Origin of the sequence: Levilactobacillus wangkuiensis (assembly GCF_016861605.1) — a bacterium.
GTDB lineage: Bacteria > Bacillota > Bacilli > Lactobacillales > Lactobacillaceae > Levilactobacillus > Levilactobacillus wangkuiensis.
On the sequence record NZ_BOLM01000002.1, the window covers coordinates 230687 to 271547 of the forward strand.

Consider the following 40861-nt stretch of genomic DNA (forward strand, 5'->3'; position numbering starts at 1 on the left):
TTTTGCCCATAAATAATTTGTGACCGGTACAGCATTTCTGGCAAGAGAATGATGGTTGCCAGTGACGTATCCTTGACCAGTGAGATGAATTGACTCACGATGGCCGGAATCATTTTGACCATGGCTTGGGGCAAGACAATGTGCCACAGCCCTTGCCAGTAGGTTAACCCGTTGGCGCGGGCCCCTTCCATCTGGCCGGGGTCGACCGCTTGAATCCCGGAGCGGACAATTTCTGCCAGCATGGTGGATTCAAAGATGGTCATGGCGAGAATGGCCGCTGGAATAATTTCTGGTTTGACCCCCAGGTTCGGTAACCCGAAGTAGGTAAAGAACAGAATTAAAATCAACGGTAAATTCCGAATGATATCGATGATAAACCCAACGATAGCTGAAAAATACTTAATTTTTACGTAGCGGATGATCCCAAGAATCGAGCCAATAATGAAACTCCCAATGATGGACACCACGGAAACCAGAATTGTGATTCCCAGTCCACCAAACAGGTAGCGTAAGTTATCTGGGGAGTAGGCGTCAATAAAGTTTTGTAACATAATTTATTCTCCTCCCCTAAGCTAACCGTTTTTCTAAGTAACGCATGTAGTAACTGATTGGCATCGTGATGACCAGGTAGAGGACCCCGACCGCGGAGTATGCCGCAATGGTTTCCAGTGAGCTGGACGCGATAACGTTCCCTTGGTACATCAGGTCAAAGCCACCCACGAAGGCTAACGTTGAGGAGTTCTTGACCAGGTTCACGAATTGGTTACCCAGTGGCGGAATGACATAGCGAAAGGCTTGGGGCAAGATGATGAACCGCATGGCCTGCCAGAAGGATAACCCGTTGGCGCGGGCCCCTTCCATTTGGCCAGGATCAACGGACTGAATCCCAGCCCGCACCGTTTCGGCAATGAAGGCGGACGTGTAGAGCGTCAACCCAATCGTCCCGGCGGTAAACCCGTTCATCTTGACAACGTACAGCGGAAAGACCACGTAGAAGAACATGGTGATAACCAGCAACGGGATGTTCCGGAAAATTTCGATGTAGACCCGGGCCACGCCGCGGGCAAACTTACTTGGTGATTCTTCTAGTAAGGCGAAGAGCGTTCCCAGAATCAAACTGAAGATCAAGGCGAGCACACTGCATAGCAACGTCTGCCCTAACCCATACAGGAGGGTGCCTCCGTAATTTGCAAAGATATGAATCATTCTTTAGCCGCCTCCTTGTAGTCAAAGCCCTTCACGTTGTGGAACCACTTGTGCAGGAGTTTGTTATAAGTGCCATTGGCCCGTAACTCGGTCAAAGCCTGGTTCGTGGCGTTTCTAAACGGCGTCTGGCCCTTGTCCATGGCGATCCCGTAAGGTTCGGACACGAACGTTCCCCCGGTAACTTCATAACCCGGGTTTTGAACCGACATCCCGTATAAAATACCGTTATCGGTGGTCAGCGCTTGGCCTTGCCCGGACTTCAATGCCGTCATGGCTTGCGCGTAGTCGGTCAGTTGTAAGACCTTCGCGTCAGGCGCAACCTTGGCCACGTTTTCCACGGAGTCAGAACCAACGACCCCGAGGACCGTGCCCTTTTGCTTGTTTAAATCTTTGACGTTTTTAATGGAACTGCCCTTCTTGACCAGCAAGGATTGCCCGGCAAAGAAGTACGTGTTAGAAAAGGTGACTTGCTTGCGCCGCTCTGGCGTGTTGGTCATGGTGGCGATAATGGCGTCGATGTTCCCGTTCTTTAGCATGGGCATCCGCGTTGAACTCGTCACTTGAATGAACTTGGCCTTGGCATCCTTACCCAGCATTTGCTTAGTCAGTGCCGTCGCCAAATCCACTTCGAACCCTTTGATCTTCCCGTCTTTGGTATCCAGCAACCCGAACAGCCGGGTATCTGCCTTAACTCCCCAAGTAATCGTCTTGGTTTGTTGGTCGGTCTTGTACACGTTCCGCGCGGATAATGGCTTACTGCCACACGCACTAACCACGACCGTCAAGGCAACCAGGGAGAACAGCAGGCCCAAACTGCGAATTAATTTTTTCATAGTGAGCGTTCCTCCCCGTTTTAGTGTGTCAAAATCTTGCTTAAGAATTGACGAGCCCGTTCGTTGGTTGGCTGGCCGTCGAAGAAGGTTTCTTTAGAGTCGTCTTCCAAAATGCGGCCGTCAGCCATGAAGATCACCCGGTTGGCCACTTCACGCGCGAAGCCCATTTCGTGAGTCACGACTAAGGATGTCATACTGGAGTCACGGGCGATGGTCTTCATAACGTTCAGCACGTCGTCGATCATTTCAGGGTCCAAGGCACTGGTTGGTTCGTCAAACAAGAGGCACTTGGGCTTCATGGCTAACGAGCGTGCAATGGCGATTCGTTGTTGTTGCCCCCCAGAAAGTTGGGATGGCATCTTAGGTGCTTGGTCGGCTAACCCAACCCGGTCGAGCATTTCCATGGCGACCTTCTTGTTTTCCTCTTCGCCCCGGTGTAACACGATTCGGGGTGACAACATGATGTTTTCCAGAATCGTCTTGTTGGCGTAGAGATTAAAGTGTTGGAACACCATCCCCACGTTCTTGCGAATCCGGTTCATATCCGTCTTCGGATTGGCCAAGTCTTGGCCGTTAACGATCAATTGGCCATCGCGAATCTGTTCCAGCCCATTGACGGTCCGAATCAAAGTTGATTTCCCGGAACCAGAAGGCCCGATTAAAACAACCGTTTCCCCGGCTTCAATCGTTAAATTAATGTTATGCAGCGCGTGAAAATCGCCGTAGTACTTTTCCACGTTGTGAAATTCGATCATTGACATAAGTATTCCCTCCACTAGTGATTTGGTTGCCGTGCTTGCGGCGGACTAGCGCCTCATCCAATCCCTTGAGACCAGATTTTTACAGTGTCTAACGTAAAGTTTAAACCAAAAAATTTACCCGGTCAAAGTAAACCACTCCAGGTTACCCAACCCTACTGACCGTTTTGGGGTTCAAAGATTAGATGTACCACGGGTCCGGTCTGCTTTCAAAAATATTTCACGCTTGTGATTCCCATGAGGAAGCGGTGAGACCGTTTTCGGGTGCGGTTCATAACATCCCCTGTCACCTTCCCAGATTGGTGGAAATGAGGGGTGTGCCTTGGTTTTCGTTCCCGACGGTGGGCTCAAGCGGGCCGGCTATGGGGTCGGTTCCAGCCTGAGGACCGGGCTTCCACCTCGACTTTGTGCCTGAAATACGGTCACAAAGGTCGTCCCGTGGGCTAAGCTGAGAAAGGACCTCAGCTAAGACCACCGACACAGCTGGCCCGCTTGGCCCACCTCTGGTCACTGACATGGCTTGATCATTTTCACCAATTGCTCACCAATCCGGTTACCTTTATCCTGGTTATCCCCTTTTCGTTACTGCCACGTCTATGTCACTTTGCTCGCAGCACAAAAAAATCAACCTGCCCAGTCCGGGTCGGTTGATTTTTGCTGAGTCATTTTCAGTTTTGCCGGTCGCCTAACTTAGTGATGGTACCGTGACGTTCTGGTCATCGGTTCATCATCGTTGTTGGTCGACGTGGGTTGGTCATTATCATAACGGGCGCGGCGACTGGTGGTCGTTTGCGTTGGCGTCGTGGTAGCTTGACCATAGCCCCGGTCGTAGGTGTTCGTCGTGGATTGGTCGCTGTGCTTGTAGGCCAGTTGGACCGCTACTTGGAAGTCACCCGGTTGCTCGATCAGAGACGTGCGGCCTAAGACCTTGAAGGGACCACCGACCAGTGTAGCGTTGGCTAAATACAGTTCGAATTGGTCACGCACATCGGCCACATTTTGTAGGCCAACCGTGCTGACCACGCCAACCCGTTGCTTCTCTGCTTGGTTGATGCCGGCGTAGACGACCAGTTGGTTGCCTTCCGTTTGCATGTCGAAGTAGGGAATCAGGGTGCCGGGGCCAGACGCGTAAACGGGCTTGCCGTTCTGGCGTGTCTGTTCCATGATTTCACGGTCGCCCAACCCGGAATAATCCAGCTGTAAGAGCTGATTTTGTTGGAGTTGCGTGGCGAGGTTCTGCACGTTGCGCGCGTCCATCCCACTCATGGTCAGCTTCCCGGGGAGAATCTTCTTTTCATCAAAGTAGCCGTTGGCCGGAATATTGCGCCCGCCACGGACCGCCGTCTTAGCAGCGTCCTCTTCGGCTTCCTTGGGCTTCATGTGCAGCATCTTTTCAATCTTAGGCGAGATGTCGAACGGGGCCGTCTTCTCGGTAAAATAATAGATGGTGTTCAGGTAGACAAAGTACAAGAGAATGATGGCTACCAGTAAGATCAGTAAGCCCCAGAACGGATGGCCGTTTTGCAGGTAACGAACCGCGATGTAGAACAGGTAGAGGTCACCCAACGCACCAATGATCACGTAGATGCGATTTTTAATTTTAGCGTTGACGTTGATGTAGCCTAAATAATGGTTAACCATATCAAGGAAACTAAGCATTATCGGTCCCCCTTCCTTCGTTATTGATTTGTGCCGTCATTGGTCGTGCCATTAGTCGTTTGGCCAGCCGTGTCGGTATTGTCAGTCGTGTCGTTTGCCGTATCGGCGTCGTTCGTGGAACTTTCTTCAGTAGTCGCTGAAGAGCTAACGGCGCTCGATGAGGTCTTCTTCTTTTTAGACGTGGTCGTGCCGGTGGTCCCGGTCTTGTTGCCAGTGGTATTCTCCGCGGTGCTGGACTCGGTCGAAGAGGTCTTCTTGGCCGAGGAACTTTCCGTGTCCGTGGATGACTCGTCCTTGGATGAAGAATCACTGCTATCGGAACTGCTCTTAGAAGAGTCAGAATCCTTCTTCTTACTGTCGTCACTAGCCTTTTTCTTCGAATCGCTCGACGACAGATTGTTGACCAGTGATGAGCTGGTGTTCGACACCCGCGTGGCGCCTTCATTGGTCTTCGTCACCGTGTTTGTCACCACGTTAGTTGCCCCCAAGGCCAGCGCCATTGAGACAATTGCGAACGGCGTAATCAAGGGTGGTGTGCGATACCCCATGCGTCATTCCTCCTTCGTTTTGCCTAATTACGACCATTGTCGCATAGGAAACTCAAAAATCTTTCAAATTTATCTTAATTTTTCACTAAGTCTGCTTCCTGAACGCCGGCCGCCTTGCAGTCAGCGCAGAGGCCGTACAGTTCAAAGCTGTGCCCCGCAATTTCACAACCCGGTAATTGATCTGTGAAAAAGTCCATCGGACACATCTGTAATTCAATCACCTTACCACAATTTTGACACACAAAATGATGATGGTGTTGGTGATGCAGGTCACACTGATACTTGACCCGTGCCCGTTCCTGCTCCGTGTTTTGCTCAACGATACCAACCTCTTCGAATTCCTTGAGGTTGCGGTAAACCGTGTTGTGGCTCATCCCCGGAAACTCCGTCCGCATGTAAGCATCCACGGTCACCACGTCGGTGTAATGGGCTTGGTTCGTCAGCAGAAACTCCAAGAGAGCGTGCCGTTGCTTGGTCATCTTCAGTTTGTTCTTCTTTAAAATGGCGACGGCGGTGGTTAACGATTCTGCCATAGTGCCCAACCTCCTTCTTTCTCTGTTCATGGGTTTTGATGGAAATAAACGTTTTGGTGTGCGTGTGCTGGTCGTTCCCGACGGCGGGCGCAACCTGCCCTGCTGTGGGGTCGCTTTCAGCCTGAGGGCGGGCTTTCAGCTCGACTTGAAACCTCGCTGAGGTACGCGAGTTTCCAAGGTCGTCCCGTGGACTAGGCTGAGAAAGGACCTCAGCCAAGACCGCCGACACAGCTGGTCAAGTTGGCCCGCCTCTGGTCACTGAAAAGGTGTGGTGATTTCCACTAACCGCTTAGCCCTAACCAGTGGTAACCAATCAACTGTCTTTATATTCTAATTTAATTCATCTGAAATTGATTCACGAACTAAACACTTTCAGTTTAAACTCACTGACTAACCAACCCAGCCACTAGGCCTAACAGCCAATTCGGTTTAAACCAGTGTTAGCCGTGAGGACGAGAAAAACTGACTCAGCCGTGGGATTTCTAACGCGGTTCGCGTTAGAAATGGCGACTTTGAAACTCGCCCTTTGAGGTTCAAAGCGAGCTTCGAGACCGCTCTTCGGCTCGGAGCGTCCTGCCCACCGCGTTCCGGTTCTATTAAGCCTGAAAATCTAAGAAACAGACCGACCACTCGATAAGTCTAACAGCCAATTCGGTTCAAACCAATGTTAGCCGTGAGGACGAGAAAAAATGACTCAGCCGTGGGATTTCTAACGCGGTTCGCGTTAGAAATGGCGACTTTGAAACTCGCCCTTTGAGGTTCAAAGCGAGCTTCGAGACCGCTCCTTGGCTCGGAGCGTCCTGCCCACCGCGTTCCGGTCAGTTTTTCTCGTCCGGTAAGGCGACTTCGACCTGTGTAAACCCGAATTCCCTGTTAGTTTATCATATTTACTGGGAAACTCAACTATCAGCCGTCTCTCCCTGTCGCAACTGCGTCATCAATGCATCCAGCTTGACCTGGGTCTGTTGCCAGTCGTCGTTGTTTAACTGAATGGCTTTACCCCGCAGTGCCAGCGGCATGGTCAGGTCGCGACGATACTCCGGACTGGCCAAGCGCTGGGCCATCATTTCCTCATCATCGCCCCGTTTGCTCAAGCGATGGGCCAACTTGGTAGACTCGCTAACCGTGAGGAAAATGATCACGGCCTGGTCGCCCAGCTCTTCGGCGTAGGTGATGGCCCCCTTGCTATCTAACACGATGGCGTCAAAGGGTGCCCGTTCAAAACCGCGGGCCAGCCCTTCGCGTGAGGAGCCGTAGTGGTAGCCGGCGTACGTTACGGATTCCAGGTAATGGTTCTTGGGGAAGCTGGCTTCCGTTTCAAAATAGTAGTCGACGCCATCGACTTCACCCTGACGCGGCGGCCGTGTCGTGTGGGTGATGACCTTGGTCACGGGATAGTGGGCCACCAGATAATCTTGCACCGTGGTCTTGCCGGTCCCCGTCGCCCCGGTGATCACCAAAACTTTATTCGGCATGCTGCTCCTCCAAGTACGTGTTGGCTTGGTCTAATAAGCCCTTTAAGTTGTCATAACTCAGGCGTTCGCGGGCAATCTTGTAGTCGAACCAGCCAAATTCACTGATTTCTTCAACCTGCCGCTTAATTTTACTGTCGGCTGGCACCAATGACGTGTAGAGCACCACGTGTTTGTGATGGCCGTTCTTCATGTCGTAGTCCAAGTCGGCGTGAAACTCGGGATTGATGGCGACGACTAAACTGGTCTCTTCTTTAATTTCGCGCACAGCCGTCTGGAGATCCGTTTCATCCCCCTCGACGTGGCCCTTGGGAAAGCCCCAGAAGTTACTGGTGGCACTCTTTAACAGTAAATATTGGATTTGATTGTCGACGAGCCGGTAAACGACCGCGCCGCTAGCATTTTCGGTAATCATGTTGCATTGCCCCCTCGGAATTAAATAAACTCCTTCTATTTTAAATCGAAACCACTCAAAATGGGTAAAATAAACCCGACTTTCTCAAAAACAACCGCTTACTCTCATTGACTTTTAATTTAATTCCACGGTACACTATCCCAGACATCATCGCGAATGGTAGGCGAATGGTAGCCGCAGCCTACCAAATTAATCACAAAAAAGGCTGAAACTGCGCGCGACAATGTGTATCATCATTATATAAGGAAAGTTTTGGTTTAGGTGATTTTCGCTGGTTGGGCTAAATGACATGCGCTTTTGATGAATAATCCTAAGAACAACTATTTTAATTTAGCAGCCTCACAAACACATGGTAAGTTCACTCGTTCAAGTCGGCGAGTCAACCGCAGGACGGGAACCACTGACCGGTTTAGCTTTACCGCCAACGTCAGCCGTGAGGTCAGAGAAAATGGGCTCAGCCGTGGGAGTTACCTTTGAGACGTGAACTTCGGCTCAAAGTAAGGCCGAAGACCGCCCCTCAGGCTTCGGCCGTGCACCCACAGCGCCCCGGCCCATTTTCTCTGACCGGTAAGGCGCTGCCAACCACCGTTTAACCACCTAAACCAAACAGTTTCAACGACATAAGGAGGCTTTTTATGGGACTTGCGCGAATATTTCGTCGCGAACGCTTAGATAATTACTTAAAGAGTGACCAGCACTTTGCCAAAACAATGACGGCAAAGGATCTGATGTCACTCGGCATTGGGGCCGTGATTGGGACCGGGATCTTCATTCTCCCCGGCACCATCGCCGCTCAGTACAGTGGGCCCGGCATCGTTTTATCCTTTCTGATAGCCGCCATCGTCTGTTCCACGGCCGCCATGTGCTACGCCGAATTTGCTTCCGTTCTACCGGTGGCTGGGTCCGCCTATTCTTACGGTAACCTGGTCTTCGGCGAAATCATCGGCTGGATTCTGGGCTGGGCGTTGATTCTGGAATACGTGCTGGCCGTGGCCGCCGTGGCTAACGCCTTTGGAGCCTATTTCAAATCCTTCTTGGCCGGCTTCGGGCTCAACTTGCCCAACGCCATCAGTGGCCCCTACAATCCGGCCGGGGGCACGTACGGCAACCTGATTGCCATCCTGGTGGTCTTCTTCATCAGCTGGCTGTTAAACCGGGGGATGCGCGAGTCCATGCGGATCAATAACACGATTGTCATCATCAAGATTGCCATTATCATTTTATTTGTGGTCGTCGGTGTTTTCTACGTGAAGCCTAGCAACTGGCAACCGTTCGCCCCATTTGGCTCCAAAGGGATCCTGCGGGGGGCCTCGACCGTGTTCTTCGCCTACCTGGGCTTTGACGTGGTTTCCGCCTCGGCTGCGGAAGTGAAGAACCCTAAGAAGAACATGCCCATTGGGATTATCGGCACGCTCATCGTGGCCACCGTGCTCTACATGCTGGTCGCCATCGTGCTGACCGGGATGGTCCACTACACCAAGCTCAACGTCGCGGACCCCGTGGCCTTTGCGCTCACGTTGGTCCACCAAAACTGGACGTCCGGTATCATTTCACTGGGCGCACTGGCGGGGATGTTTACCATGATGGTCACCATGATCTATAGTTCCTCGCGGCTGATCTACTCGGTCGGACGTGACGGTCTGTTGCCAAAATTCTTAGGCAAAATCGACGACAAGACGGGCACGCCTAAACACAGTCTGGCCGTGATTACCATCGTGATTGCTCTGCTAGGTGGCTTCGTGCCTCTGGCTCAGCTGACCAACCTGGTTAACATCGGGACGTTGGTTGCCTTCCTGTTCGTCTCGTTTGGAATTCTCCGGCTGCGCCATTTACCGGAAATGCCCCACAACACGGGCTTCAAGGTACCGTTCTACCCGGTACTACCCATCATCTCGGGCCTGCTGTGCTTCTACATGATGCTCCAACTCCCCGCAGAAACCTGGATTGCCTCATCGATCTGGTTTGCGCTGGGCCTGGTCATCTACTTCAGCTATGGTATCCGTCACAGCCGGTTGAACGAAGAGGAGTAACTCGCCTCCAGGATGCTGAAAACTGGCCGGATTGGCGGTGGACGGACGCCCCGAGCCAAAGGACGGTCTCAGGACTTAGGGTTGAGCCGAAGTTCACGTCTCAACCCGACCAATCCCCTAAGTGGCAAATACCGCCACAAAGGGGATTCCCACGGCCAGGCCAGTTTTCAGCATCCTTGCGGCTTACATCTGTTCACCCCGCTGATTGGTTTCTTCAATTATTTATTGTTCCAACAATTAATCTTTGCGTTACACTTACTGCAAGACAATTGTTTCACCCCGACTTCTAGTTTAAAAATCATGTACCACCCGGAAGCCAGGACAGTCAATCCAATGCAACCTTGAGCACCAACATTAACCATTTTATTCACCACTCGTTGGCACTTAAAATCAGTGTCAGCCGCAGGGCTGGTGAAAATGGGCTAAGCCGTGGGAGTTCCCTTAGCGGGGGAACCCGCTTAGGGAACTGCTATCTTTGAGACGTGAACTTCGGCTCAAAGTAAGTCCGAAGACCGCTCCTCAGGCTTCGGACGTGCGCCCACAGCGTCACGGCCCATTTTCACCAGCCCGGAGGCGCTGACAACACACTGTTTCGAGTTCCAACCACAGTTACGTTGATTTTTAAAATTGATAAGGTAGGCGATATTTATGCGTAACCAACAATTTGCCATTCGGCCCACAGCACCCGCTCAGGCCCTAGACGAACTTCAACGAATCCATTTCTTAAACGAACAAACGGAAAAACTCACCACCCCGAGCCAACTGCTCTGCAACTTCTACGACCGGAGCTGGCCCGAATTTACCACGCCCGACGCCGTTTCCCAACAGCTCAGTAACCTGATGGCGACGCCCGACACCGATGGCCTGGACTTTCTCAGCAACCACGACAACGTTCCCGTCACGGTCTTCTACAACCTGGCCCTACAGCGGCTGGAATTTTCCGTCGACCTCGACTTTAAGCTGAGCGACCCCTTAGCCGCCATGGCCAAGATGCAACTGCCCGTGGCCGACCACGCCGGTGCGAACTTCACCTTGGACGAGCTCAAGCAGGCCTGGTACTTGCTCCTGACGACGCACACCAAGAATGGCCAGAGCTTCCTGGATCACCTGACCACGAAGGGCTACTTTGACCCCTTCGTTCACGACGCCCACGTCGACAAGCCCCTGATTTTTAACGGGAAGTCGCAGGCCGTCTTCGATACGACCAAACTGATTCGTGAAGTCGTTTACGTGGAAAGTCCCCAAGACACCGATCACGATGGCAAGCGCGACCTGTTAAAGGCCGAGGTCATTCGCCCGGCCGAAACGGAAGCCGGTTTAAAGGTCCCCGTGCTCTACACCGCCAGTCCTTACAACCAGGGCACCAACGATGAAGCCGGTGACCAAATGATGCACAACGTGAACGTCCCGCTGCAACCGAAGCAGCCCAACGACCTCACGCTGGCTGACGTGACCGCCCAACCGGACGACACGCCATTGCCCGCCCCTCGCACCGTGACCGCTACGACCAAGGAAGCCGCGCAGACCTTTGCCCGGGAACAATCCTACACGTTGAACGACTACTTCTTGGCCCGCGGGTTCGCCGTGGTCTACGCTGCTGGTATCGGGACCCTAGATTCCGACGGCGTCCGCACGACCGGTGACCCCCAGGAAACGACCTCGACCATTGCCATCATTGAATGGTTAGCCGGCAACCGGACGGCCTTTACCAGCCGCGCCGCTACTCAGGCCATTCCCGCTTGGTGGAGCAATCACGCCGTTGCCATGACCGGCCGTTCCTACTTGGGAACCCTGGCCACAGCCGCCGCGACCACCGGTGTCGAAGGCCTCAAGACGGTCATTTCCGAAGCCGCCATTTCCAACTGGTACGACTACTACCGTGACGGCGGACTGGTCATCGCGCCCGGTGGCTTCCCTGGCGAAGACGCCGACGTGCTGGCCGAGGAAACGTTTAGCCGTCAGCTCCAGGCTGGGGACTATCATCGGATTCAGGCCAAATGGCAAGCCGACCTGGCCGCCATTACCCACGGCCAAGACCGCTCGACCGGGAACTACAATTCCTTCTGGGACGCGCGCAACTACCTAAAGAACGCCAAGAACATCAAGGCGGACCTCCTGTTAGTCCACGGCCTGAATGATTGGAACGTCAAGCCACGCAACGTCAACAATCTCTGGAACGCCGTGCGCGACCTGCCCGTCACCAAGAAGCTGATCCTGCACCAAGGCCAACACATTTACATCAATGCCTTTCGCTCCATTGACTACACGGACATCGTCAATCTCTGGTTGACCCACGAACTCCTGGGCGTCGACAACCAAGCGGAAACGCTGCTGCCAAACGTCATCATTCAGGACAACGTCCAGCCGGAAACGTGGCACGCCTACGAAGACTGGGATGCGCCAACCAACCCGACTCGTAACTTTAACCTGCAGGCCGATGAGCTGGTCGATCAAAGCACCCATGAGCCCCTGGCCTACGCCACGAGTTTCAACGACCAGTTACCCGTTGAGCAATTTAACAAGTACACCCACCATATCGATCAGTGGCAAACTGATTTGCTGGGTGACAAGCACAACGACATGTTCAATCACCGGTTAATCTTTAAGTCAGCCGTCTTGACGGACGACCTCCTGTTAGATGGGAAGCCGACTGTTGACCTGCGCGTGGCCGTGAACCAACCGGTCGGGATGTTGAGCTTCCAGCTGGTGGACTACGGGGATGCCAAACGCCTCGGCGTCTCACCAACCATCCTGGCGCGCAAGGCTCTGGACGAGGGTTACCGTTGGCGTGAGGACGACCTGCGTGAATTCAAGCCGGCCGCAACCACGCCATTTAAGATGATCACCAAGGGCCACCGTAACCTGCAAAACCGGACCAACGCCTACCACGTCGATGAACTCAAGGCCAACGAATTCTACGACCTCAGCGTGACGCTACAACCAACCCACTACCGGCTGCTAGCGGGCCACCAACTGGGCTTGGTCATCTACGCAACCGACTTCGGCATGACCGTGCGCGGGAACCAGGACCTGCAGTACTCCATCCAGCTCGGCAATTCCGCCCTGCACCTGCCATTCTTACCAGAAAACTAGGTTAGTGTGTGGGATTGGCTTTGCGTTCCCGGCGGTGGGCTCAACCTGCCCTGCTGTGAGGTCGCTTCCAGCCGTAGTGCGGGCTTCCAGCTCGACTTTGAGCCTGAAAGGCGGTCTCAAAGCTCGCCCCGTGGACTAGGCTGAATGAGAAACTTCAGCCAAGACCACCGACACAGCTGGGCAAGTTGCCCCACCTCTGGTCACTCAGACTGGCCGTTGTTGCTGGTATGCTGGCTGGTTGGACGTGATTGCTCACGTTCACATTAGCTTATCCATCAAATTATCTATAACGCTAAAGAGCTAACGCCAATGACGTTAGCTCTTTTTAGGTCACTTGGAGACACATGGAATCCATCATCAAGGTACATCCCCCACCATCACCACCAACAGAATGCTGGTTAAACAGGTATCAGCCGTGAGATCAGAGGAAACGGGTTCAGCCGTGGGAGTTACCTACAGACTACTCGCGAGGAACCCACCGAATGCTGACCAAACTAGTGTGAGCCGCAGGGCTGAGAAAATTGGGCCGGTCGTGGGAGTGACCAGAGGCGAGCCAAGGTACCCGGCTGTGTCGATGGTCTTAGCTGAGCGATTTTCCTCAGCTTAGAGCATGGGACAACCTTTGAGACCGTTCTTTGGCTCAAAGTTGAGGTGGAAGCCCGCCTTTTGGCTGGAACCGGCCCCACAGCAGGGTTCCTTGAGCGCGCCGTCGGGAACAGACGCAGCCAAACCCAGTTGTCACCAAATTAGTAAGACTCCACCCACGAGGAACACACCGAATGCTGGCTAAACTAGTGTCAGCCGCAGGGCTGGTGAAAATGGGCTCAGCCGTGGGAGTTGCCTTAGCGGGTTTCCCGCTTAGGCAACTGCTATCTTTGAGACTCGTTTCTCAGAGGCTCAAAGTAAGTCTGGAGACCGCCCTTCGGCTCCAGACGTGCGCCCACAGCGTCACGGCCCATTTTCACCAGCCCGGAGGCGGCCCAACAACACAAGTTTAACCAGCAAAGAAGGTTGGGTGTTTAGAAATGACGCCGTTAGTGATAAACTATTAATAACTCATTAGAAACGGGGGAATCTCTCATGAAACAAGGCACCACGATTATCACCTTAGACAACGGTTACCACCTTTGGACCAACACCCAAGGCACTGGTGACATCCACCTGCTCGCCTTACACGGTGGCCCTGGTGGCAACCATGAATACTGGGAAGACACTGCCAAGCAATTAGCCGCCCAAGGCCTGAACGTTCAGGTCCACATGTACGACCAATTGGGTTCTTGGTACTCCGATCAACCCGACTATAGCGACCCCGAAACGGCTAAGAAGTATCTGACTTACGATTACTTCTTGGATGAAGTTGAAGAAGTTCGGCAAAAGCTGGGCATCGACAAGTTCTACCTGATTGGCCAATCATGGGGTGGCGCCTTGGTTCAAATGTACGCTGCTAAGTATGGCCAACATTTAAAGGGTGCCATCATTTCCTCCATGGTTGACAACATCGACGAATACGTTGAAAGCATCAACCATATCCGGGAAACGGTTTTGACGGCTGACCAAGTGGCCTACATGAAGCAAGTTGAAAAAGATGGGAACTACGACGACGCCAAGTACCAAAGCTACGTCGACATCTTAAACGACGGCTACGTGGACCGCAAGAAGCCCGCTGCCATTTCTCACCTGATCAGCACCATGGCCACCGACGTTTACGGTGCCTTCCAGGGTGACAACGAATTTGTCATCAAGGGTAAGCTGAAGGAATGGAACTTCCGTGAACATTTGAAGGAAATCAAGGTCCCAACCCTGTTGACCTTTGGGGAACACGAAACCATGCCAATCGCCACGGGTAAGAAGATGGCGGAACTCATCCCCCACTCTCGCTTCGTGACAACGCCTGAAGGTGGCCACCACCACATGATCGACAACGCACCCGTTTACTACGATCACTTGGCAACGTTCATCCGCGACGTGGAATCCGATAACTTTAACGCCTAAGTTTGATGAAAAAATCCCGCTCTAATCACTGATTAGGCGGGATTTTTGTCTGCAATCAAAAACAGCGACCGGCCATCTCTGGCTAATCACTGCTCTGAAATTACCTATTTGTGCTTAATGGATAACAACTTTCATCCCGTAAGGCACGTGATTGTAGACCCATTTGGCATCGGCCACGGACAGGCGGACACACCCGTGTGAAGCGGCGGTCTTGCCTAGCTCCTCGGCTTCACTCTTGATGTAGTTCCCGTTCTGGTCGGTTGGCACACTGTGGAACAAGTAGATGCCGTGGTCCTTCCAGGAGACCCAGTACTTGGCTCCCTCACCAGAATTCTGGTTGAAGAAGAACTTCCCGCGTTCCTCCTGAATGGCGTACGTGCCGTGTGGCGTCTTGTTTTCCTTGCCCGTCCCGGTTGAGCAATACATGGTGTAAAGCACCCGGTGATTGCCGTCGCGAATGTACACCCGTTGCCGACTGGTATTCACGTCCAGCCACGCGTTGGGATGTTTATCTAAATTGGGATAAGGCTTGCTTTCCGACGGCTTGCGCCAATTAATGGTATCGGCCTTGGCCGTCTTCTTTGTCGTCGTCTGGGTCGTCTGCTGACTCGGGTGCGAAGTCGCGGTCATCTTCTGAAAGACCCGGTTGACCCCAAGTGCCGCAACGATGATCAGCGCGACAACCACGAGTAACTGTCTAAAACGTCTCATACTCTGCCGTCCTTTTCGAATTTTTCCTAACTACGACTACTGTAACGGATTTTTCAGAAAAAAGGAACGCCTTTTACCAAAACGTAATCTACATGCAACTTAGTTTGCAGAATTCTTTAAACTCAGCTTCTCCACGTTCAAAATCTTGTCGACGAGTCCGGTGTAGAAACTGGCCTCATGGCTGACGATGATTGCATTGCCTTGAAAGTTCAAGATGGCTTGCTTCAAGGCTTGCTTGGTCTCGTCATCCAAATGGTTCGTGGGTTCGTCCATGATCAGGAAGTTCGCGGGTTCAAATTCCATCAAGGCCAGCTTGACCTTGGTTTGTTCCCCACCAGATAGCTCGCCAATGGGCTTCATCGCGTTGGCGGAATCCAACCCACACTTGGACAGCTTGGTCCGAATGGCCTTTTGTGGCAATTTTTCGTACTTCTCTTGAATGATCTGTAGTGGCGTCTGTTGGTTGTTATCCCAGACCAGGTCCTGGCTGAAGTAACTGATACGCGCGGATGGCGAGAAGTGGGCTTCCCCACCCTTAGCCTTGATCAGTCCCAGAATGGATTTGATCAGCGTCGACTTTCCGACCCCGTTAAACCCGGTCAACCCAACCTTTTGGTCAGTCGTCACGGAGAAGGTCACGGGCTTCAACAGTGGCCGGTCGTAACCAACGGACAGTTGGTCCACCACCAGCGCGTTTTGCGACCCGGTTTCCTGGTAAGGAAAATCAAAGTGAGCTTGCACGTTGGTCGAAGGTGGATCGACCCGGTCCAACCGGTTGAGCATCTTTTCCCGTGACTTGGCCATGGTCGACTTGGACCCGGCCTTGTTCTTGCGGATAAAGCGTTCGGCCTTTTCGATAACGACCTGTTGCTTGTCAAATTCCCGTTGTTGGGCCTTTTCGCGTTCGTCCCGCTGACGCATGGCTTGCTTGAAATTGCCCCGGTACTTGGTGATCTGCCCAAACGCCACGTTAATGATACAGTTCGTCACGTTTTGCAGGAAGTCGTAATCATGGGACACAATCAAGGCGGCCCCATCAAAGTTGTTCAGGTAGTCTTCCAACCACGCAATGTGGGCAACGTCCAGGTAGTTAGTCGGTTCGTCCAACAGAATCACGTCGGGATTTTCCAGCAATAATTTTGCCAGGATAATCTTCGACCGTTGGCCCCCAGACATCTTCGCCACTTCATGGTCCCGGCCAATGTCGTCCAGGCCTAACCCGGAGATGACCCGTTCGATTTCAGTTTCGATGTCGTAGAAGTTCCGGGCATCCAATTCTTCTTGGAGCCGGCCGGCCCGTTCGAGCAGCTTGTCTTCCATGGTTTCGGCGTATTCCGTGTACAACGCCGTCATCCTGTCGTTCTTTTCGTACAGGTCAGCGTAGGCCGTATGGAGGAAATCAATCAGCTGCATGCCTTCAGGAATGTCTGCGTATTGGTCCAAATAACCGATGTGGGTCTTCTTTTGCCATTTCACAGAGCCCGTCAATGGCAGCTCTTGTTCCGTAATAATTTTAATCAGTGTGGACTTCCCCACACCATTTTGCCCGACAACCCCCATGTGTTCACCCTTGTTTAAGGTGAAGCTGGCGTTCTCGTAAAGTTTCTTGTCGGCGAAGCTCATGCTCAGGTCGTCGACTTCTAATAATGGCACTTGTAGTCCCTTCCCTTCTTCTCTCACGCAGAAAAGGCCCCGACAACGTCAAGGCCGTATCGTAAACATATATTAGGTAGTAATTTACCACGAAACGCCCGGGTTCGTCAACTTCCCCACCTGGGATTGCCCCCACATTCTATGCTATAATAGGTGAAATTCACCCGAATTGGCGTGGGTCTAAATAGTAAATTGTCTGAGTCGGACCGTTCCCGACGGCGGGTTCAAACTGCCCTGCTGTGGGGCCGGTTCCAGCCTGAGGGGCGGGCTTCCACCTCAACTTTGAGCCAAAGTGCGGTCTCAAAGGTTGTCCCATGCTCTAAATAGAGAAAATCACTCTATTAAGACCATCGACACAGCTGGTCAGTTTGACCCGCCTCTGGTCACTGACTGTGGTTGAATTCACGTTACGTTTTCTCTGCCAATTCTGGTGACTGCTGTGTGGTTAACGCCAACACGCAATTGCCGGCTGACATTCCGGTTGACCAAACCGATGGATGAGCGGACGATTGCTTTTATGGTGACACGCGTCGTTGCCAGTCACATCTACGTAAGCCGCAGGGCGGGTGAAAATAAGCTCAGCCGTGGGAGTGGCCTTGGCGGTTTACCGCTTAGACCACTGCTATCTTTGAGACGTGACTTTCGGCTCAAAGTAAGTCCGGAGACCGCCTTTCGGCTCCGGACGGCGCCCACAGCGTCACGGCTTATTTTCACCCGCCCGGAGGCGACGGCAAACACGTATCTCCGCACCAAACTAAAACCAATCATAAAAACCAAAAAAGGACTGACTCTGAATGAATATCCGTAACATTGATCACATCACCTTAACCGTTAGCGACGAGGAACGTTCCGTTCGCTGGTACCACGAAGTCTTTGACCTCCCCATCATTGAATTTGACAATGGTCGGCGCGGCGTCAAGCTTGGCAAGCAAAAAATCAACTTCCAGCAGAGCGATGCCCCTCATTTGCCAGTCGCTAAGCATCCCCTGGCCGGGAGCGCCGACTTCGCCATCATCGCGACCGACCCGCTGGCCAACATTCTCTCGCACCTAACCAACTATGCCGTGGAAATCGTCGACGGTCCGCTCCCCAAGGAAGGCGCCCTGGGCCCCATGACCTCGGTCTACGTCCGCGATCCTGACGAAAACTTGATTGAAATCGGCAAGTACGACAAGTAGGAGGTCCCCGCAGTTCATGAACAAATTAAATCAACTCCTGACGGCCGCTGGCAGTTGGCTGATTCGCAGTCTGAAATGGGTTGGCTTTCTTGTGATTTATCTGGCCGACTCGCTCATCCTGCAAGCAGCCACCAGCAAGGCCAGTCATCCCCAGGTGGCGACGCGCTTGATTGGCATCATGCTGATCTACTCGGCGTTTCTCCTGGCCTTTCTGACCTGGCGCTACTGGCAACAGTTAAAGAAAAACAACCCGCGCCACATTGGCAAGACGCCGTTCACGGCCAAACGCTCGTGGCAATTGGCTGGTCTTTTTATCCTAATGCTGGTCATTCAATTCGGCTGGACCATCCTGATCAACACCCACGTTCTGAGCAGTCCCGCCAATCAAACGGCGCTCAACACGCAGATCCTGCAACTGCCCTTCTGGAACTTGGCCTACGCGATTCTGTTAGCCCCATTCGTTGAAGAAATGATTTTCCGCGGTATCTTTTTAAACTATTTCTTCCGCGAAAACTCCCGGATGATGAACTTCCTTGGCGTCTTCATGTCTGGCTTGATTTTTGGCATGATGCACGTCATGAGTTTCTCGTTCACGCTCCTAATGTACTCGGCCTTGGGCTGGGTGCTGGGCTACACGTACCTAAAGTTCCGCGACTTGCGCTACAACGTGACGTTGCACTTCTTGAATAATGCGTTGTCATTGTTGTCCTTTATTTAAATTGATTCTATGCGAAAAAGCTCCGACTGCACACCAATTCTAGGTGTGCGGTCGGAGCCTTTTTAGAAATGTTTCTTAATTCATAGAGACATCGATTTTGTCAAATTGCACATTCAACGTCCGATGCGTTTTGATGGCAATATCAATTAACGTCTGCGAGCTAGCCTTATCAAAGCCCGTTTCAATTCGAGCAATCGTCGAAGTAGACTTACCAACTAGCTCAGCAAACTGCTTTTGAGTCAACCCAAGTTCAGCTCGCAGATTCTTAACCCCCATCGCGATTTTTAAATTCATTTCTGCGTCAGCCAGCTTGGCATCAAAGTTCGGATCTTCCTGCCGTAAGTCATCAGCATAGTCATCGATTGATTTCAACTTCATTTCCGATCATCTCCATGTTCTAAGTAGAATTTTCTTAACTGCCGTCCTCGACGCTTTTCCCATTCTGGCGTTCTATCGGTTTTCTTAGTAAATCCATGCGTGATAATAAACCCATCTTCATAAGCCTTAAAATAGATAACTCGTTGAATATTACTGCCAAACTTTGAACGAATTTCATAAAGATTACGCTCCAGTTTTTTTACCCACTGCATACGTTTAGCCGTTTCTAACCCATATTTTTCGATTAGCAAAATGGTTTGTACTAGCTTTTGAGCATCCCCCTTAGGTAAAGCTGCTAAATATTCTGCAAACTCCGACTGATCATAGTACTTAAACTTTACACTCCCCATAACTGTATAATAGCATTGATGCTATTATTTTACACCCCATTTTCCCTACTCTAGACAAAAATGTCTGAATCATCAGCATACCATCTCCCTATATTTGTAAAAGCGAACGTCCGTTTTAACAAAAAAGCCGCTGTCAATAACTCTCCCACACCGGGAAAAGTTATCAACAGCGGCCTTACTTACACACCGAGTTATGCACCCCTTGGGGGATAACTCATTATTTTCGAGAATCATTCACGTAGAAAATCGTTTGGAACGGTGGATAACTCCTAAAATCTGCCCAAGTTATCCACTATCAAAATCCGTTAAGCACAGTTACCTTGTTACGTGAACATCGTCCCAGCCAATTGAAGCCCACCTAGCAATTGACTAGCGTCATACACGCAGCGGTCGTTGTCAGCGACCAGAGACAACTTTGCGGACGCAGCTGTGTCGATGGCGTTGGCTGGGGTTCTTTCCCAGCCTACACCATGGGGCAACCTTGGAAACTCGTGCTCCTCAGCGAGGTTTCAAGACGAGACGGCGGACCGCTCCTCAGGCCGCAGGCGTTCCCCACAGCAGCGGTAGCGAAGATTGTCGCCAGGAGCGCTGGTCTCCGCCAATCGAAGCCCACTAAACAGTAACGTGAGGGTGGCGAAAATAAGCTCAGCCGTGGGAATTCTCTTAGCAGCTTGGCTGCTTAGAGAATTGGCGTCTTTGAGACGTGGTCCGCCGGCTCAAAGCGAGCCTGAAGACCGCCCTTCGGCTTCAGGTGTCCGCCCAAGCGTTCCGGCTTATTTTCACCACCCGGTAAGGCGTTGCTAAGGACCGCCAGCTAGTCGGCGAAGAGGGACATGAGCTCCTCCTGCCGTAACCCATCCTTAGCCGCCCCGCGCACGTCCAGCTTAATCTGCCCATCCTGGACCATGACCAGCCGGTTGCCATAGGTCAAGGCGTCGCTCATTTTATGGGTGATCATCATCGTGGTCAAGTGGTTGGTCTCAACAATCGTTTGGGTCAGGTCCATCACCTTTTTACTGGTCTGGGGATCCAAGGCCGCCGTGTGTTCGTCCAGCAACAACAAGTCCGGGTGACTCAGCGTGGCCATCAACAGGGATAACGCTTGCCGCTGCCCACCCGATAAGTATTTGACCTGCGTCGTCAAGCGGTCCTCGAGTCCCATATTCAGGGACTGTAACAACTCGCGATACGTCGCTTCCTGACTGGCCTTGCGGTACCGACTGAGACTCATACTGCCGTTGTGTTGTTGCGCCAGCGTCAGGTTCTGGGCCACGCTCAGTTCCCCCGCCGTGCCCAACTTGGGGTCCTGGAAGACCCGTGACAGCCATTTCGCCCGGTACGCCACGGATTTTTTGGTCACGTTATGACCGGCCAGGGTCAACTCCCCGTCATCGGCGGGTAACGTTCCGGCAATCGTATTGAGCAGCGTCGACTTCCCTGCCCCATTGTTCCCGATGACGGCCACGAAATCACCTGGTGCAATCGTCAGGCTGACATTTTTCAGGACGTGACGCTCATTTGCTGTCCCGGGAAAGAAGACCTTCTGGAGATGCTTGACGGTTAAGACTGCTGGTTGATTCTGCTTCATGTTCATCGGCTCCAATCTGTTTGAGGTAACGTTTCAACTGTTGACGCGTGCGGGTCTTGGTCCGCAGGATTGGCAGGCAAATGACCACGACCAAGATGCCTGCGGAGAGAATTTTCAAATCGTCGACCGGGAAGCCCAGGCCCATCGCGACCGTTAAGAGGAACCGGTAGATGATGGCGCCGAGGACCATGCCCGTCAAACGAACCCACATCTGCCGCCCGTGAAGGAAGATTTCCCCAACTAGGACGGAGGCCAAGCCAATCACGATGGTGCCGATGCCCATGCCAATGTCGGCATAGCCGTTGCTCTGGGCGATCAGGGCCCCGGATAACGCGATGCACCCGTTGGAGACCATGTAACCCAAAATCACCATCCGGTCGGTGTAAATGCCGTTGGCCGCGCTCATGGCGGGGTTATCCCCGGTCGCCATCAGAGACAGACCCAGCCGCGTCTTGAACAGCCAAATGAGCACGGCAATGACGACACCGGTCACGACCGCCCCAACGATAATCGTTTGCAGGTCGACCGACCACGTGGCTGGCAGGTAGTTGGTCAACACTTTTTGCGTTAACAACGGCACGTTCGACTTGCCCATCACGTGCATGTTCACGGAGTACAGGCCGGTCATGGTTAAAATCCCAGCGAGCAGGGATGGCATGTGAAGCTTGGTGTCGAGCACCCCGGTGACCCAGCCGGCCACACAGCCGGCGAGGAAGCCCAGCGAGCTAGCGACCACCGCGGATTGCCCGCTGATCATGGCACTAACGGTCACGGCAGCCCCCAGTGGGAAGCTGCCTTCCGTGGTTAAATCGGGGATATCGAGAATCCGGAACGTTAAGAACACCCCAATAACGAGTGGTGCCCACAATAGTCCCTGTCCAATACTGGTGATTAACATAACTGGTTGCCCCTTTCTTAAGGTTCTTTGATTTGACTAGTTTGTAGACCAATGGCTTTCGTGTTGGCCTTGTTGACGTACAGGTGCAGCTTCTTCGCGGTTTGAACGGCCATGTTCTGTGGCTTTTGGTTCTTTTCCAAAACGTTGTAGGCCATCTTCCCGGTCTGCTTCCCTAAGTCGTAGTAGTTCAGACCGTAAGTCGCGGTCCCGCCATCTTCGGCCATTTCAATCGAGCCGGTGACAACGGGTAGCTTGGCCGCCTTGGCCTTGGCCCCGATGGTCTTCATGGCGCTGGCCATCAGGTTGTCGGTTGGTAAGTACAGACCGGAAATCTTGCCGGTCAGCCCTGCCAGGACGCTGGAAACGTCGTTGGTGCTGGTGGCACTGACGATCTTTAATTTTAAATTGTGCTTTTTGGCGTAGGCCTTAGCCAGTTTGACCTGGAGCACGGAGTTTTCTTCGGATGAGTTGTACATGATGCCGAGCGGTTGATTGCCCTTGGTCATGCTAGCCAACAATTTCAGCTGGAGGCCAACCGGCGTCAAATCGCTGGTCCCACTAACGTTGGTCTGGGGCTTGCTGTCGGATTTGACCAACCCAGCGGCTTTCAAATCGGTCACGGCGGTCACCAACGTTGGCATGGTCGTGGTCTTCTTGGCCAATGCCTGAGCGGCTGGTGTTGCGATACCCAGCAACAAATCATTCTTTTGTTGAACCAATTGTTGGCTCATGGTGTTCAGGTTAGATTGATCACCCTGCGCGTTTAAGTAGTGGTAGGTCACCTTGGTTGATTTGCCGTGGGCTTTGAGTTCTGCCTTCAGACCGGCCTTGAAGCCTTGCCGCGCCTCATCCAGCGAACCATGTTGCACGACCTGTAAAATTCCGACGTTCAAGCTGCTCTTGTCGGCGCTGGACTTGCTGGTGCACCCGGCTAAGACGAGACCCAATCCCATTAAGGCTAAACCGCTAACTAATAATTTCTTCATAATCAATTCCTCCAAGGTATGATGGTGCTTTTATTTTCGGGCCGGTAGAACTGTCACCGGTCAACGATTGACTGGTCCTTTAATTGGTAAATTTAACCAATCTTCCAGCGAGATGACACGTCCTGCGTCCAAGGTTGTCACCGTTTCTCGGAAAAAGGCCTCCGGGAAAACAAAAAACACCAGATAGATTCTGAGTAGAATCTACCTGGTGATATCGGGCCCGATATATTTTCTCCAGATAGATTATACCCGTATCTATCTGGCGCTAAGTTCATGCTGAAAAACTTTAGCTATTCGATAGATACAAACGCAATTGAGCGGCGCGTTCGTATCCAACGAGGTGAATACAAACGCTATCTAAAGAAAAAGCTAAAGGCAAATTGGTTATTTAAATGAGTTAGGCTATTGAGTTTCATAATGGCAAAATCCCTTTCATTTATCAATTTACTCTCTCAGTAAACCATGAAAAAATAAGACTGTCAACCCTAAATTTTAATTTGATTCTCATTTTCGGATTATGTAGTTGTTGCCACCGCCTCCGGGAGACTGCCAATGGACCGGAACGCTGTGGGCGGACACCCAGAGCCAAAAGGCGGTCTCTGGGATGCTTTGAACCGCTAGGGAACGCGTTTCAAAGACACCAATTCCCTAAGCGGCCCAACCCGCCACTAAGGGAATTCCCACGGCTGAGTCCATTGGCAGTCCCCCTGCGGCTAAACAACGTTCAACCCGAAAATGAGATTTCTGACAATTACTAAGTTGGTGAGCTGATCATTCTGTGAGTGTGTGGAACAGGTCTTACTGGTCAAACTTGTCCAATCTGTAATTGAAATAGGACGACTCTCTCTATAACATTGACGGCCAGAATGAAACTGACCATCAATCACGACACAACGGCAACCACCACAAACGTCACCCGCAACTGCGGGCTAAACCAGTGTTAGCCGCAGGGCTGGGAAAACTGGGCCAGTCGTGGGAGCGACCAGAGGCGAGCCAAGGTGCCCGGCTGTGTCGATGGTCTTAATAGAGTGATTTTCTCTATTTAGAGCATGGGACAACCTTTGAGACCGCACTTTGGCTCAAAGTTGAGGTGGAAGCCCGCCCCTCAGGCTGGAACCGGCCCCACAGCAGGGCGCCTTGAGCTCGTCGCCGGGAACGGACGCGACACGGCCCAGTTTTCACCAGCCCGGAGGCGACTGGTTTCCGCCCTAAAGTTCGCTGACGTTTGGGTCGGGGGTGAGGAGGCTGCGGTAGTCCTGGCACCAAGCCAGTCCCATCGCCCCATCCCCAACATGCACCCCAAAGCTAGGCCCAATCAAGGCCACATCAAATTTAACCGTCGGGAACCGCTTCTGCGCACCGGCGAGCCAGCGTTGCGTGGCTTCCGGTTGGTCGGCGTTTAAGACCGTCGCCTTAACCGGGTCGGCCCCTGCCAAGTCAGCGGCCAGGTCGTCCAGGAAATCCGCCATGGCGCCCTTCAACCGCAAGGCACTCCCTGCCACCCGCATTTTACCGGATGGATCAAAGATCAAGATGGGTTTGCCCGCCAACAAGGGCGTACTGCCGGGGCTGTGGCTGGGATTGACTTCCCCCGTGCGCAACAACGGCTTGATGGAGTCCACCACAAACACGCTGTGCGCGGTTGCCCGCAACTTGGTGAGCTGGGCGAAGACTTCCTTAACCGAATACCCCTTCGCGACCAATTCAGCGGCCAGGCGCACCTGGTCCCCCATCGTCGTGAGGATGCCGCGGGAGTCCCACGGCCAAACGTGGACGCTGGTAATATTTTCAACGTAAGCGGCTAACGTGTTCACCAACCCGGAAATCCCGAGTGAAGGTCCAATCACGATGACGTCGGTCACACCCGTTTTCGCCAAGGCATCACAGGTTGCCTTCACGGTCTTCATGGAAACCTGCGGCGCGGTCGGCACCATTTTTTTCGATTTGGCCAGCCGCATCAAGCGGTAGTAATCGGCCGTGCTCAGGTCTTGATACTCATGGTACTGCCGGTTGCCAAACATAATTGGCGCGGCCAAGAGCGTCACCTGGCGCTCCGCCGCCTCGTCAAAGTCCATGCCGGCAGACGTATCCGTTAGAACTGCAATTTTCATTGATGCAGCCTCCTTGTGTCGTTTCATTCGGGGGTATGCATCCCCCGCAACTGTTATCGTCCAGTATACCAAAAATCAGCGTCACCCAACGCCAAAGTTTGTGATTTCCTGGCGACGATTCTTCTCTTTGTCTCTTACACACCCTTCCATACGCTGAACAACTAATGACCGTATCTAACTCCCACAGTTTCTCACCAGAAAAAGGTGCGACAACTCACACAACCCACACGGACAACCTCAGTGACCAGAGGCGAATCAAGTTTCCCGGCTGTGTCGATGTTCTAAGCTGAGCGGGCTGTTCTCAGCTTAGAACATGGGGCGCGAGGTGGCAGCTCCCCCCACAGCAGGGATACTTGAATTTGCCACCGGAAATGTAGACAACACACTTAATCGTCTTACACCCCCACCAACGACCACACGATGACTAAAATTAAATTGCTGCTCCGTGTCAGTGACCAGAGGTGGAGCAAGATGCCCAGCTGTGTCGGTGTTCTTAACTGAGTGATTTTCTCAGTTTAGAACACGGGTCGACCTTGGAAACTCGCGAAATGCAGCGAGGTTTCAAGGCGAGGTGGCAGACCGCCCCTCAGGCTGGCACCGGACCCCATAGCAGGGCATCTTGCAGCCACCGCCGGGAACGGCCACCACGGCAAATTTGATTTTTGGCCTGTTGGTCCAAACCAATTTGCTAAAAAATGAAAATTAAGGTTGACGCCTTTTAAGCGTTGCCGTAAACTAAAATTATTCAAACAACGGAAAGAAGGAAAAGTTAATGCAAATGTCTAACACAAAACTTAATGGACGTTGGCAAAGCCGGTAATCAAGTCGTCATCAGTGTTGATGCGACTTGAGCTCCCAGAGCGATTCTCGCATCTGCGCCGGCTAACTTTTCTATGCAAAAGCCCGCACGGATGTATCATTCCGGTTTTGCGGGCCTTTTTATTTGGGCACCCAGCCGGTCTGGGTGCTCTTTTTGTATAATCGACCGTTGCCAACCACCACTAAAGTGAGGTTAATCAAATGAAACGTCTATATGGACTCATTGCCATTTTACTTATTTTTCTCGGCTTTGCCTTCGTTCAGGAGAGCAAGCCCGAATCAGCTGCTAAAAAGGAAGTCCCCACGGTTGGGATTCTCCAATTACTGTCTCACCCGGCGCTCGATGCCATTCACAAAGGGATCATCCACGGGCTCGCCGAGGAAGGCTACACCGTGGGCAAGAACGTCAAGATTGATTTTCAAAATGCCCAAAATGATCAGAGTAATCTGAAGACCATGAGTGCCCGCTTCGTCAACGAAAAGGCGGCCGCCATGATTGGGATTGCCACACCATCCGCGCAGGCCTTGGCCAACGCCAGCTCGAACATTCCCGTTGTGCTGGGGGCCATCACCGATCCGATGGGCGCCGACCTGGTCAAGAGCAACACGCATCCCGGAAACAACGTGACTGGGGTGTCCGACCAAGCGCCGCTGAAGGCCCAGCTCAAATTGATTCAACGCATCATGCCTAAGATGAAGACACTGGGGATCATCTACACGTCTTCTGATGACTCCGCGACCGCCCAGTATCACCAATTCAAGGCCCTTTGCAAAAAGGAGCACGTCCAACTCAAGGCCTACTCCATCGCCAGCACCAACGATTTGAACCAGGTCGCCGAACAGATGGTCAGCCAGGTCGACGCCATTTACGTGCCGACCGACAACACGGTGGCCAGTGCCATGCAGACGCTGGTTTCCACGGCCAACGCCAAGAAGGTCCCCGTTTTCCCAGCCGTCGACACCATGGTCAAGGCTGGCGGGCTCGCCACGTTGAGCATCAACCAGTACAAGCTCGGGGTTGAGACCGGGAAGATGACCGCCGCCATTTTAAACGGTAAGAACCCGGCCGACACGCCCATTCATTTCGAGAAAAAGGGTGAAATGACCGTCAACCTGAAACAAGCCAAGAAGCTGGGCATCACGTTGCCCGCCGACGTCGTTAAAGAAGCCAAAGCACACGGGGAGGTTTTTAAATGAGTTTAGCAGTTTCCGCAATTGGACAAGGCCTCCTCTGGGCCGTCCTCGGGGTCGGATTGTTCCTGACCTTTAGAATCTTAGATTTCGCCGATATGACGGTTGAAGGCACGTTCCCACTGGGTGCCGCCACCGCCGTCGCTGCCATTGCCAACGGGATGAACCCGCTGCTCGCCACGTTACTGGCCTTCGTCATCGGGGCCCTCGCCGGCCTGATCACCGGGCTGCTCTACACCAAGGGGCACATCCCCATCCTGTTAGCCGGGATTCTGGTCATGACGGCCTGCTACTCCGTTAACCTGCGGATCATGGGCCGGGCCAATGTTTCCCTTCTGGGTAAATCCACCTTATTTAAGAACCATTTCTTAGCCTCCCTGCCTCAATACTTTGACAGCGTGGTGCTGGGCACCCTGATCATGGTGATCATCACGACCATCGTCATCTACTTTCTGCAAACGGAGCTGGGTCAAGGGTTCATCGCCACGGGGGATAACCAGACCATGGCCCGCTCACTCGGTATCAACACCGACAACATGAAAATCATGGGCCTGATGGTCTCCAACGGCCTGATTGCCTTTGGTGGCGCGCTGGTCGCCCAAAACAACGGGTACGCCGACGTCAACATGGGCATCGGCATCATCGTCATCGCGCTGGCCTCCATCATCATTGGGGAAGTGGCCTTTGGCGATTTGACCCTGAACCAACGGCTGGTCGCGGTCACGCTCGGCAGTATCCTCTACCGCTTCGTCCTGTTGCTGGTCCTCAAGTTGGGCTTCAGCGCCAACGACCTAAACCTGATTTCCGCCATCATCCTGGCACTCTGCATGATGCTGCCGGTCTTCAAGAACGTGTTGAACTTCAAGCACCTTGTGAAACGGGGGTTAGATACCAATGACTAAACCATTATTGCAATTAAAGGATGTCGTGTTAAAAGTCAATCGCAACACGCCCGAAGAAATCACCATTTTAAATAAGCTCAACCTGACTATCAACGCCGGCGATTTCATCACGGTATTGGGTTCCAACGGGGCGGGGAAATCCACCCTGTTCAACGCCATCGGGGGCGACCTCAGTATCGACAGCGGTCAGATCCTCCTGAATGGCAAGGACATCGCCCACGAATCCGTGGAAAAACGGACCCGCTTCCTGGCCCGCGTTTTCCAAGATCCTAAGCTGGGAACCGCGCCACGGATGACGGTCGCCGAAAATCTGTTGCTGGCCGAACGACGCGGACAACGACGGGGCCTGTTACCTCGGGGGCTGAACCACCACATGGCCCACTACAAGGAATTGACGGCCACCATGCACAATGGCCTGGACGACCGGCTGACTACGGCGACCGGAAACCTCTCCGGTGGTCAACGCCAAGCGCTTAGTTTCCTGATGGCTACGCTAAAACGCCCGGAAATCTTACTGCTGGACGAACACACGGCGGCCCTCGATCCCCGGACCGGTCAGGATCTAATGCATTTGACCAATGAACGGGTCTCCCAGGATAAATTGACCTGCTTGATGATCACCCACCACATGGAAGATGCTCTGACGTATGGTAACCGCCTGATTGTTCTGCACCACGGCAAGGTCACCTACGACGTGGCCGGCGCCGATAAACAAGCCCTGACCAGCGAAAAGCTCTACAGCTTCTTCGCCGAGATTGAATAGGAGGTCCCCCTTCTCATGGAAATCGTCATTTCAAATGCACCCTTCAACCGCGCCGCTGCCCTATCGCTGCGGCAGGCCATCTTCGTCACCGAACGTGGCATTCCCCGCGACATCGAGTTTGACGACCGCGACACGCCGGACCGACTGTACGTGGTCGCCTATCAACGGCCAGAACTGCCGGTCGGGACCCTGCGGCTAGAACCCCAATCGACCACCGAAATGCGCTTCGGTCGGGTCTGCACCAGTCAGACGTTACGGGGCCAAGGCATCGGTAGCCAGGTCCTGCAGACCGGTGAGGATTGGGCCAAGGCTCACGGCTTCACCAGTGGCCTGATTGACGGCGAACTCACTGCCAAAAGTTTCTACGAACGCTGCGGCTATCACGTGGTCGGCGAGCCCTTCGAAGAGGACGGCGCCCCAGTGGTGACGCTGAAGAAGACGCTGTAACTTAAACAAAAATTGTATTCAAAAAGCCGTATGACAAAATTCCTGTCATACGGCTTTTTCAGTCTCAAATAAAGTCTCGTTACTTACGTTGCCACATCGCATCAACCGCAACAATCACCGGTGCCGCAATAATCACAAACAACCGCAACACAAAGTCCGTCCCCCAGCTGGTCAGCCAACTCTCTTTGCCACCAGCATTCCCAACGCGGGCTGTCCCAAAGCGCCCGGTGTTGGCGTAACTGGCCCCATCACGCAAGGCCTCCTCTTCGGCATTGCCCCGCGGCCGCTGAATCTGTGGTCCCTTATCCTTACGAGAAAACCGCTTCATGATCCGGTAAGCCCGTGGAAAACAGAACCCGTAACTCAGAACCACATACACGGTCCACCACGAAAAGGTAAGCTGCGGAGCCCCATGCACAACGGGCACACTAAATAGGACGACCCAAAAGAGACAGGGAATGATTCCCTTTAAATATGATTTAACCATCAACTATTTCTCCTCTATTTCTATATAGCTTAAAGATACCACCGGACTGCCAACCGGACAATCCATGACCGTAAAAAGGCCGCCAATAACGGCGACCTTGATTTATTATTTTATTAACGTTAAACAGTCATCAGGGTGACCAACTAAATAGATAACTACCAAGCCCCCCAGCCGAAAGGGCTCAATCCCCAGTCAACGACCGAAATAGGGCTAAACCCGCGTCAGCCGCAGGGCTGGGAAAACTGGGCCGGTCGTGGAAGTGACCAGAGGCAAGCCAAAGTGACCAGTTGTGTCGGTGTCAGTAGCTTAAAACCACTACACATCAATCCCATTCAACGCCCCCCGACCACACAGGACTCAATTCCCAGTCAACGACCAAAATAAGGCTAAACCCGTGTCAGCCGCAGGGCTGGGAAAACTGGGCCGGTCGTGGAAGTGACCAGAGGCGAGCCAAGGTGCCCGGCTGTGTTGGTGAACTAGGCTGGAGTTCTTTTCCAGCCTAGTTCACGGAACAACCTTTGAGACCGCACCTCAGGCTCAAAGTTGAGGCGGAAGCCCGCCCTTCGGCTGGAACCGACCCCACAGCAGGGCTCCTTGAGCTCGCCGCCGGGAACGGACGCGACCAGGCCCAGTTTTCACCAGCCCGGAGGCGAGGACTACACACAATTTAACCCTTATTTCTCGTAAGTCTTGATTAAGCCCTGGGTGCCGTCGTTGCCTAAGCCGAAGTCGTCCACCATCGCCTCATACAGCAACTTAGCCTGCGTAGTAGCCGGCAAATCCAGTCCCATCCGGTCCGCCTCCTGCAAGGCAATCCGCAGATCCTTCAAGAAATGCTTGGCGAAGAATCCCGGCGTGTAATCCCCCTTCAAAATCCGGGGCACGTAATTGTCCATGCTCCAGTTGTCGGCGCCACCACTGCTCAGCGTGGCCAGCACCTGCGGCAGGTCCAGCTCGGCGGCCTTGGCGTAGACCAGCATTTCTGTCAGTCCGGTCATGGTGCCGGCAATCATGATTTGATTGGCCATCTTGGTGTGCTGGCCCTTACCGGCGCTACCGAAGTAGTTGACCCGTTGACCTAATTGTTGAAAGACCGGCAGGACTTGATCATACGCGGCCTTATCGCCACCGACCATCACCGTCAGCGTGGCGTTCTTGGCGCCGACATCTCCACCGGAAACGGGGGCGTCCAACGCTTGAACGTCGTGGTCGTGCGCCAGCTGCGTTAATTTTACCGCCAGCGCTGGGGTACTGGTCGTCATGTCCACGACCGTACTGCCGGCTTGGATTCCGGCAAAGATACCGTGCTCGCCGGTGTACACCTCTTCGACGTCGCTGGGATAGCCGACCATGGTCATGACCAGCTGTGATTGCGCCGCCACGGCTTCGGGCGTCTCGGCCCAGGTAGCCCCGGCGGTCAAAACGGCTTCGGCGTGCGCCTTGGTCCGGTTGTAGACCACGACCGTTTGCCCCGCCTTCAAGAGATTCAAGATAATGCCGGTGCCCATGACGCCGGTCCCAATAAACCCAATTTGCATAAGCGTTACCTCCTGATTGTCACTTACTGATTAAGCCATTTCCACGAGCTCGCCGTGAACTGAAAGGTGTGCAGCTTGCTCTTCACCAAATATGTGGCGCGCACCTGTTTGCGAGACACCAATAACGTTTTAAACGTCGTCCCGCCAATCTTGCCATGATAGGTTTTGCCCCGTGTCAATCGCCGGCCATTGACCGTGACCTTCCCCTTAGAAAAGTTAATCGCCTGAATATATCCGGACCCCTTCAGGCTGGTGGACACATCAAAAATCTGATGGTTCCCGTTCATCTGAATATTGGTCAACTGAAGTGACTTTTTGCCCCATAGCCGAAAGAATGCCAAGGCCGATAGAAAATTGTACTGCACGTGAATCGTCTTCTTGGTAAATTTACCCTGAGACTTTTTCGGTTGCTTTTTATTCCACGAATACTGCCGGGAATCTATTTGCGCATTCTTATACGTTGTCCGGTAGTGATGCCCCACCTGTCCCGTCAAGGTTTTTCGCGCCAAAACAGTACCGTCCGCCACCTTATATGTGACGAGCACCTTTCCCGTCGTTGTTGCCGCCTGCGCACGGGTCATTGTGCCGCCGACGCCTAGCAGGATGCCCACCAGGATTAACCAATTGAAACGCTGCCACCAGGTCCGCATACCTTCATCTCCAATTTACGGGTTCAACTCTGCTTACGCCTCCGGGCTGGGTGAAAAGGAGCCGCGTCGCGTCCGTTCCCGGCGGTGAGCTCAAGGTGCCCTGCTGTGGGGTCGGTTCCAGCCTGTGGTGCGGGCTTCCACCTCGACTTTGAGCCAAAGTTCGGTCTCAAAGATCGTCCCATGCTCTAAGCTGAGAAAAATCGCTCAGCTAAGACCATCGACACAGCTGTGCACCTTGGCTCACCTCTGGTCACTTCCACGACTGGTTCCTTTTCACCAGCCCTGCGGCTAAACCAGGTTTAATCCGCAATGATATTTCGTTTCACTACTCCATTCTGTTTTCTTCTATTGATTCAGCGTCTACTGGCTAGCCATGACCAAAGCTAACGACTAACCAGCACCGTTTTCACCAATGGCTGAATCCACAACCGACAAACAGAACTATCCCATCCCCCTAAAGGACCTAACCTTCAATTGAACAAGAACTAAACATATCTTCAGTATACCCATTTCTCTAGCTGGGCACTACAAAAAGGCCGCGAACATTTTCTGCTCGCGGCCTTGGCATTAAGATTCAGTTGATTTTGATGGCTTCTCTGTAACTTTTTCGGTCTTAGTTTGTGGTTGACGCCGCTTGCGGATCACGTGAATCAGCAACGTGATGACGATGGCCCCCAGCACGACAATCCCAAACAACGTGGCCGGAATTTCAATGTTGATGGCGGGAATCGAGACAAACAGCTTCAGGGCGATAATCCCAATTAGGATGTACGCCATTGGCTCCAGCTCGGGGATCCGCCGCATTAATTTCATGATCACTTCGGCGACACCCCGCATGGCCAGGATCCCAATCAGTCCCCCAATTAAGACGATGACTGGGTTGTTGGAAATGGCCAAGGACGCCAGCACGGAGTCCACGGAGAAAATGATATCCATCATTTCAATCTGCATGACCACCGACCAAAATAACGGCAGGAAGCGGCGTTTCTTATCCTTGACCAGTTTGCGGGTATGCTTAACCCGGGTTTTACTGAAGTATTGGAACACCAGAAAGACCAGGTAGAGCGCCCCGATGACCTTGATTTCCCAGAAATTGATCAGGTACGTTCCCAGCCCAATGATGATGAACCGGAAGAGGTACGCGCCCCAGATACCGTAAAACAACGACTTTTCCTGTTGTTCGCGGGTGGGCAGTGACTGCGTTTGGGCGGCTAACACGACTGCGTTATCCACCGACAATAGACATTCAATTAAGACCAGTGAAAAGATGATCAGCCAGTCGTTGCCGGACGTGATCACCGTTTCCCAGTTGTGTAAATCAAAGAATGGCCCATAGAGTTGGCCAAGAAAATGTAACAATGCTGGGTTCAGCTCCTCATAACTAATTTTATATTGGGGCTAAGTTTACCACACTCCCCTAAAAGTTGCGACCCATTAAGTTGCTTCACCCCATACTCTTTTAATGCCTTGGTTAAGTATCTTAACCCTTTTATAAAATAAATCGTTGAAAATGTTACTGAAAAGTGACAATCTTGTTACCTCTTCGCAACCATCCAGCGGTACCATGGGACTTACAACTAAGGGGAAATGGATGATGATTGTGAAGAAAATATGGTTAATCTTGGGGACGCTTTTGATTGTTGGGGCTTTGTTACCTGCCACCTCAGCGGATGCCAAAAGCTACCTGCAGATCACTAGCAAACAAAGTGTCAGCTACAACGCGCGGTTCACGAATCAGGCGAGCCGCAACGACGGCATTTATTATTACGCGCCGTACTACACGCAGCGCTCGGCTAAGACCCGCGATGCCAGCGGGAAGAACTGGCAACACCGCTTCGTCAAGGTCACGCAAACGGCCAAGCTCTCGAATGGGACGACCTACGTGAAATTCGCTTGGTACGGCAAAACGATTGGCTGGGTCAATCAAAACGCCCTGCAAAAGTACAGTCGTTCGCAAAATGCGGCCGCGTTACTAAACAACGCCCATTTCCAAGGAAGCGCGATGCTGTTCAACCACTACGCGACCGGTGCCAGCCTGGTCAGTGTCGGCAATGCCGATGCCACCAGCAAGTCAGCCAACAGCGCAACGACCCTCTTTCCCATCGCCTCGCTACAAAAGGTCATGACGGGGGCCATCATTGAACAATTGGCGGCCAGCAACAAGCTTTCCTTAACTGATAAACTCAGCAAATACTACCCCAGCGTTTCCGGTAGCGGCAGCATTACCCTCCGGCAACTGCTGAACCACCGCTCCGGCATCGACATGGACGAAAGCACGCCCGACAGCGTGTTGAGCACCCAGGCAGCCGAACTGAACTACACGCTCAGCCAGCTCAAGAGCACCGGTGGTCAAAAGTTCAATTACACCAACGCCAACTACACCCTGCTCGCAGCGATTGCGTCCAAGGTCACCGGCCAAAGCTATGATAACCTGGTGCAAAGCCGGATCATCAAGCCGCTGAACCTACAAAACACCTACGCCTGGGACAGCCTGCCTAAGGACAGCGTCGTGGCCAACGGTTACAGCTACAGCAATGGCAACAGTGTCGCCAATGGCGTGTCACAAAAGCTGATGTCCTCGCTGCTGGGGGCCGGCAACTACTACTCGACCCCATCGGATTACTACAAGATCCAAAAGGGCCTGCGTAACGGTAAAATTTTGACCAAGAACCAATACTATGACTTAGCCAACGATTACAAATTAAACTACGCCGGCGGACTTTACCACTACAGCGGCGGCATCAAGCGCGTCCGTGGTGCCCTGACCGGTTCCGGTTACGAAACGATTTACTACGGCTCCGAGGGCAACAAGAAGGGTGTCGTCTTATTCGCCAACCAGAAGCCAACCAAGTCCATCGATACGTTGGCCAAAACCCTCTACGACCTCGCGCGCTACTACAACGAAAACTAACGATTCGGTTAGTCGCTGACACTGCGCCTGCGGTAATTCAAGCCCTTCACCCTGTGGGGACCGGTTCCAGCCTGAGAAACGGTCTTCCGCCTCGACTTGAAACCTCGCCAAGACCGCGAGTTTCCAAGCTCGTCCCGTGCGGTAAGTCGTCAAAAGCGACGACTAACACCACCGACACAGGGTTCGGCCTTGATTACCTCCGGCTCCGTTAGGCAACAACCACGTGAGTTTCGTGGTCATGACCAAACTGTATTTGTTTGACTGTACTAAGAATCCCCGTCATCAACAGTCCTACTTGGACGTTGGTGGCGGGGATTTTTTCAATCTCTTATTCAATTAGCTTAGATTCGAGAATATCTCGCCGAATGTTTGGGTGACCAGCTGTAACATTAACATAACTACCAACCCACGTCAGAACCGGCAACGCCAGACAACCGACAAGTCAACCCACCACAACAGAACCAGCACACACCTAACGGGCTAAACCAGTCTCAGCCGCAGGGCTGGGAAAACTGGGCCGGTCGTGGGAGTGACCAGAGGCGCGCCAAGGTGCCCGGCTGTGACACTCCCCAACTACCAATCGCCAGGAACGGCTACGCTAGACAACCGACAAGTCAGCCCACCACATACAGAACCAGCACACACCTAACGGGCTAAACCAGTCTCAGCCGCAGGGCTGGTGAAAATGGGCTCAGCCGTGGGAGTTGCCTTAGCGGGTTTCCCGCTTAGGCAACTGCTATCTTTGAGACTCGCTTCTCAGAGGCTCAAAGTAAGTCTGGAGACCGCCTTTCGGCTCCAGACGTGCGCCCACAGCGTCACGGCCCATTTTCACCAGCCCGGAGGCGCTGCCACCAAACAAAACCAGCCCGTTAAGTGTCGTACTGGTTTAGGTTGTAGGTGGCGATGACATTGTCGAGTTTCTTGGCATAATCCGGATCCGTGGCGTACCCGTTGCTCTGCAACAACTTCGCCGCCGTCCGGTAATCCGTCACGGTCTGCTTGAAATAACTCTCCTTCAACAACGCATCATGATCCAGAATCGCCGCGGTCAAACTAGGATAGTCCCGGAAATTGGCGTGAATCTTGATTTTTTTCCCATTAACATACTCGGTCGTGGGAAACGACTTGGTCTTGCCCTGATAACTGCCCTTCACCCCAAACGGGTTGTTGGCCTGAACAAACAGCGCGGACGTCCCCCAGCTCGATTCCAAAATGGCCTGGGCAATCACGATGCTGGGTAAGACCTGGCCATTTTGCTGGTACACGCGCACGGCCGGGGCCGCAATCTTCTTGATGAATTTCTGTTGCGTCGCCGTTTCGTCATTATTGCCGGCGCTGTAGCTGGTCTGCTCAACGTGCGTCGCCTGCATGACTGTCTTGATTTTGCCCCGCATTAACAGGCCACCGCCCAACACCAACAGGATCAGGACAAAGATCCAGGTAGCCATGGCGGGATTAGTCGTTGATTTTCGTTTTTTTCTCCGTCGTTTTGCCACCAGAATCCCCTCGTTTCCGTTATAATGGACTCAATTATACCGAGAAAAGTTTAAGGAACTGCTAAATTCAGAAAGTCTCAAAAAAACTTAACCTTTACGAAAGGAGCCGCGCGGATGCTGCTTACTGTGAGTGTCATTTTAATTTTATTAGCCGTCTTACTAACCTTCTGGCAACCCCACGGCCTCAGTTCCGCGGTGATGACCTGCATCAGCGGCGGCCTGATTATTCTCTTCGCCAGCTTCTCGCACCATCCCGGCTGGCAGCTGGTCGCCCACCTCGGTTGGGGCCTGATCACCATCATCGGCGTGGTCGGTCTCTTCAGTTTATTACTGATTCTAAATGCGCCCCGCCTGGTCGTTCGCAAAAAGGAACGGCTGACTTACGGCCTCCTGGCTGGCATTTGGCTCTGGCTGATTCTCGGCGTGGGTTGGGGCTTCCGGTTGGCCAGTGGCCACTTCGGCGAAAGCTGGTGGCCGTGGGTGACCTTCATCCCCGCCTTCAGCGCCTACCTGGGCGTACTTTACGGTGCCAGTCTGGTCGGCGGTCTGCGGGCAAACGTGTGGCGGGCCCGCCGCGCGGATACGATTCTGATTCTCGGCGCGGGCCTGCGCCACGGCCATGAAATTGGTCGGGTGTTGGGCAGTCGGTTAGACACGGCCTTAGCCCTTGCCCGACGCCAAAAAGGCCCCGTGACCCTCCTAGTTAGCGGCGGTCAGGGACCAGACGAAACGATTTCGGAAGCCGCAGCGATGGCGGCCTATTTAGAAGCCCACGACTGGCCCAGCGACCAAATTGTCCAGGAAACGCGGGCCACCAGCACGTTGACCAACTTACTTTACAGTCAGCGTTTGTGGACGAAACTGCCCCAGCAAGGTGGCCGCGTCGTCATCGTGACCAACAACTACCACCTGTTCAGGGCCGAACACCTGGCTAGTCAGCTCGGCATTCGGTGCGGCGGTTACCCGGCACCCACCCGGTGGGGCTATTTGCCAGCAGCGTGGGCGCGAGAATTTCTGGCGATCATCATGCTGCATCCCCGCCTCCACCGTAGCGTTTTGATTGGTATGGTCGCGGCTAACATTCTGTGGTTCCTAATTTAACGCGGTCACGCTGAGCTGGTTGGGCACGTTGTAATACTTGGGCTTGGTCCACGTCAACATTTCCGGCGTCAAGCGCAACTGGACCGTGTCCAAGCGGTTGTAGGGTTGGAAATAGTATGTCAACGATTCGCAAACGGTGGCGGCGCGGTAGACCGAGTACGTCGGCCGATACTTGGAGCTGCGCGGCACGGTCACGCTGTCCAGCAGGTGCCAGGCGCTGATAATGGCCTCGTCCTCGTTGTCCGGCAGATCGGCGCGTTCCTTGTAGTAAGCGGCGCGCACGAACCGGCCACCCGGTGTGAACGACCCGCTCGGCACGGGCTTACCGGAGAAGCGACCGGTCGTCACGCGCGGCGCGTTTAACGGCACGGTGCCGGCGTCAAAGTCGTCGGTGTAGTTCACGTACTGACCCAACCGTTCCAGCTGAAGCTCGAAGTCCTTACTGTTGGTGACGACGCCCAAGGGATTCTCGCGCACCTTCATGGGAAAATGCGTGGGCTCGATGACCACGGTCCGGCCGGTGCGGTCGACCACGGCAAAATGTAATTCGGAGTCGCCAATGTCGTTCACGGCAAAACGATTTGTCATCAATTGAATCTCGTCGATGTGGGCTTCAATATCGGCGACCGAGGCGTAGTGCCCCAATAAATAAAATGAAAATTCGTACGGGGCCAAATGAACCTGGCCCGGCGTTGGCGTTTCCACGAGGTGTGACCCGTTGGCAAACGTCAATTTTTGTACGCTCAGCCCCATTTCGTTGACGCCATCGGACACGTCAATTTCATGGTCATGTGCGCCCCCGCCGCCAATCATGGCGTAGCGGTTGGTGTGAACCTCGTTGTCGTATAGGCCCTGCCACTGGAAGTTGCGGGGCACGAACAGGGGTTGGACGTATAGGGCGTGCCAATCCATGGTGCGGGCTAGGATGTGGCTGCCGTCTTTCGCAATCTGTAATATGCTGGTACACACAGGTGTCAGCCTCCTTAAAATTGGTTGGGGTTGGTTTTCCCGGTCTCCGCCTGCGGTAGTCTGGTAGCTCCACCCCTATGGGGACCGCCTCCAGCCTGGGAAACGGTCTTCCGGCTCGCCTTTGAGCCTCGAAGATCACGAGTCTCAAAGACGTCCCGTGGTGTAAGCTGAGAAAATGCCCTCAGCTAACGCCACTGTCACAGGGGTTCCGTACCAGTCTACCTCCGGCTCCAACCGAGAAATCCAATTGAAATTTTATCGCGCGCCGATACCTGTGGGGTACCGCACGCGTTTTTGCCTTGGTTAATTAATTGTCTAAACTTGTTGCTGTAAAACTCGCTACTGCACATACTCACCCGGTCTGGTGTGAGTTGTATTGCCCGCTTCATAACCCGCCTGCCAACTCCCATTGGCGACAACACACAGCCAGTCAGGTTTGGCTTGGCCGTTGTCAGCGACCAGAGGCAACCTTGCGGACGCAGCTGTGTCGATGACCTTAGCTGGGAAACTTCACCCAGGTTAGGCCATGGGACGACCTTGAAGACGCGCTTTTCGGCTTCAAGGCGAGACGAAGGACCGCCCCTCAGGCCGCAGTCGGTCCCCACAGCAACGGGAGCAAGGCTTGCCGCCGGGAGCGAACCCCCAACGACCAAGCCAAAACCAAAAATCGGCCACCGCAATTAGCGATGACCGATAGCTTTATGCAGTTATTCTATTTTAAGCGAAATTAATCCCACCATCAACAATAATGGCTTGGCCGGTAATGTAATCGGACTTCTTGTCGGCTAAGAAGGAAACCAGGTTAGCGACATCGGCTGGTTGTTCGCCACGGCCTAAGGCAATGCTATCAATGTTCTTCTGTAAGGTTTCGCCTTCAGGAACGTTGTAGATTTTTGCCATGCGTTGGTCGATTTCATCCCACATTGGGGTGAGCACGATGCCTGGGCAGTAAGCGTTGACCGTGATTTGGTCCTTAGCTAATTCCTTGGCAGCGGCTTGTGTCAAGCCACGAACAGCGAATTTCGTTGCGGAGTAAGCACCCAACATTTCAAAGCCTTCATGGCCGGCGATTGAGGAAGCACTGATAATCTTCCCGCCAGTTCCTTGAGCCTTGAATTGTTCAGCAGCGGCTTGAATCCCAAAGAAAGCACCCTTGATGTTCACATCTAAAATTTGGTCCAAATCTTCTTCAGAGGTTTCAATGACGGGGTCGATCTTGGCAATCCCAGCGTTGTTAACCATCACGTCCAGGTGGCCCATGTCGGCAACGACGTTCTTAACCAGGTCAAACATGGCTTGCTTCTTGGAAACGTCAACGAAGTAGCCCTTGGCACCATTGCCCACTTCAGCAGCAACGGCTTCAGCATGTTCCTTGTTCAAATCAGCCACGGCAACTTGTAAGCCATCGGCAACTAATTGTTTAACGATACCTTCACCAATACCTTGGCCACCACCGGTAACAATCGCAACTCTTGTCATACGCAAAACACTCCTTCTAATCTGATTTTTTCGAAAATAACCAGCAAATCCAGCCCCGTCTCCCGGACGACGTTAAATTAAAGACGAATTATTTTCCGAACACCTTCATTAAATCATATATATGTAAGCGCTTCAATTTATTTCACAAACAAAAACGGCAGTCTAAGTCGCAATTCGACCAGTAACCACCGCCATATCAAGCATGTCCCCTCATTTATGACAAATAATTGCATGAAGGAATAGCTATTTTTACTTACCAACCACAAACCTACAAGCGTAAATTCTTGCCAACAGTATCTCCATTGAACAGCAACCATTCGACCGAAATAAACTAACCGCCTCACTAGACTAACCACACAACGAAAAACATAGCAGCAAGCCCTAGCGGCTATTGCCGCCCAGAACCGGAGGTAGAGGGGTACGGAACCCCTGTGTCGGTTTCGTTAGTCGGAGTCCCTTCCCGGCTTACGAAACGGGACGCCTTTGAGACTCACGATTTTTGAGGCTCAAAGACGAGCCGGAAGACCGCCCCTCAGGCTGCAGGCGGTCCCCACAGGGGTGGAGTACCCCTCTACCGCAGGTGGCGGGCTAAGGAACACCCGCTTAGGATTGCGAAGCGTCGGTTAGGAAGGACTGGAAGCGCCTGTCGATTTCCTTCAACCGGGCCTCACTCCCCAGACTGTCCGCCACGCTCGCCGTAATTTTCAGATAGGCAAACATGACTTGACTGGGATCCAACCCGGCCTGTGCGGCTAATGCCGTCGCAAACGGGTAACGTTGGTCAGTTAACATTTTCGCAAATGGGCTTTGGTAGGCCCGATGATGCTTAGCCATTGAAGTTCCCTCCCTTATTGGGTGATACAAGTGTTTCTAACCTTACCCCTTTAAGATTTTAAAGCAACTAAAGAGTTTCTTAAACTTCCCCAATTGTCAAATCAAGTGCAACACAGGACAGTAAGGCGTAAGCATAACCGGATGCATGTTCTTGAAGACCTGTG

The 40861-nt window shown here is 53.0% G+C and carries 36 protein-coding genes (1 of these 36 only partly in view); 11 read left to right on the forward strand and 25 right to left on the reverse strand.

The features are described from left to right. From JUF13_RS02220 to JUF13_RS02260, 9 genes are all read right to left on the reverse strand, one after another. On the reverse strand, positions 1–551 hold the 5' portion of the coding sequence (locus JUF13_RS02220; protein WP_125765887.1) for an amino acid ABC transporter permease. It extends 106 nt beyond the left edge of the window; only the first 551 of its 657 coding nucleotides appear in the window; it begins with the start codon at positions 549–551; its stop codon lies beyond the left edge, outside the window. 16 nt (positions 552–567) lie between these two features. After that, positions 568–1206 (reverse strand): amino acid ABC transporter permease, encoded by a 639-nt coding sequence (locus JUF13_RS02225; RefSeq protein WP_203637505.1) that lies wholly within the window; start codon positions 1204–1206, stop codon positions 568–570. Then, the gene (locus JUF13_RS02230) at positions 1203–2039 is read right to left on the reverse strand and encodes a transporter substrate-binding domain-containing protein (RefSeq protein WP_203637506.1); all 837 of its coding nucleotides are present in this window, start codon (positions 2037–2039) and stop codon (positions 1203–1205) included. The genes JUF13_RS02225 and JUF13_RS02230 overlap by 4 nt, the downstream gene beginning before the upstream one ends. Positions 2040–2059: 20 nt before the next feature. After that, entirely contained in the window at positions 2060–2800 is a 741-nt protein-coding gene (locus tag JUF13_RS02235; RefSeq protein ID WP_125580705.1) for an amino acid ABC transporter ATP-binding protein, read from the reverse strand. Positions 2801–3487: 687 nt separating this feature from the next. Further along, positions 3488–4456: a DUF6681 family protein gene (locus JUF13_RS02240; protein WP_203637507.1), complete on the reverse strand. Its 969-nt coding sequence runs from the start codon at positions 4454–4456 to the stop codon at positions 3488–3490. A 20-nt stretch (positions 4457–4476) separates the two neighbouring features. Further along, positions 4477–5004 (reverse strand): hypothetical protein, encoded by a 528-nt coding sequence (locus JUF13_RS02245; protein WP_203637508.1) that lies wholly within the window; start codon positions 5002–5004, stop codon positions 4477–4479. Positions 5005–5078: 74 nt separating this feature from the next. After that, positions 5079–5537 (reverse strand): Fur family transcriptional regulator, encoded by a 459-nt coding sequence (locus tag JUF13_RS02250; RefSeq protein ID WP_203637509.1) that lies wholly within the window; start codon positions 5535–5537, stop codon positions 5079–5081. Positions 5538–6436: 899 nt separating this feature from the next. Next, entirely contained in the window at positions 6437–7012 is a 576-nt protein-coding gene (locus JUF13_RS02255; protein WP_203637510.1) for a nucleoside/nucleotide kinase family protein, read from the reverse strand. Then, the gene (locus tag JUF13_RS02260; protein WP_203637511.1) at positions 7002–7424 is read right to left on the reverse strand and encodes a bis(5'-nucleosyl)-tetraphosphatase; all 423 of its coding nucleotides are present in this window, start codon (positions 7422–7424) and stop codon (positions 7002–7004) included. The genes JUF13_RS02255 and JUF13_RS02260 overlap by 11 nt, the downstream gene beginning before the upstream one ends. A gap of 635 nt (positions 7425–8059) precedes the next feature. Here JUF13_RS02260 and JUF13_RS02265 point away from each other — a divergent pair. The 3 genes from JUF13_RS02265 (at position 8060) to JUF13_RS02275 (ending at position 14539) form a co-directional block, all read left to right on the forward strand. Then, positions 8060–9454, forward strand: a complete 1395-nt coding sequence (locus JUF13_RS02265; protein WP_203637512.1) for an APC family permease — start codon at positions 8060–8062, stop codon at positions 9452–9454. Between the two features lie 648 nt (positions 9455–10102). Further along, the gene (locus JUF13_RS02270) at positions 10103–12547 is read left to right on the forward strand and encodes a Xaa-Pro dipeptidyl-peptidase (protein WP_203637513.1); all 2445 of its coding nucleotides are present in this window, start codon (positions 10103–10105) and stop codon (positions 12545–12547) included. 1080 nt (positions 12548–13627) lie between these two features. Further along, positions 13628–14539 carry a proline-specific peptidase family protein gene (locus JUF13_RS02275; RefSeq protein ID WP_125765934.1) on the forward strand — a complete coding sequence of 304 codons (912 nt, stop codon included), beginning with the start codon at positions 13628–13630 and terminating at the stop codon, positions 14537–14539. A gap of 114 nt (positions 14540–14653) precedes the next feature. On the opposite strand, the gene JUF13_RS02280 is transcribed toward JUF13_RS02275, so the two are convergent. Together JUF13_RS02280 and JUF13_RS02285 are read right to left on the reverse strand one after the other, a co-directional pair. Continuing rightward, entirely contained in the window at positions 14654–15250 is a 597-nt protein-coding gene (locus tag JUF13_RS02280) for a L,D-transpeptidase (protein WP_203637514.1), read from the reverse strand. A gap of 99 nt (positions 15251–15349) precedes the next feature. Beyond that, positions 15350–16903 (reverse strand): ABC-F family ATP-binding cassette domain-containing protein, encoded by a 1554-nt coding sequence (locus JUF13_RS02285; RefSeq protein ID WP_203637515.1) that lies wholly within the window; start codon positions 16901–16903, stop codon positions 15350–15352. Positions 16904–17697: 794 nt separating this feature from the next. Here JUF13_RS02285 and JUF13_RS02290 point away from each other — a divergent pair. After that, the gene (locus JUF13_RS02290) at positions 17698–18081 is read left to right on the forward strand and encodes a VOC family protein (protein WP_125765931.1); all 384 of its coding nucleotides are present in this window, start codon (positions 17698–17700) and stop codon (positions 18079–18081) included. A gap of 16 nt (positions 18082–18097) precedes the next feature. Further along, the gene (locus JUF13_RS02295; protein ID WP_203637516.1) at positions 18098–18799 is read left to right on the forward strand and encodes a CPBP family intramembrane glutamic endopeptidase; all 702 of its coding nucleotides are present in this window, start codon (positions 18098–18100) and stop codon (positions 18797–18799) included. Between the two features lie 75 nt (positions 18800–18874). Here JUF13_RS02295 and JUF13_RS02300 read toward each other — a convergent pair whose 3' ends face one another. The 6 genes from JUF13_RS02300 to JUF13_RS02325 all read right to left on the reverse strand — a co-directional run bounded on the left by JUF13_RS02300 (position 18875) and on the right by JUF13_RS02325 (position 25110). Continuing rightward, the gene (locus tag JUF13_RS02300; RefSeq protein ID WP_203637517.1) at positions 18875–19177 is read right to left on the reverse strand and encodes a helix-turn-helix transcriptional regulator; all 303 of its coding nucleotides are present in this window, start codon (positions 19175–19177) and stop codon (positions 18875–18877) included. Further along, a complete protein-coding gene (locus JUF13_RS02305; RefSeq protein WP_203637518.1) occupies positions 19174–19527 on the reverse strand; it encodes a type II toxin-antitoxin system RelE/ParE family toxin in 354 nt (117 codons plus the stop codon). Before JUF13_RS02305 ends, JUF13_RS02300 begins: the two co-directional genes overlap by 4 nt. 814 nt (positions 19528–20341) lie before the next feature. Beyond that, positions 20342–21115, reverse strand: a complete 774-nt coding sequence (locus JUF13_RS02310) for an ABC transporter ATP-binding protein (protein ID WP_203637519.1) — start codon at positions 21113–21115, stop codon at positions 20342–20344. Continuing rightward, positions 21042–22013: an ABC transporter permease gene (locus tag JUF13_RS02315; RefSeq protein ID WP_203637520.1), complete on the reverse strand. Its 972-nt coding sequence runs from the start codon at positions 22011–22013 to the stop codon at positions 21042–21044. The genes JUF13_RS02310 and JUF13_RS02315 overlap by 74 nt, the downstream gene beginning before the upstream one ends. A 17-nt stretch (positions 22014–22030) precedes the next feature. Further along, positions 22031–22999: an ABC transporter substrate-binding protein gene (locus tag JUF13_RS02320; RefSeq protein ID WP_203637521.1), complete on the reverse strand. Its 969-nt coding sequence runs from the start codon at positions 22997–22999 to the stop codon at positions 22031–22033. A gap of 1208 nt (positions 23000–24207) precedes the next feature. After that, positions 24208–25110: a DegV family protein gene (locus JUF13_RS02325; RefSeq protein ID WP_203637522.1), complete on the reverse strand. Its 903-nt coding sequence runs from the start codon at positions 25108–25110 to the stop codon at positions 24208–24210. A 1020-nt stretch (positions 25111–26130) separates the two neighbouring features. On the opposite strand from JUF13_RS02325, the gene trpX reads away from it, so the two are divergent. Genes trpX through JUF13_RS02345 form a run of 4 tightly spaced genes read left to right on the forward strand, consistent with a single transcriptional unit; the run spans position 26131 to position 29232 of the window. Then, positions 26131–27126: a tryptophan ABC transporter substrate-binding protein gene (gene trpX / locus JUF13_RS02330; protein ID WP_203637523.1), complete on the forward strand. Its 996-nt coding sequence runs from the start codon at positions 26131–26133 to the stop codon at positions 27124–27126. Then, on the forward strand, positions 27123–28022 hold the full coding sequence (locus JUF13_RS02335; protein ID WP_203637524.1) for an ABC transporter permease: 900 nt from the start codon (positions 27123–27125) through the stop codon (positions 28020–28022). The genes trpX and JUF13_RS02335 overlap by 4 nt, the downstream gene beginning before the upstream one ends. Then, the gene (locus JUF13_RS02340) at positions 28015–28785 is read left to right on the forward strand and encodes an ABC transporter ATP-binding protein (RefSeq protein WP_125765921.1); all 771 of its coding nucleotides are present in this window, start codon (positions 28015–28017) and stop codon (positions 28783–28785) included. The genes JUF13_RS02335 and JUF13_RS02340 overlap by 8 nt, the downstream gene beginning before the upstream one ends. Before the next feature lie 15 nt (positions 28786–28800). Next, entirely contained in the window at positions 28801–29232 is a 432-nt protein-coding gene (locus tag JUF13_RS02345) for a GNAT family N-acetyltransferase (RefSeq protein ID WP_203637525.1), read from the forward strand. A gap of 79 nt (positions 29233–29311) precedes the next feature. Here the strand turns inward: JUF13_RS02345 and JUF13_RS02350 are convergent, their stop codons facing one another. From JUF13_RS02350 to JUF13_RS02365, 4 genes are all read right to left on the reverse strand, one after another. Beyond that, positions 29312–29719 (reverse strand): hypothetical protein, encoded by a 408-nt coding sequence (locus JUF13_RS02350; RefSeq protein WP_203637526.1) that lies wholly within the window; start codon positions 29717–29719, stop codon positions 29312–29314. A 674-nt stretch (positions 29720–30393) separates the two neighbouring features. Beyond that, positions 30394–31257: an NAD(P)-dependent oxidoreductase gene (locus tag JUF13_RS02355; RefSeq protein WP_203637527.1), complete on the reverse strand. Its 864-nt coding sequence runs from the start codon at positions 31255–31257 to the stop codon at positions 30394–30396. A gap of 23 nt (positions 31258–31280) precedes the next feature. Continuing rightward, positions 31281–31907 (reverse strand): MucBP domain-containing protein, encoded by a 627-nt coding sequence (locus tag JUF13_RS02360; RefSeq protein ID WP_203637528.1) that lies wholly within the window; start codon positions 31905–31907, stop codon positions 31281–31283. Between the two features lie 567 nt (positions 31908–32474). Further along, positions 32475–33266, reverse strand: a complete 792-nt coding sequence (locus JUF13_RS02365) for a TerC family protein (RefSeq protein WP_203637529.1) — start codon at positions 33264–33266, stop codon at positions 32475–32477. Positions 33267–33498: 232 nt separating this feature from the next. Here JUF13_RS02365 and JUF13_RS02370 point away from each other — a divergent pair, with 232 nt between their 5' ends. Next, a complete protein-coding gene (locus JUF13_RS02370) occupies positions 33499–34818 on the forward strand; it encodes a serine hydrolase domain-containing protein (protein ID WP_236002657.1) in 1320 nt (439 codons plus the stop codon). A gap of 869 nt (positions 34819–35687) precedes the next feature. Here the strand turns inward: JUF13_RS02370 and JUF13_RS02375 are convergent. Next, entirely contained in the window at positions 35688–36314 is a 627-nt protein-coding gene (locus tag JUF13_RS02375) for a glycoside hydrolase family 73 protein (RefSeq protein ID WP_203637530.1), read from the reverse strand. 114 nt (positions 36315–36428) lie between these two features. Here JUF13_RS02375 and JUF13_RS02380 point away from each other — a divergent pair, with 114 nt between their 5' ends. After that, positions 36429–37415: a YdcF family protein gene (locus JUF13_RS02380; protein WP_203637531.1), complete on the forward strand. Its 987-nt coding sequence runs from the start codon at positions 36429–36431 to the stop codon at positions 37413–37415. Here JUF13_RS02380 and JUF13_RS02385 read toward each other — a convergent pair. From JUF13_RS02385 to JUF13_RS02395, 3 genes are all read right to left on the reverse strand, one after another. Beyond that, positions 37407–38384, reverse strand: a complete 978-nt coding sequence (locus JUF13_RS02385; protein WP_203637532.1) for a linear amide C-N hydrolase — start codon at positions 38382–38384, stop codon at positions 37407–37409. The genes JUF13_RS02380 and JUF13_RS02385 overlap by 9 nt on opposite strands. A 717-nt stretch (positions 38385–39101) precedes the next feature. Continuing rightward, a complete protein-coding gene (locus JUF13_RS02390; protein WP_125765910.1) occupies positions 39102–39863 on the reverse strand; it encodes an acetoin reductase in 762 nt (253 codons plus the stop codon). A gap of 603 nt (positions 39864–40466) precedes the next feature. Beyond that, positions 40467–40697, reverse strand: a complete 231-nt coding sequence (locus tag JUF13_RS02395; protein ID WP_203637533.1) for a hypothetical protein — start codon at positions 40695–40697, stop codon at positions 40467–40469. Positions 40698–40861: the final 164 nt, after the last annotated feature.

What these genes read in the sequence shown, in the direction of transcription:
- JUF13_RS02225 (WP_203637505.1), bottom strand. Translation starts at nt 1,206, where the DNA reads ATGATTCATATCTTTGCAAATTACGGAGGCACCCTCCTGTATGGGTTA.
- JUF13_RS02230 (WP_203637506.1), bottom strand. Translation starts at nt 2,039, where the DNA reads ATGAAAAAATTAATTCGCAGTTTGGGCCTGCTGTTCTCCCTGGTTGCC.
- JUF13_RS02235 (WP_125580705.1), bottom strand. Translation starts at nt 2,800, where the DNA reads ATGTCAATGATCGAATTTCACAACGTGGAAAAGTACTACGGCGATTTT.
- JUF13_RS02240 (WP_203637507.1), bottom strand. Translation starts at nt 4,456, where the DNA reads ATGCTTAGTTTCCTTGATATGGTTAACCATTATTTAGGCTACATCAAC.
- JUF13_RS02245 (WP_203637508.1), bottom strand. Translation starts at nt 5,004, where the DNA reads ATGGGGTATCGCACACCACCCTTGATTACGCCGTTCGCAATTGTCTCA.
- JUF13_RS02250 (WP_203637509.1), bottom strand. Translation starts at nt 5,537, where the DNA reads ATGGCAGAATCGTTAACCACCGCCGTCGCCATTTTAAAGAAGAACAAA.
- JUF13_RS02255 (WP_203637510.1), bottom strand. Translation starts at nt 7,012, where the DNA reads ATGCCGAATAAAGTTTTGGTGATCACCGGGGCGACGGGGACCGGCAAG.
- JUF13_RS02260 (WP_203637511.1), bottom strand. Translation starts at nt 7,424, where the DNA reads ATGATTACCGAAAATGCTAGCGGCGCGGTCGTTTACCGGCTCGTCGAC.
- JUF13_RS02265 (WP_203637512.1), top strand. Translation starts at nt 8,060, where the DNA reads ATGGGACTTGCGCGAATATTTCGTCGCGAACGCTTAGATAATTACTTA.
- JUF13_RS02270 (WP_203637513.1), top strand. Translation starts at nt 10,103, where the DNA reads ATGCGTAACCAACAATTTGCCATTCGGCCCACAGCACCCGCTCAGGCC.
- JUF13_RS02275 (WP_125765934.1), top strand. Translation starts at nt 13,628, where the DNA reads ATGAAACAAGGCACCACGATTATCACCTTAGACAACGGTTACCACCTT.
- JUF13_RS02280 (WP_203637514.1), bottom strand. Translation starts at nt 15,250, where the DNA reads ATGAGACGTTTTAGACAGTTACTCGTGGTTGTCGCGCTGATCATCGTT.
- JUF13_RS02290 (WP_125765931.1), top strand. Translation starts at nt 17,698, where the DNA reads ATGAATATCCGTAACATTGATCACATCACCTTAACCGTTAGCGACGAG.
- JUF13_RS02295 (WP_203637516.1), top strand. Translation starts at nt 18,098, where the DNA reads ATGAACAAATTAAATCAACTCCTGACGGCCGCTGGCAGTTGGCTGATT.
- JUF13_RS02300 (WP_203637517.1), bottom strand. Translation starts at nt 19,177, where the DNA reads ATGAAGTTGAAATCAATCGATGACTATGCTGATGACTTACGGCAGGAA.
- JUF13_RS02305 (WP_203637518.1), bottom strand. Translation starts at nt 19,527, where the DNA reads ATGGGGAGTGTAAAGTTTAAGTACTATGATCAGTCGGAGTTTGCAGAA.
- JUF13_RS02310 (WP_203637519.1), bottom strand. Translation starts at nt 21,115, where the DNA reads ATGAAGCAGAATCAACCAGCAGTCTTAACCGTCAAGCATCTCCAGAAG.
- JUF13_RS02315 (WP_203637520.1), bottom strand. Translation starts at nt 22,013, where the DNA reads ATGTTAATCACCAGTATTGGACAGGGACTATTGTGGGCACCACTCGTT.
- JUF13_RS02320 (WP_203637521.1), bottom strand. Translation starts at nt 22,999, where the DNA reads ATGAAGAAATTATTAGTTAGCGGTTTAGCCTTAATGGGATTGGGTCTC.
- JUF13_RS02325 (WP_203637522.1), bottom strand. Translation starts at nt 25,110, where the DNA reads ATGAAAATTGCAGTTCTAACGGATACGTCTGCCGGCATGGACTTTGAC.
- trpX (WP_203637523.1), top strand. Translation starts at nt 26,131, where the DNA reads ATGAAACGTCTATATGGACTCATTGCCATTTTACTTATTTTTCTCGGC.
- JUF13_RS02335 (WP_203637524.1), top strand. Translation starts at nt 27,123, where the DNA reads ATGAGTTTAGCAGTTTCCGCAATTGGACAAGGCCTCCTCTGGGCCGTC.
- JUF13_RS02340 (WP_125765921.1), top strand. Translation starts at nt 28,015, where the DNA reads ATGACTAAACCATTATTGCAATTAAAGGATGTCGTGTTAAAAGTCAAT.
- JUF13_RS02345 (WP_203637525.1), top strand. Translation starts at nt 28,801, where the DNA reads ATGGAAATCGTCATTTCAAATGCACCCTTCAACCGCGCCGCTGCCCTA.
- JUF13_RS02350 (WP_203637526.1), bottom strand. Translation starts at nt 29,719, where the DNA reads ATGGTTAAATCATATTTAAAGGGAATCATTCCCTGTCTCTTTTGGGTC.
- JUF13_RS02355 (WP_203637527.1), bottom strand. Translation starts at nt 31,257, where the DNA reads ATGCAAATTGGGTTTATTGGGACCGGCGTCATGGGCACCGGCATTATC.
- JUF13_RS02360 (WP_203637528.1), bottom strand. Translation starts at nt 31,907, where the DNA reads ATGCGGACCTGGTGGCAGCGTTTCAATTGGTTAATCCTGGTGGGCATC.
- JUF13_RS02370 (WP_236002657.1), top strand. Translation starts at nt 33,499, where the DNA reads ATGATGATTGTGAAGAAAATATGGTTAATCTTGGGGACGCTTTTGATT.
- JUF13_RS02380 (WP_203637531.1), top strand. Translation starts at nt 36,429, where the DNA reads ATGCTGCTTACTGTGAGTGTCATTTTAATTTTATTAGCCGTCTTACTA.
- JUF13_RS02390 (WP_125765910.1), bottom strand. Translation starts at nt 39,863, where the DNA reads ATGACAAGAGTTGCGATTGTTACCGGTGGTGGCCAAGGTATTGGTGAA.
- JUF13_RS02395 (WP_203637533.1), bottom strand. Translation starts at nt 40,697, where the DNA reads ATGGCTAAGCATCATCGGGCCTACCAAAGCCCATTTGCGAAAATGTTA.